We start from the raw sequence: 56303 nt of genomic DNA on the forward strand, positions 1-56303 counted from the left end.
TGGAACACTCGGTCGGCGATCTTTTTCCGGGCGCCGGCGCGATGCGGGACGCGACGTTCTGGTGCGGGCTGCGGCCGATGACGCCGGATGGTCCGCCGCTGATCGGCCGCACCGAGCTTTCCAATCTCTATCTCAACACCGGCCACGGCACGCTCGGCTGGACCATGGCTTGCGGCTCGGGCAAGGTGCTGGCCGACATCATCTCCAGCCGGGTGCCGGACATCGATGTCCGCGACCTCGCGCAGGAGCGCTATCTGCGATAGGGCGTGCGTTGGTCAGAACGCTTGCCTGACCCAATCCTCGTCGAACAGCAGCCGATAGGCCACGGGATCGTCACATTGGCGGCGACCGGGTTCGAGTGGGCGACATAGTCGTCATAGATCGGCTTCATTCTGGCGTAGAAGGCCGGGTCCAGCACCATCATGCCGTTCTCCGAATCGTGGAAGAAGCTGCGGTTGTTGAGATTGACCGACGAGATGGCCACCAGCCTTTCGTCGATCATCATGATCTTGGAATGCAGCACGACATCCGGCGCCTTGAACTCGCGGATGGTGATGCGGTCGCCATATTTTTCGACGAACAGCTTGTTGAGCGCCGTGAGGAACCTGCCGCCGATATCGCCCTTGAGATCGATGCGGCCGACAATGTCGATCCTGATGCCGCGGGTGAGCGCCCGGTCGACAGCCTGGGCAAGCTTGGGCGTCAGGTTGAGGTAGGGATTGACGATGTGGATATGGTGGGCGGCGTCGACCAGCTCAACGAAATAATCTTCCAGCGCATGGCCATGGTCGTAGGGCACCGAAATGAAGTGCCGCGCCGTGCCTGAGGGGCGGGCGCCGTCGGCGACCCCGCTCAGGCCGGCGCAGCATGCCTGATGACACGTTGGCCGGTTCTGTGGCAAGGAAAGGCGGCGTTGCTGATCCGCCTGAGCTATTGTCGTGTCGGCACAACCTGCCTGGAAGGCGCCACCCTCGCCGGGCATTTGCGAGTACCAGCGATGCGCATCTGCCTTCTCCTCGCGATTGTTGGATTGGTGTCCGCCGCCTCGGTGGCCAACGCCGCCGACAAAACGATCCATGATCAGGATATCGGGTTTTCGCTGACTTTTCCCGAGGGTTGGTTCAACGAGCGGTCTTCCGACGAAGCGCTGCGGCTGACCATAAAACCCGACAATCAGGGCCTTACCTGCATGGTATCTAGCTCGCTTTACAACCCGTTCGCACCGGGTTCGCCATCCGATCCGCGTAAGTTCATCGAGGGCTGGTCGATGGACACCTGGAAGACGATGATGGGCAAATCGTTCAGCACTGCCGATTTCAGCAATGACAGGCTGCAAGGTTTCCGGACGGCTACCCTGTGCGCGTTGCCGATTTGGACTACACGGTTAGCTATGAGACTGTCAGCCTGCACGGCCATTCCAGGATTGCGTTTTCAATTCGGGGCGCTCGCTACGGTTACGTCAATTGCTCGTTGATAGCCGGAAGCGCCGAAGAGGTGGCGCAGAGATGGGCGCCATTGGCAGACAAGGTTGAGCGTGTGGTGAATTCGTTTGTGCTCGACCCGCCTTAAATGGCGGATTTGCTTTACGAAATCAGGTGAACAGGCCCCGCTCCCGCTCCACCGCCTTGATGATGAAGCTGGCGACGATTTGGACGCGGCGCAGGGGTCTGACCGATTCATGATAGACCAGCCAGTAGGCGCGGCGGATCGGTGCCACGATGTCGACGGGGATCAGCTCCGGCATCGAGCGGGCGACGAAGGCGTGCAGGATGCCAATGCCGGCGCCCGAACGCACCGCTTCGGCCTGGCCGAGCGCAGAGGAGATGGCGAAGTTGGTGCGCCAGTCCGCGCTGAATTCGGCCGCGTAGTCGAGTGAGGGGCTGACGATGAGGTCCGGCACGTAACCGATCAGTGTGTGCTGGCCAAGCCCGGCGGCGGTTTGGGGCAAGCCATGCGCCTCGGCATAGGCGCGCGAGGCAAACAGCCCGAGCGAGTAGTCGACCAGCTTACCCGCCACCAGCCGGCCCTCCGTCGGCCGCTCGACAGTGATGGCAATGTCGGCCTCGCGGCGCGACAGGGAGAAGGAGCGCGGTACCGGCACTAACTGGATCGTCAGTTCGCGGTGCAGGGCGGTCAATGCGCCGAGGCGCTTGGCCAGGAAGGCAACGCCAAAACCGTCCGGCGCGCCGATACGCACCGTGCCGGAGACATCGTCGCCTTCGCCGGCAACGGTCGAGCGCGCGGCGATCATGTCGCCCTCCATCCGCTCGGCAATGTCGAGAAAGCGCTCGCCGGCCGGCGTCAGCTCGCTGCCGGTGGTCAGTCGGCGAAACAGCGTTGTCCGCAGCGCGTCCTCGAGCGCGGCGATGCGGCGCGAGACGGTGGCGTGGTTGAGTTCCAGCCGTTTGGCCGCGCCAAGAATCTGGCCCGCGCGCGCCACGGCAAGGAAGATGCGGACGTCATCCCAGTTCATGGGAATGGTCCGGATGACAATCGCCGACGCTGCGTTCTGTGAAGGAACTCAATCTCTCAATCCGTGGCAGCAATTGCATCCCGTCATTTGCGGGAATTGATGCTCATCCGTCAATCGTTATCTATTTTCCGCACAACGGTTACGTTCTCCGTCGCGTTGCCATCCGCCGGGCAAAGGCGGACAATACGGCATCACAAACAAAGGGAGAGAAATCATGATCGACTACGGTCATTTCATCGGCGGCAAGCATGTCGCCGGGACCAGCGGCCGCAAGCAGGATGTCATGCAGCCGATGGACGGCTCCGTGCGCGGCACGGTGGCACTGGCTTCGCAGGCGGAACTGCGCGCGGCTGTCGAGAATGCCAAGGCAGCACAGCCCAAATGGGCGGCAACGAACCCGCAGCGCCGCGTGCGCGTGCTGATGAAATTCCTCGAACTGGTCGCCCGTGACTATGACGAACTGGCCGACATCCTGGCGCGTGAGCACGGCAAGACGATCTCAGACGCCAAGGGCGACATCCAGCGCGGCCTCGAAGTTGTCGAAGTCTGCATCGGCGCGCCGCATATGATGAAGGGTGAATTCACCGACGGCGCCGGCCCCGGCATCGACGTCTATTCGATGCGTCAGCCGCTCGGCGTCGTTGCCGGCATCACGCCGTTCAACTTCCCGGCGATGATCCCGCTGTGGAAGATCGCGCCTGCCATCGCTTGCGGCAATGCCTACATCCTGAAGCCGTCGGAGCGCGACCCCGGCGTGCCGATGCGCATCGCCGAACTGTTCCTCGAGGCCGGCCTGCCGGCAGGTATCCTCAACGTCGTCAACGGCGACAAGGACGTGGTCGACGCCATCCTCGACGATCCCGATATCAAGGCCATCGGCTTTGTCGGCTCGACGCCGATCGCCCATTACATCTATTCGCGCGGCACCGCCGCCGGCAAGCGCGTGCAGTGCTTCGGCGGCGCCAAGAACCACATGATCATCATGCCCGATGCCGACATGGACCAGACCGTCGACGCGCTGATCGGCGCCGGCTACGGCTCGGCCGGCGAACGCTGCATGGCGATCTCGGTGGCGGTCCCGGTCGGCAACGACACCGCCAACCGGCTGATGGAAAAGCTGATCCCGCGCGTCGAAGGCCTGAAGGTCGGTCCTTCGACCGACTCTTCCGCCGATTTCGGCCCTCTGGTCACTGCGCAGGCCCTGGAGCGGGTCAAGGGCTATGTCGACACCGGCGTCAAGGAAGGCGCCAAGCTGGTGGTCGACGGCCGCGGCTTCTCCATGCAGGGCTATGAAGACGGCTACTATATGGGCGGCTGCCTGTTCGACAACGTCACCGCTGACATGCGCATCTACAAGGAAGAGATCTTTGGGCCGGTGCTCTCGGTGGTGCGCGCGCCGACCTATGAGAGCGCGATCAAGCTCGCCAACGACCACGAGATGGGCAATGGTGTCGCCATCTTCACCCGTGACGGCGATGCCGCGCGCGACTTCGCCTCGCGGGTTCAGGTCGGCATGGTCGGCATCAACGTGCCGATCCCGGTGCCGATCGCCTATTACACCTTCGGCGGCTGGAAGGCGTCCTCCTTCGGCGACCTCAACCAGCACGGTCCGGACGCCTTCCGCTTCTACACCAAGACCAAGACGGTGACCTCACGCTGGCCGTCCGGTATCAAGGACGGTGCGGAATTCGTCATCCCGACGATGAACTGAGCCCGAAAAACATTCGAATAGCGGAAAGGCGGGTTCATCCCGCCTTTTTCGTTTCTGAGTGCCCGCCATCTTCCTCACACGATTGGGATCGTGCCGCCATCGATGACGTATTCGGCGCCGTGGATTGCCGAGGCGCGGTCCGAAACAAGGAATGCCACCAGCTCGGCGACCTCGTGCGGCCATGCCGGCCGGCCGATCGGGATGCCGCCCAGCGCATCCATGATGCCTTGGCGCGCGGTTTCCTCATCCGAACCGGAATGGGCGGCCAGCCGCTTCACCATGGCTTCCGAAGCGGAGGTGTGGATCCAGCCCGGCGCCACGGTGTTGACGCGGATACCCTTTGGGCCGAGGTCCTTGGACAGCGCCTTGCTGTAGGTGGAAAGGGCTGCCTTCGCCGCCGCATAGGCGATGGTGGATTCGTGCAGCGGCAGACGGCGCTGGATCGACGATATGTGGACGATCGCGCCTGAGCCTTGCTCGATCATGTGCGGGACAAGCAGGCGGTCGAGCCGCACCGCCGCCAGCAGGTTGAGGCTGAGTTCGTCCTGCCAGAGCTGATCGGTCAGTCCGGCAAATCCGCCACCGGGGCTCTTCGACCCGCCGACGCTGTGCACGATGATGTCGACGCCACCAAGCCGCTCCATGACCTCTGCGGCCACTGTTTCGGTACCTGCCAAAGTGCTCACATCGGCCTGCACAAACAGCTTTGGCGATAGCGCATCGGGAAGCGCCGAGCGGGCAGTGGTAAGGACGGCCGCGCCCGCCGCCGAAAGCCTGGCAACGATGGCCTCGCCGGCACCCTTGGTGCCGCCGGTGACCAGAATGCGCTTGCCGGCAAATTCCCGATCGTCGACGGTGAATTTCTGCGCGATGGTCATGCGCCGATCTCCAGCCGTGTGATCCGGTCATCGGCCAGGGTGAAATTGTAATGGAGCGTCGCCGGGCTGCCGGGGAAATTGCCTGAGACGATGCCGGCGATCCGCCATGCATCACCATTGACTGTCGCGTCGACGACCTCGACGGTCACCCGGTATTTGCTTGTCGTTGCTTCCATCCAGCTGCGGATGGCGGCCGGACCCCGATGGGTTTCGCCTTCGTCCCTGACCCTGGCGTCCGATGAGAAAGAGACGAGCATGGCGTCGATGTCATGCCTGTTCTTGGCGGCGAAATAGTCGGTCAGCGGCTGAGGAAGTTTTGCGGTCATCATTTCATCTCCGGTCCCAGTTCTGGAAGGTCTGCGGCCTTGTTCGGCTCCTAAAATGAGATAAACTGAAAAAATGACAAGAACCGACGTAAAAGTAAGGTACTTACCTGAAAGTAAGGTTGGGTCTGAAAGCAAGGGCGAAGCGTTGACGCCGTTGTCGGCGGCGAGCGGCGTCGAGAATGTGCTGCGCATCCTCGAAGGCCGCTGGAAGCTGGTGATCCTGTTTCACCTGTTCGGCGGCAAGGTGCTGCGCTTTTCCGATCTCGAACGGGCGATCTCGGCGATCTCGCAGAAGATGCTGATCCAGCAGCTGCGGCAGATGGAGGCCGACGGAATTGTCCGCCGCATCGTCCATCATCAGGTGCCACCGAAGGTCGAATATTGCCTGACCGACTGGGGGCAGGCGCTATGTCCGGCTCTCGACGCACTGCTGAAATGGGCAGCACTTCGCGAGCCGGAAGCCTGACGCGGATTGCGCCTCGCAACGCGCGGCAAGGATGCTTGTTTTCGCATCGAGACCTCACCTGGAACGTCCCGGCATATTAAGGCTGCCCATGTGCCCCCTTTGCCGGAACGTCAAGGCGAAAGGGGTGCCAGATGGCACACAAATTTTCGTTTCGATGGATCAGGAGCCGTGATCGGCGCCACACTGGCGCTGTCGACTCTATCCGCGCGGGCGCTATTCATCTGCGGGGGCCATAGTATCTTGTCGCGGGATTGGCGCAGGCCTTTCAACACAAGCAGATCGGCCACGGTGTGGTCGGGCAAGCCGCCATTGCCGAGGTCTATGTTTCGGCAAGCGGGACATGGACCATGCTGGCGACCGACGTGCAGGGCCGAAGCTGCATCTTCGCGACCGGTGACGGATGGGAGAATACCGTCACCGTCACGGCGCAAGGGATCTGAACCGTTTGATCAGCGCGTTGCGGCCACCTCGGCGTGGCCGCGCAGCAGCGCCATCAGGCGCTTGGCGTCCTTGGCCGCGGCCTCCTCGTCGCCGTCGAGGATCGAGCGGATCAGCGCGACATGGTGCTCGGCGGATTCGGCAAGACCAGTGTCGGCCTTGTAGCGGAACCAGAAACGGCGGCTGTGGGTCTGCAAGGGGGCGGCCAAACGGGCGGCGAACGGATTGTCAGCGGCCAGCGCCAGTGCTTCGTCGAGTGCCTTGTCGGCCTGGATGAAGGCAAGCACGTTGCCCGAGATGACCGCCTTCTGCATGGCGAGCGCTGCTTCGTGAAACAGGTCGGCGGCCTCGCGGGTGACGAAGCGGGCGGCCGAACGGGCCAGGACCACCTCGACGCCGCGGCGCGCATCGAGCACGCGCAGCCAGTCGCCGGGATGGAGTGGAGCGATCGCGATGCCGGCGCGCGGCCGCACGTCGAGCAGCCCTTCCCAGGCCAGCCGCTGGATCGCTTCGCGCACCGGCGTCCTGCCAAGCCCGAGCCTGTCGATCAGGGCGCCCTCGGTGACGAAGCTCGCCGGCGCCAGTTCGAGCGTGACGATCATGTGCTCGAGCACATGGTAGGCTCTGGTCGCGGCCGGCTCGGTTGGGATGCTTGCTTCCACGGATATCAAACGCGCTCTCCTGATATATCTTGAATATATCATAACGGAATCCGTATTGACAGACCGTTTCTTAACAGATATATGGCTGATATATCAGATGGAGCAATGATCATGTGGACCGGAGTTTTTCCTGCCGTCACGACCAAATTCACCGCGGATGATCGTCTCGATCATGCCGAGATGGAGCGCTGCTTTAACCTGCAGATGGAGGCCGGCTGCGACGGCATCATCGTCTGTGGGTCGCTTGGCGAAGGGCCGATGCTGTCGCCCGACGAGAAGATCGAGGTGCTGAAGACCGCGCAGAAAGTTGCAGGCAAGAAGCCGGTGCTGCTGACCGTCAACGAGGCCGGCACCCGCGAGGCCGCCAGCATCGCGAAGCGCGCCGCCAAGGAAGGTGCCAACGGCCTGATGGTGGTGCCGAGCCCAATCTATCACACCAATGCGGAAGAGACGGTCGCGGCCCTGCGCGCCGTCGCGCAGGCCGGCGACCTGCCGGTCATGATCTACTCCAACCGGCTCGCCTACCGCGTCGACGTCACCGTCGACCAGATGGAGGAACTGGCGTCGGACAAGCGCTTTGTCGCGATCAAGGAATCCTCGGACGACATCCGTCGTTCGACCGAGATCATCAATCGCCTGGGCAGCCGCTACGACCTGTTCACCGGTGTCGACAACCTGGCCTTCGAGGCGCTGTCGGTCGGCGCCATCGGCTGGGTGGCCGGACTGGTCACCGCGTTCCCCCGCGAGACCGTCGCCATCTACCAGCTGATGAAGCAGGGCCGTCGCGAGGAGGCGCTCTCCATCTACCGCTGGTTCCGGCCGCTGCTCGATCTCGATGTCTCGACCTATCTGGTACAAAACATCAAGCTTGCCGAAGTGTTCGCGATCAACACAAATGACCGCGTGCGCATGCCGCGCCAGCCGCTGACGGGCGAGCGCCGCAAGGCAGTCGAGAAGATCGTCAAGGATGCGCTCGCCGTGCGGCCGAAGCTGCCGCAGTTCTAAGGGTCGCAATGCCGCAGTCCCCGTCATCCGACCGCTACGCGGCCACCTTCTCCCCGAGGGGAGAAGAGGTCGCCAACGCCGGCGTCAGCCTCTTCTCCCAACCGGGGAGAAGGTGGCCCGAAGGGTCGGATGAGGGGGCTGGCTGCAAGGATCGATGCGAAGGTCGGGACATGCAGCGCGGCGCGCGGTCATGAGCAACGATGCTGCAATCGACATCGCCATCGTCGGTGGCGGCATCATCGGCATCTGCGCTGCCGCGTCTCTGGCCGAGGCGGGGCGCAAGGTCACGATCTTCGATCGCACTGGCATTTGCGAGGAGACGAGCTCCGGCAACGCCGCCGCCTTTGCCTTTTCCGACGTGCTGCCGCTGGCCCATAAGAGCATGATGCGGCAGCTGCCGAAATGGCTGGCCGATCCGCTCGGCCCGCTCAGCATCCCGCCCGCCTATCTGCCGAAGCTTTTGCCCTGGCTGATCCGCTTCTGGCGCGCCGGTACGCCGGGAAAATACGAGGCGAGCCTTGCCGCTCAAGCCGGCATGATGAAGCTCGCCGAAGCGGAATGGATGGGCCTGCTCGATCGCTCCGGCACGCGGTCGATGCTGCGCGAGGACGGCTCGCTCGAGCTTTACGAGAGCGAGGCCGAGTTTCAGGCCGGGCTGCCCGGCTGGGCGGCGCGTGAGCGTTTCGACATCGGCTTTCGTCATGTCGAAGGCGAGGAGCTGGCGCGTTTGCAGCCGGGGCTTTCGCCGCGCTTTATCAAGGGCACGTTCGTGCCGGGATGGAAGACGGTCGCCGACCCGAAACTGCTCGGCAAGGCGGTGTGGGCCTATGCGCAGGCCAAAGGCGCCCGCTTTGAGCTGGCTCGGGTCAGCCAAGTCGCGGCGGATCAGGATGGTGCGACACTGACGTTGGCGGACGGCACGACAAGGCAGGCCCGACATCTTGTCGTCGCCGCCGGCGCCTGGTCGCATCTGCTGGCGAGGCAGCTCGGCGATCGCATTCCCCTGGAAACCGAGCGCGGCTACAACACGACGTTGCCAACGACCGCCTTCGACGTGAAGCGGATGCTGATCTTCTCCGGCCATGGCTTCGTCATCACGCCGCTCGAAACGGGCCTGCGCGTCGGCGGCGCCGTTGAACTCGGCGGCATCGAGCGGCCGCCCAATTACAACAGGTCGAAAGCACTGCTGCAGAAGGCGCAGAAATTCCTGCCGGGGCTCGATCCCACGGGCGGGCGCGAATGGATGGGTTTTCGTCCGTCGCTGCCGGATTCCGTGCCCGTCATCGGCGGCGCGCCAGGAAAGCGGTCGGTGATCTATGCGTTCGGCCACGGCCATCTCGGCCTGACCCAGGCCGCGGCCACCGGACGGTTGATCAGAGATCTTGTCCTGGGGCAGACTCCGCCCATCGATCTGGCTTCCTTCAGTCCACAACGATTTTGATTTTCGAGGAGCGTCATGGCCAAGAAATCCTTCTTCTGCATAGACGGCCACACCTGCGGCAATCCGGTGCGCCTAGTCGCCGGCGGCGGCCCGTTGCTTCAGGGCTCGACGATGATGGAGCGGCGGGCGCATTTTCTGGCCGAGTATGACTGGATCCGCACCGGGCTGATGTTCGAACCGCGCGGCCATGACGTCATGTCCGGCTCCATCCTCTATCCGCCGACGCGCGAGGATTGCGATATCGCCATCCTGTTCATCGAAACCTCCGGCTGTCTGCCGATGTGCGGACATGGCACCATCGGCACGGTGACGATGGCGATCGAGCACGGGCTGATCAAACCGAAGACGCCGGGCGTGCTCAGGCTCGACACGCCGGCCGGCCTGGTCATTGCCGAATACAAGCAGGTCGGCGACTATGTCGAAGAGGTGCGCATCACCAATGTGCCATCCTTCCTCTACGCCGAGGGCTTGACGGTCGAATGCCCTCACCTCGGCGAAATCACCGTCGATGTCGCCTATGGCGGCAATTTCTACGCAATCGTCGAGCCGCAGAAGAATTATCGCGACATGGCCGACTATTCGGCGGGAGACTTCATCGCCTGGAGTCCGGTGGTGCGGCAACGGCTCAACGAAAAATATTCCTTCGTGCATCCCGAGAACCCGGGCATCAACCGGCTGTCGCACATGCTGTGGACCGGCAAGCCGACCGTGGCCGGGGCCGACGCGCGCAATGCCGTGTTCTATGGCGACAAGGCGATCGACCGCTCACCATGCGGCACCGGTACCTCGGCGCGCATGGCGCAGCTTCATGCCAAGGGCAAACTCAAGGCCGGCGACAGCTTCGTCCATGAATCAATCATCGGTTCGCTGTTCAAGGGCAAGGTCGAAAAGGATGTCACCGTCGCCGGCAAACCGGCCATCATTCCCTCGATCGGCGGCTGGGCGCGGATGATCGGATTGAACACCATCTTCATCGACGACCGCGATCCGTTCGCGTATGGTTTTGTGGTCAAGTGAAGGGAAACCTGACCCAGGGGAAAGAAACGGAACGAAAAACGGAGCGTGTCAGTAGCGCAACGATTCTTCTCATCACCTAATTTTTACGGCGATTTCTTCGAAATTGGGCGCATGATGCGACCGAATCGTCAAAGACATTGCGTTATGCCAATGGTAGGGTCCGCGATAGTCCAGGGGTCGGATAGGAGAAAACGGGCAATCGAACGGCGTGCCGCGAAAACACGCATGACGATTGAAAAATGACGTTGCAATCCGGGCTCGAAACTTTACGACTAGGGGAAATACGAAAAGGAATGCGTCTGCATGGGCGACATTCCAGGGGAGCCATGTACACATGCAGTACTTTGTCCAGCAGCTTATCAACGGGCTGACGCTGGGATCGATCTATGGGCTGATCGCGATCGGCTACACGATGGTCTACGGCATCATCGGCATGATCAATTTCGCCCATGGCGATATCTTCATGGTGGGCGCCTTCACGGCGCTGATCGTTTTCCTGATCCTTGGCGCGCTGTTCTATTCGGTGCCGGTTGTGGTGGCGCTGCTGGTCATGATGATCGTGGCGATGCTGCTCACCAGCCTTTACAATTGGACGATCGAGAAGGTGGCATACCGGCCGCTGCGCGGTTCGTTCCGGCTGGCGCCGCTGATCACCGCCATCGGCATGTCGATCGCGCTGTCGAACTTCGTCCAGGTGACGCAAGGGCCGCGCAACAAGCCGATCCCGCCGATGGTTTCGCAGGTTTACAACATCAACGGCATCAGCGTGTCGCTAAAGCAGATCATCATCGTCGTCGTCACGGCGCTGCTCTTGGCGCTGTTCTGGTATCTGGTCAACAGGACTTCGCTTGGGCGGGCGCAACGGGCCTGCGAGCAGGACCGCAAGATGGCGGCGCTGCTCGGCATCGATGTCGACCGCACCATCTCGATCACCTTCATCATGGGTGCGGCCCTTGCCGCGGTCGCCGGCACTTTGTTCCTGATGTATTACGGCGTCATTGCCTTCTCGGACGGCTTCACGCCTGGCGTGAAAGCCTTCACGGCGGCGGTGCTGGGTGGCATCGGTTCGCTGCCGGGTGCAGTACTCGGCGGGCTGATGATCGGCTTCATCGAGAGCATGTGGTCGGCCTATTTCTCGATCGACTACAAGGACGTCGCGGCGTTCTCGATCCTGGCGATCGTGCTGATCTTCCTGCCTTCCGGCATATTGGGCCGGCCAGAAGTCGAAAAGGTCTGAGACCATGGCCGTCACCGTTTCTCCGGAGCGCGACAGCGTCGCCACCCCCGTGCAGCGCGCCACGCGCGAGGCGCTTTATGCCGGCGCCATATCGTTCGGCCTTTTCGTGCTGTTCATCGGCCTGAAGACGGGCCAGAACATTTCCAATGAACTGGTCCTGACGACGCGCTGGGGCCTGCTTGCCGCAGTGGTGATCGCCACGGCTGTCGGGCGGTTTCTTTATGTCGCTTATGGCCAGCCCTTCATGGCCAACCAGAAGATCACCGACGTCGCCACCGGCCTGCTGCCGGCCAGTGTGGCGTCACGCTTCTTCCAGTTGCCTGCCTTCTTCGTGGCCATCATCGCCGCGGTACTGCTATTCGTGTTCAACAGCTCTCTCGCCGGATGGGTGGGAGCTGAGCCGGCCGGCTATCTGCAATTCCTGCGCGCTTTGGCTGTCATCTATGTGCTGGCTTGCGTGATCTATTATTTCAGGGCCTTCATCCATGCCAACTTCACCAAACTCGGCATTGCCGCGCTTGTGCTGTACCCGATCCTCGTGGTCGCGGTGCTGTCGCTGAGTGCCTGGTCGATTGTCGGAGGGCTGCAGGGTTCGCTGAAATGGGTCGATAATTTCGGCATCCAGATCCTGATCTATGTGATGCTGGCCTGGGGCCTGAACATCGTCGTCGGCCTCGCCGGCCTGCTCGATCTCGGCTACGTCGCCTTTTATGCGATTGGCGCCTACGCGTATGCGTTGCTCGGCACCCAATACGGCCTGTCGTTCTGGATCCTGCTGCCGGCAGCGGGTGCCATGGCCGCCTTCTGGGGGGTGCTGCTCGGCTTCCCGGTGCTGCGCCTGCGCGGCGACTATCTGGCGATCGTCACGCTGGCTTTCGGCGAGATCATCCGGTTGGTGCTGATCAACTGGCGCGAGGTCACCAACGGGTCGGCCGGCATTTCCGGCATTCCCAAGGTGAGCTTCTTCGGCCTGATGTCGTTCAACGTGTCGGACCCGAACTACATCGCCAAGGTGTTGGGCATCGCCCAGTCGGGTGCGTATTACAAGATTTTCCTCTATTACCTGATCCTGGGCCTGTGCCTGCTTACCGCCTTCGTCACCATCCGGCTGCGGCGCCTGCCGGTCGGCCGCGCATGGGAAGCGCTGCGCGAGGACGAGATCGCCTGCCGGTCTCTGGGCATCAACACGACGACAACCAAACTCACGGCTTTTGCCACAGGCGCCATGTTCGGTGGCTTCGCCGGCTCCTTCTTCGCCGCGCGGCAAGGCTTCGTCAGCCCGGAATCCTTCGTCTTCCTGGAATCGGCCATTATCCTCGCCATCGTCGTGCTCGGCGGCATGGGCTCGCTGGTCGGTATAGCGGTTGCCGCAATGGTGATGATCGGCGGCACCGAGGCGCTGCGTGAACTCGACTTCCTCAAGCAGATCTTCGGGCCAGACTTCACCCCGGAACTCTACCGCATGCTTCTGTTCGGCATGGCCATGGTCATCGTCATGCTGTGGAAGCCGCGCGGCTTCGTCGGCAGTCGCGAACCGACCGCCTTCCTCAAGGTGCGAAGAGCTGTCTCTGGCTCCTTCACTAAGGAAGGGCACGGCTGATGAATGCGAGCACATCCATGAACGAGGCCATCCTGCAGGTCGATCACCTGTCGATGAAGTTCGGCGGCCTGGTCGCCATCGGCGACCTGTCCTTTACCGCCAGGCGCGGCGAGATCACCGCACTGATCGGACCCAACGGCGCCGGCAAGACCACCGTGTTCAACTGCATCACCGGCTTCTACAAGCCGTCTGAAGGCATGATCACGCTCAACCGCAACGACGGATCGAGCTATTTGCTCGAACGTCTGCCCAACCATGAGATCCCGGCGCGCGCCAAGGTGGCGCGCACCTTCCAGAACATCCGCCTGTTCTCGGGCATGACGCTCCTGGAGAACCTTTTGGTTGCCCAGCACAACAAGCTGATGAAGGCATCGGGCTATACGATCCTTGGCCTGTTCGGCTTCAGCAGCTACCGCAAGGCCTCGGCCGAATCGGTCGAGCTTGCCAAGCACTGGCTGGAGAAGGCCGATCTTGTCGACCGTGCCGACGATCCGGCCGGCGACCTGCCCTATGGTGCGCAGCGCCGCCTCGAGATCGCCCGCGCCATGTGCACGGGTCCGGAGCTTCTGTGCCTGGACGAGCCGGCGGCCGGTCTCAATCCGAAGGAATCGGCGGCGCTCAACGAACTGCTGATCGACATCAAGAGCACCACGGGCACCTCGATCCTGTTGATCGAACACGACATGTCGGTGGTCATGCAGATATCCGACCATGTCGTGGTGCTGGAATATGGCCGCAAGATCTCCGACGGAAGCCCGCAATCTGTGCGCACCGATCCGCGCGTCATCGCCGCGTATCTCGGCGTCGACGACGAGGAAGTCGAGGCGGTTCTCACCGAAGTCGGCGACGAAGACGTCATCGAACAGCTCGATACAGGGCCGGATGCCGCGCATGGTCCGGGGACATCGTCTTCGTATCTCGCCGGGCCGGTGACCGACACGGTCGGCCACAGTTCGGGCGAGCGGGTCACGGTGGCCAAGGGCGCATCAAAGGCCGGTCAGGTCGACGCAAGGTCGCTCGCCGCAGTAAACAAGGCGGCCTCGCCGGCTGCGACCCCGGTTCCGGCGGCGAAGGCAAAGCCTGCTCCGAAAGCGGCGTCAAAAGCGGCAACCGGCACGGCGGCGAAGTCGACCGCACCGGCCAAACCGGCAGCCAAGGCTCCGGCGGCGACGGCTGGGGGAATCTCCAATCGGTTGGCAGCGCCTCGCGGCGGCAAGGCCGACAACCTGACCCGCATCAAGGGCATCGGTACGGTCAACGAGAAGAAGCTCAACCATCACGGCATCTTCCACTTCGACCAGATCGGCGCCTGGAAAAAGGCCGACGTCGAGGCCGCCGAAGCCTATCTCGCCTTTGACGGACGCATCGCACGTGAGGAATGGGTCAAGCAGGCCAAGCTGCTCGCCCAGGGCAAGAAAACGGAATTCTCGCGCCGCGTCGATGCGGGCAAGGTGGCGACCAGCCATGCTTCCGGGAAGAGTACGACCGCTGCCAAGCCTGTGGCAGGCAAGCGTGGAGGGGGCAAGTGATGGCCGCGACAACGCTGCTCGATATCAAGGGCGTGCAGACCTATTACGGCAACATCCGGGCGTTGAACGGTGTCGATGTCACCGTCAACCAGGGTGAGATCGTGGCGCTGATCGGCGCCAATGGCGCCGGCAAGTCGACGCTGATGATGACCATTTTCGGCGCGCCGCGCGCTCGCGCCGGCACCATCACCTTTGCCGGCACCGACATCACTCAGATGCCGACGCACGAGATCGCCCGCTTGCGCATTGCCCAGTCGCCGGAGGGGCGCCGTATTTTCCCGCGCATGACGGTGATGGAAAACCTGCAGATGGGCGCCAGCCTCGACAACCTCAAGCACTATGATGAGGACGTCGAGAAGGTGTTTGCCCTGTTTCCGCGGCTGAAGGAGCGCATCGCCCAGCGCGGCGGCACGCTGTCGGGCGGCGAGCAGCAGATGCTGTCGATCGGACGCGCGCTGATGGCGCGGCCGAAGCTGCTTTTGCTCGACGAACCATCGCTGGGTCTGGCGCCGCTGATCGTCAAGCAGATCTTCGACGCCATCCGCGAACTGAACCGCACCCAGGGGCTGACCGTGTTCCTGGTCGAGCAGAACGCCTTCGGCGCGCTGAAACTCGCCGCGCGCGGCTATGTCATGGTCAACGGCAATGTGACGATGAGCGGCACCGGCAAGGAACTGCTCGCCAATCCGGAAGTGCGCGCCGCCTATCTCGAAGGCGGACATCACTGAGTTTGCAGCGGAATGTGTGCATGCGGTATTCCGCTCCAAGTTGTTTGTTTGTCGCATGATCTTTGTCCGAAAAGTCTGCAACTTTTCGGGATCATGCTAAGGAGACTTCACCATGCAGGGCATACTCTACGAGGAGCCGTCGATCTGGCAGTTCTTCTTCGTCACCTGTCTGCTGGGCGGCTGGGCGGCGTGGATGACGGGCAAGGCCAGTGCCCAGACATGGCGCAGCTTCATCCAGCTGTTCGCCTACATGCTGGGCCTCGGCATCGGCATCCGATTCATCCATCACGCGCTGTTCGGCGGCACGATGTTCTCGCTGCACTACTACATCGTCGACACCATCGTACTGATGATCCTCGGCTTCGTCGGCTATCAATACACGCGCACCAACCAGATGGTGACACAGTATAATTGGCTCTACGAAAGAGCTTCAATCTTGAGCTGGAAACCGAAAGGTTGACGTTCATCATTAACGTCGCTTCGGAATTGAATCGGCGTGACAAGTGCCTGAAAATCGGCAAACTATGCTTTCTGCGATAAGGGTGGGCATCGCATGAAAGCTTCATCCACGCCCACTCCGTAAATGGGAGCGTTTAAATGAAAAAGTCACTTTTGTCCGCCGTCGCCCTGACCGCGCTCGTCGCGTTCAATGGTGCCGCGTGGGCTGACGTAATGATGGGCGTCGCCGGCCCGATCACCGGCCCGAACGCGGCCTTCGGCGCGCAGCTGCAGAAGGGTGCGGAAGCGGCTGTCGCCGACATCAATGCCAAGGGCGGCATCAACGGCGAGCAGATCAAGCTCGAAGTCGGCGACGACGTCTCCGATCCGAAGCAGGGCATCTCGGTCGCCAACAAGTTCGTCGGTGACGGCGTCAAGTTCGTGGTCGGCCACTTCAACTCCGGCGTCTCGATTCCGGCATCGGAAGTCTATGCGGAAAACGGCATCGTCGAAGTGACGCCGGCCGCGACCAACCCGCAATTCACCGAGCGCGGCCTGTGGAACGTGTTCCGCACCTGCGGACGCGATGACCAGCAGGGCAGCATCGCCGGCGCCTATCTCGCCGCGAACTTCAAGGACGCCAAGATCGCCGTCGTGCACGACAAGACCACCTATGGTCAGGGCCTCGCCGACGAAACCAAGAAGGCGATGAATGCCGCCGGCGTGACGGAAGTCATGTATGAAGGCATCAACGTCGGCGACAAGGACTTCTCGGCACTGATCGCCAAGATGAAGGAAGCCGGCGTTTCCATCATCTATTGGGGCGGCCTGCACACCGAAGCCGGCCTGATCATCCGTCAGGCGGCCGACCAGGGCCTCAAGGCGACGCTGGTTTCCGGCGATGGCATCGTGTCGAACGAGCTGGCTTCGATCGCGGGTGACGCGGTTGCGGGCACGCTCAACACGTTCGGCCCGGATCCGCGCCTGATCCCCGCCAACAAGGAACTCGTCGAGAAGTTCCGCGCGCAAGGCTTCGAGCCGGAAGCCTATACGCTCTACTCCTACGCTGCCGTTCAGGCGATCGCCGAAGCAGCGACCGCTGCCAAGTCAAACGACCCGCAGGCAGTTGCCAAGGCGCTGCATGAAAACGGCCCGTTCAAGACCGTGCTCGGCGACCTGTCCTATGACGCCAAGGGCGATCCGACGCTGCCCGGCTACGTCATGTACGAATGGAAGAAGGGCGACGACGGCAAGTACACCTACATCCAGAAGATGTAAGCTCGTCAGTCTCGATTTCTACAGAATGCCCGGCGCCTCGCGCCGGGCATTTTTCTTTGAGCCGCGTTTGCGTTCAGAGGGTCCGAAAGCCGATACGGCCGGGTCTTTAAGCCGGAAAATGATCATGCCTTGAACGGCAGTGCCGGCCGCCTTCTTTGCGTGTTCGGATGAATGCGACCGAGTGTTGTCGCAAAGATTCCATTTCAACCGGTTTAAACGTGCGTCAATTTTGTTTGCACTGCAGCATTTTCACGCTAATCATTGCGCCGATTTCTCATCCTTCCGTTGCTGGAGCCCAGTCCTTGGCCATCACGAAGATCCTCGTCGCCAACCGGTCCGAAATCGCCATTCGCGTTTTTCGCGCGGCCAACGAGCTCGGCCTCAAGACCGTGGCGATCTGGGCGGAGGAGGACAAGTACTCCCTGCACCGCTTCAAGGCCGACGAGAGCTACCAGGTCGGACGTGGGCCACATCTGACCCGGGACATGGGACCGATCGAAAGCTATCTGTCGATCGAGGAGGTGATCCGCGTCGCCAGGCTTTCGGGCGCCGATGCCATTCATCCCGGCTACGGGCTGTTGTCGGAAAGCCCCGAATTCGCCGACGCCTGTGCCGAGGCCGGCATCACCTTCATCGGGCCGAAGCCGGACACGATGCGCCGGCTCGGCAACAAGGTCGCGGCACGCAATCTCGCCATCGAGGTCGGCGTGCCGGTGATCCCCGCCACCGATCCGTTGCCGGATGACATGGACGCGGTCAAGAAACTGGCCAAGGAAATCGGCTACCCCGTGATGTTGAAGGCATCATGGGGTGGCGGCGGCCGTGGCATGCGCGCCATCCGCGCCGAAGCCGACCTTGCCCGCGAGGTTACGGAAGGCAAGCGTGAGGCGAAAGCGGCCTTCGGCAAGGACGAGGTCTATCTCGAAAAGCTGATCGAGCGCGCCCGACATGTCGAGGTGCAGGTGCTGGGCGACACGCATGGCAATGCCGTGCACCTGTTCGAGCGCGACTGCTCGATCCAGCGCCGCAACCAGAAGGTCGTCGAACGGGCGCCGGCGCCATATCTTGAAATGTCGCAGCGCGAGGAGCTCTGCGGCCATGCGCTGAAGATCGCCCGCGAGACCAGCTATATCGGCGCCGGCACGGTCGAGTTCCTGCAGGACGCCGACACCGGCAAATTCTACTTCATCGAGGTCAACCCGCGCATCCAGGTCGAGCACACCGTCACCGAGCAGGTGACCGGCATCGACATCGTCAAGGCGCAGATCCATATCCTCGACGGCTTTGCCATCGGCACGCCGGAATCGGGCGTGCCGGCACAGAAGGACATCAGGCTGAACGGCCACGCCTTGCAGTGCCGCATCACCACGGAAGACCCCGAACACAACTTCATCCCGGACTACGGCCGCATCACCGCCTATCGCGGCGCGACGGGTTTCGGCATCCGCCTCGACGGCGGCACCGCCTATTCGGGCGCGGTCATCACCCGCTTCTACGATCCGCTGCTGGAGAAGGTGACGGCGTGGGCGCCGACGCCGGCTGAGACCATCGCCCGCATGAACCGGGCACTGCGCGAATTCCGCATCCGCGGCGTCGCCACCAATTTGACCTTCCTCGAAGCGATCATCAACCACCCGAGCTTCGCCGACAATTCCTACACGACCAAGTTCATTGACACGACGCCGGAGCTGTTCCAGCAGGTCAAGCGGCAGGACCGTGCGACCAAGCTGCTCAACTACCTGGCCGACGTGTCGGTCAACGGTCATCCCGAGACGCGCGGCCGGCCGCAGCCGAAGGCCGATGCGGCCGCACCCGTGGTGCCCTATCTCAACGGCAACGTACCGGGCGGCAGCAAGCAGAAGCTCGACGTGCTGGGCCCGCAGAAATTCGCCGCCTGGATGCGAGATCGCAAAGAGGTGCTGGTCACTGACACGACGATGCGCGACGGCCATCAATCGCTGCTGGCGACGCGCATGCGCACGCATGACATTGCCGGCATAGCGGGGACCTATGCGCGTGCCCTGCCGCAGCTTCTGTCACTCGAATGCTGGGGCGGCGCGACCTTCGACGTCGCCATGCGCTTTCTCACCGAGGATCCATGGGAGCGGCTGTCGCTGGTGCGCGAGGCTGCGCCCAATCTTTTGCTGCAGATGCTGCTGCGCGGCGCCAACGGTGTCGGCTACACCAATTATCCCGACAATGTCGTGCAGCATTTTGTCAGCCAAGCAGCGGCCGGCGGCATCGACCTGTTCCGCGTCTTCGACTGCCTGAACTGGGTCGAGAACATGCGCGTCGCCATGGATGCGGTCGGCGCCGAGGGCAAGCTGATCGAAGCGGCGATCTGCTATACCGGCGATATCCTCGATCCGGCGCGGGCGAAATACGACCTCAAATATTATGTCGGCCTGACCAGGGAACTGCAGGCGGCCGGCGCCCACATCATCGCCGTCAAGGATATGGCCGGGCTATTGAAGCCTGCCGCGGCTCGGGTGCTGTTCAAGGCGCTGCGCGAGGCGACCGACCTGCCGATCCATTTCCACACGCATGACACGTCAGGCCTGTCGGCGGCGACGGTGTTGGCGGCGGTCGACAGCGGCGTCGATGCCATCGACGCGGCGATGGATTCGCTGTCGGGCAACACCTCGCAGCCATGTCTCGGCTCCATCGTCGAGGCGCTGAAGGGCACCCAACGCGACCCGGGTCTCGACCCGCAATGGATCAGGAAAATTTCGTTCTACTGGGAGGCGGTGCGCAACCAGTACGCTGCCTTTGAAAGCGACCTCAAAGGGCCGGCCTCGGAAGTCTATCTGCACGAGATGCCGGGCGGACAGTTCACCAACCTGAAGGAACAGGCGCGCTCGCTCGGGTTGGAGACGCGTTGGCACGAAGTGGCGCAGACCTATCACGACGTCAATCTGATGTTCGGCGACATCGTCAAGGTGACACCGTCGTCCAAGGTTGTCGGTGACATGGCATTGATGATGGTCAGCCAGGATCTGACCGTCGCCGATGTCGAAAATCCCGACAGGGATATAGCCTTCCCGGACTCGGTCGTCTCGATGCTGCGCGGCGATCTCGGCCAGTCGCCCGGCGGCTGGCCGGCGGCGCTGCAGAAGAAGGCGCTGAAGGGCGACAGGCCGATCACGGTGCGGCCCGGGTCGCTGCTCAAGGCAGCCGACCTCAAGGCCAGCCGCAAGGAGATCGAGGAGAAGCTCGAGCGCAAGCTTTCGGAGTTCGAATTCGCCTCGTGGCTGATGTATCCGAAAGTGTTTACGGATTTCGCCGGCGCGCAGGAAACCTACGGTCCGGTCAGCGTCCTGCCGACGCCGACCTATTTCTACGGCATGAAACCGGAAGACGAGATCTTCGTCGACATCGAGAAGGGCAAGACGCTGGTGGTGCGGTGCCTTGGCATCGGCGATGTCGACGAGAAGGGCATGGCCACCGTGTTCTTCGAACTCAACGGCCAGCCGCGCCGTGTGAAGGTGCCCGACCGGGCGCACGGCGCGTCCGCCGCCAAGGCCCGCCGCAAGGCCGAGCCTGGCAACGAGGCGCATGTCGGTGCACCCATGCCGGGCGTCGTCTCGGGGCTTTCGGTAGCCGCCGGCCAGGCGGTCAAGGCCGGTGACGTGCTGCTTTCCATCGAAGCGATGAAGATGGAGACGGCGTTGCATGCCGAGCGTGACGGCACGGTCGCCGAGGTGCTGGTCAAGGCCGGCGACCAGATCGATGCCAAGGATTTGCTGATCGCCTTCAATTGAGAGCTCGCAAAACGGACTGGCTGTCGACTTCTGGCGGCAGCCCTTGTGACTTGGTCGATAACAGCTTGACCCGCCGTCGCCGGTCGGGCATCGAACCGGCTCAAATTTGCCGCAGCAGTTCCCGAGTCGCGGCGCAGTAACGATGTGGAGAAAAACATGGCCGACGATATCACCGAGACCAGCCAGACTGTTGCCGCCGGCCAGCTGCGTGCCTTCATCGAGCGCATAGAGCGGCTCGAGGAAGAGAAGAAGACCATTTCAGACGACATCAAGGAAGTGTTCGCCGAGGCCAAGGGCACCGGCTTCGACACCAAGGCGATGCGCACGATCATCCGGCTGCGCAAGAAGGACCAGGCCGAGCGGCAGGAAGAGGAAACTATCCTCGATCTGTACAAGGCCGCACTCGGAATGGTGTAAGTTTCACTCATCTGTGGAGCGATCTTGTCGCGCCATTCTGTGCGGCGTAGGATTCTCACAGCTGCTGGTTTGTGGTTCAAGATGCTGGTTGAACGGAGCCAGCATCTGAAGGCGCGAGCCCCATAGAACGATCTTCGCGACTTGAAGTTAGCGCAGTGGGCGCAGGCGAGAGCTGCCGTGTGAAGGCATCTCGCTGTTGCGTTGCTGTTTCCTCGGGGTGAATTGGTCGCAGCGGTACCGTTCCACAGGGTCGATGGCGCCTGGCAAGATGGGTGGGCACCGCAAGCGTGTTCTGGAAGCTCCTCGAACCTTCCATCGTGGAGAGGATCAATCGGACCTCTGATCTGACGCTGCATCGGCTGAAAGAGGCGTTGGCCGTGCTTCGGGGTCCTCGAAGGATCGGGGCGGGCGATCACAGTGAAGGTGATGGCGGCGGAAGCCGAGGTGCTCGATAGCGTATAACGGACGATGACCGCCTCGGCCGCCGCACTGACGCAGTAACGTCAGCTCAAGTTCGTCGCAGGGATTCCGGCGAACCCTCTGATCGAAGTTTCGCTCTCTCGTTCTTGACTGTCTTTCGCAGCACACCGCCGGGGCCAGCTTTAGTGTCTTTCCCCAAAGGCGGAGGCGTCGCGACGTTCTCAAGAATCTTCACCGATTTGGCGAAACTGACGAAAGCATCGTGGGCGATTGAAACGCGTATTTGACCGTTGGAAGCACAGTCGCACGCACGAACGACCGTGTCGTAAATCGGCCCTCTGCGGCCCTTGGGCCATTCTCCCAAGAAGTTTAATGCGTCGATCATGCTGCTGATTTCTTCCCTGACCTTCCCGTTCTTGACGAAAATGGGACGGTCGAAAATCCGGTCTTTCATGGATCTTCTCCCTTTGATTGAATGATCGACCCCAAGATTTTCAGTCTCTCAGAAAAATGAACGGCAGCGTTGATCCCTATCAATGAGGGTGAAATTCGTGGCTGCAAATTGCCAAACGCGGATGTTCAGCATGCAATTCTCGACGAGCTCTTCCCGCTTCAGTGCTGGCGGTGAGCTTGGCAGTGTCCTATCGTCCGCTCGCGAACTTGGGATCGTTGCGGTTGCTCTCGTGGTTCGGGCGCGGGCAGCTTAAGGCTTGGCAACTTCCGCGACGACCACCCGCTGAGGCTTGGCGAAAAGACCTGCCGGAGGTCGTCACACAGACCAGTGATTCGGATCAATGAAATCCCGTACTTCTTGGAAGTCCATTCGCGGCCGCTAGCCTCTCATAGGGAGATCGACTTGATTGAGCTGCTATTGCTGGCCGGATCGAAAGGTCGTCGCGACCCGACATCCTGACGAGTTGTCTCTTGTTGAGGATCTCAAAATCCTGCGCATTGCGGATTTTGATGATGCCGCGGCGGCTCATCTCGTGAATGACGCGACTGATGCTTTCCCCGGTTGTCCCAAGATAGCTGGCCATGTCACGGCGACTGATAGGTAAGTGGATCGAGAGGTTCGCACCAGAGACCCATTCGTCTGGTTCGCCACGACGACAAAGCATCAACAAGAAACTCGCAACTCGCTCCGGCATCGTCTGGCAGCCAAGCAGCAGCATCCAATCGCGCGCTGCGTCCAGTTCATCCAGTGTGTTCAGCATCAGTTGATGCTCGAGTTCAGGAAAACGCTCCGTCAATCTCTCAAAGGCGCGCCGCTCATAACAACAAAGGATCACATCGGACGCCGCCTCAATGGCGTAGTCGGAAAGGCCTCCGAAGACGCGGCCGAAGAAGTCTGAGCGAAACAGCAGGCCGACGAGTTGCTGGCGTCCGTCTTCCAACGACTTCTGCATGCGCAACACGCCGGACACGACGATGCCGACAAATGATGTAGCCTCCATCTCGGCAAGCACCGTTTCGCCGAGTCGATAGGTCCGGTGATGGGACAGCCTGGCGAGGTCCCTCTGTAAGTCGACATTGACCCTGCTGCAGAGCGAGGTTTTGCGCACGGCGCATCGATCACAGGGCGTCAGAGCTCGGAGGAAAGGCAAGGGTTCCATAGCATTCTCCAACTCACGGTTGTGCCAAAGAGGGACCTCAAAATAGAGCCGACCAGGAAATCAAGTTCGAAAAACACTTCTAAGGCAGCCTAAAGCCAAAACTCGTCCTAGTTTCCATTGTCGTCTTTGTTCTGGATCAAATTGAAATCAGCTGTGCTTCAGTGGCACCGCCACAGGCGCCGGAATTGGATTGGACAGCAGGGGATATACGGCCTAGTATTTTTCGGTCGGGAACATTCAGACCAAAAAAGAGCACTTTTAGGGACCAGATCGTTGATCGCTATGTGGCACATGCCAACGTCGCTCGCTTTCACGAGATGCTTTCTCACGAACTAAGCCCGGAACAGCCGCATGTCGTTGAGGGTCTGCTTGCAAAGGAAGAGCTAAGGCTCCTGGTTCTCGAAGCATCAGAGGAAAGCGCGTTTCGCTCGGGTCTCAAACTGGTCGCCGCGGCGCTCTCGACGCATCACGCCGGCGAAACGATTTCAACCAAATCCACGATCGAAGCCGTGCGATGGGGTTGGCCGGACTGCAACGAAAACGACGATGAATTGACCGCATGCGTCGTGCAGTATGCAAAGGAGCGGCAATTGGTTGTCCTCTTTGACGCGCGGTAGGCGAGCCAGCCCGGTCCTTGGAAGTTGGTCCCGTCGAGCTTCAACTCATTTTTTGCGACAGGGATTAGCTCAGATTATTTCTCAAGTCAGATGCGGTAATTGCACAACGGCAAAAATACCACGATTCTCCAACTCTTCGTTGACGTCATTCGGCAATGGCCGGCAACCACAATGCACGGCATGTTTCAAATGCCAAACCAGTCCTTCATCCGAGGTGCGGAGTTGCGGTGGCTCGTTCGACAGGTGCCATTTCAAGTTTATTTTGGCCTGCCTTGATGGAAAGCGAATTGCTTCGTGAAACATCGGCCCGCTCCCTTTGTTTGAACAACGGTACCGGCTGAAGTCGAATGCGTCGTTGATCCACGTCAAGAGTCATCGCGATGAGTGTTGTGACATGTAAGGGATCGAACAGCGTCGCTCGCTCCGCAAAGCGTCGGTGGCAGGGGCGGCCAGTTGCTTTTCGCTTGATCCCAACAGGATGCGAATGCGAATGGACAGGTCTTTGACGACCGAGCCCGCACTTTGTGGTCCGTCGCGACACCGCCGGAAACAAATCGGCACAGATCGAATGGAAGACCATCGGACCCGACGGCGGCACTTCGTAGAATCCCCTAAGGGTACAACCGAATTGTTGGGCAGGCGCTTTTGCGCTGAAGTTCAAGGCGCAACGACGTCCCCATCTTCAATTGAAGTGCCTGATGGTTGTCGGACGTCAACTCAACGATAGGCCGACATGGGAGTGGTCTGATGTTCTGCGCACACCTGACATCCAAAGCTATCGCAATCGCAGCCTCTTTTTGCAGAGGGCCACTCATTGCAAGTGCACTGCAAGGGCTTGTGACAGATCTGTTCGACCCGTACCGGCCCGAGCTTTACTATATGCGCGGGCCAGGACCGAGATGGCATAAGAAGCACGCTCGTGACAATGCATTGCTTACGTGGGAACGCGATCGAGGTTTCTGATGATCCGGCTGTGCACTGGCCAAGAGTTGATCGGTATCAATGCGTCGACAGGGTCGGTCCCTATGGATTGGCGCCTACATGTCATAGGGCTCAAAGCATTGGAGGGAAATCGTGCTCGGAGACCTGCACCGGCGCGTTGAGAGCGTGCTTTGGGCTGTCCTCAGGATCCTCCGCCGGACGCCGCGCCCATTGATTGGCCGGATAGAAATCCACACGGGTCGACGCATTTCGTTGTCCCCCTCGCACCTTCAGCCTCGGCGGTTGTTGGCGCTGACGGCCGTGGGCGTGTTGGCGTTTGCAACATCGACGGCTTGCGGGGAGGGCATCACGCTGCGAGTTGGTCATTTTCCGAACATCACCCATGTTCAGGCGCTGGTCGCCAGAAATTTTGAGCGGCAGGGCCGGAGCTGGTTTGCGCCGCGCATCGGCCAGGATGTCAAGGTCGAATGGTACGCTTACAATGCCGGTCCAAGCGCCATGGAAGCGATCTTTGCTGGAAGCCTCGACCTTGCCTATGTTGGACCGAATCCGGCTATCAATGCTTATGCACGCTCTGACGGGCAGGAAATTCGCGTGATCGCCGGAGCGGTAAACGGAGGATCGGCACTCGTTGTGCAGCCCGATTCGAACCTCGCCGCCCCATCGGACTTTCGCGGTAAACGGATCGGCACCCCTCAGTTCGGAAATACGCAGGATGTCGCTGCGCGGGCTTGGCTCATGTTAGGTGGACTGCGGATCACGCAGACTGGCGGCGACGCGCTGGTCTTACCGACGGCCAATCCTGATCAGCTGGCGCTATTCAAGACCAGACAACTCGATGCCGTTTGGACCGTTGAGCCGTGGGTAACGCGCCTTGAGCAAGAAGCCGGTGGCAAGGTGTTGGTGGAGGAGAAGAATGCAGTTACGACCATCCTCGTGTCGCGTGCTGAGTTTCTATCGTCGCATCGGAAGACTGTAGCTCGCTTCGCAGCCGCCCACCGGGATCTGACTGACTGGATCAACCAGAATCCTGCCGAAGCCCAGCGCATGGTCAGGGAGGAACTCAGGCTCCAGTTCAGGACCGACATGGCGCCGGAGCTTATAGCACGTGCGTGGTCGCGTTTGACGGTGACCAGCGACATCTCGCTTGAAGCTTTGCAGAGATTTGTCAGCAGCGCTCAGCAAGTCGGCTTCCTGCATGCCGTACCCGACTTATCTCGTCTTCTTGACGTTCCATGAACATGGCTGAAGCGCAATGGCAGGGCGTGATGCCCGAGCATGCCTCTGGAGCATCAAGCAAGCTCATCGTTGAAAGCGTGTCGAAGTGGTTCCGCACTCCGCGGGCAACCGTACACGCACTCGACAGCATTTCGATGCAGGTCGCGGCGGGCGAAGTCGTTTGCCTTGTCGGGCCGAGCGGTTGTGGCAAGTCAACGCTCCTCGATATCATTGCCGGGCTGACCAAGCCGGACTCTGGACACGTGCTTGCCGACGGTCACCTGGTCACTGGTCCCGGGCGGCAGCGGTTGGTCGTGTTCCAGGAGCCGTCGCTGTTTCCGTGGCTGGACGTGTTCGGCAACGTCATGTTCGGCCTGAAACTCTGCCCCGAGCTCACCAATGATGGGCGGCGCGAGATTGCACACCGGTTCCTTGGCTTGGTCGGACTGGAGAAATTCGAGCGGGTGCATGTTCACGAATTGTCGGGTGGCATGAAACAGCGCGTGGCTTTGGCGCGCGCCCTTGCCGCTGATCCACAAGTGCTTCTTATGGATGAGCCGTTTGGCGCGCTCGATGCGATGACCCGGGAGCATCTCTACGACGACGTTCAGCGCATCTGGCGCGACGCCGGCAAGACGATTGTTTTTGTCACTCACAACATGCGTGAGGCAGTCTGCCTGGGTGATCGGGTACTGCTCATGTCGCAGGCGCCGGGAAAGATTATCCAGGCGTTTGACATTCCGTTGCCGCGGCCGCGAAGCATCTATGACGTCGAACTGGTTGGGTACGCCGCGCGCATCGCCGATGCCCTTCGCGGCACAGTAGGAGGAGGGGTGCCTGAATGAGGCGTATTGTTGTCCCCTCACTCTTTTTCATGGCCTTGCTGGGAATTTGGGGCATCGCTGCTGGCAGTGGGCGGTGGTCGCCCGTTCTGTTTCCATCGCCATGGAGCGTTGCTGAGTATCTTTGGGGAGCTCTGTTGGATGGGACTCTTGTCGAGGCGATTTTTGTCACGATGAAGCGGCTTCTGGCTGGCTATGCGATCGGCTTGCTGATCGGTTTGCCGCTAGGGTTGCTCACCAGTTCTTCACAAATGCTGGAGGACACGATTGGAGCGCTAGCGCTCGGGCTCCAGACGTTGCCGAGTGTATGTTGGGTACCCCTCGCACTTCTGTGGTTCGGCCAGACCGAAGGCGCGATGCTGTTCGTGGTCGTCATGGGAACTGTTTGGTCCGTTATCATCGCCACCGACCATGGCGCACGCACAATTCCGCCGATCTATGCCCGCGCGGCGCGAACCATGGGATCGCAGGGGCTGCATCTGTGGACCAGGGTGATGCTGCCTGCATCCTTGCCGTTCCTGGTGAGCGGCATGAAGCAAGGTTGGGCTTTCGCGTGGCGTTCGCTGATGGCGGCAGAGATTTATGTGACCATCCTGACGGGATTTGGCCTTGGTCAACTGCTGCACTATGGGCGGGAGCTGCAGGCGATGGATCAGGTAATCGGCGCCATGGCGATGATCGTGATCATCGGGTCGTTGGCCGACAGAATTCTGTTTTCGCCTTGGGAGCGATTTCTTCACCGGCGTTGGGGAACGAATGTCGAGTAACCCACGGAAGGGGCGGCCTTGTGATCGCAGCGAGGTCGATCGTCAACTTTCGTCACCTTGTTCGCCAAGTCTTGCAGGCAGCATTCACATTCATTGATCGGCATCAATGCCGCGCTCGGCGTCTCATGAATAGGTGCAGCGTGTAGGCACTACTATGGACTTTGCATCGGACCGACAGGCGTCGTCCCGCAAGCCTAGGGATTGAATTCGATGGCAGCGATTGATTTCGAAGAGGCCTTGAACGACCCAGCATCGGTTTTTGGTCAGCCGGAGAATGTCTTGGCGCCAACAACGCTATCAAAGGAACAGAAGTTCGAGATCCTCCGTCGCTGGCAGTACAATGCGGAAGAAGAGGCCGTCGCTCTCGAGGAAGGCATGCCTGGCGAAGAGACTGACGTGCTGCGTCAAGTTCTGGTCGCACTTGGAACCCTCGCCGGCCCCATTGATGTCGAACATCGTGCGCCCTCGAAGCAGCACGGCCAACCGCAAAGCTCTGTCACGGTCCCGAAATTAGACCGACCTGGAGCGAAGCGGTGAGCAGGAGTCCCAAATCGTACCCCAGCGATCGCGCGGAAGTCGCCGAGGTTTTGATCCCTCCGATTGGATTGGTCGGATCGCTGCGCATTCCGCAACAGTCACGTGGCATCATTGCCTTCGCTCACGGCAGCGGTTCAAGCCGGTTCAGCCCGCGCAACACCTATGTGGCGGAAGCCCTCAATCATGCCGGATTTGCCACTTTGCTGTTTGATTTGCTGACGAAGGACGAAGAGGCGGACAGATCCAATGTTTTCGACATCCCGCTGCTCGCAGAACGCCTGACTATGACCTTGAATTGGACCTTCGCGGACCCGCGGACGGATAAATTGCCAGTGGGATTGTTTGGCGCAAGCACTGGTGCCGCAGCCGCCCTCGTTTCGGCCGCGGCGCTCGGAGACAGGATAGGCGCGGTCGTGTCGCGCGGCGGACGACCAGATATGGCGGCGGCTGCACTCGAAGAGGTGCGTGCGCCGACATTGCTGATTGTCGGCGGCAACGACCAGGATGTTCTTGCGCTGAACAGATCGGCGCTGGCGCGTCTCACCTGTCCCAAGGAGTTGAAGGTTATTCCGGGCGCGAGCCATCTTTTTTCAGAATCTGGTGCGCTCGATGCTGTTGTCGCCGAGGCAAGCGCGTGGTTCACGCGCCACCTCTCGCCGGCAGCCCGCCATGCGAGAGAAGGTTGATCCCATGCCGTTCGCAGATCGCTCCGAGGCAGGAAAACGGCTGGGCAAGGCCCTTGATCGCTATCGAGGCGACAATGTCGTGGTACTGGCCTTGCCTCGCGGCGGCGTACCGGTGGCGGCGGAGGTTGCCTCCTATCTGGAGGCTCCTCTTGACCTGCTTCTGGTGCGTAAGATCGGGGTACCAACCCACCCCGAACTTGCCATGGGCGCGATCATCGACGGCGATGATCCCATCGTTGTGCGCAACGCAGATGTCATTCGCCTTGCCTGGGTGTCGGCGGCAGAGTTTGACAAGTCATGCGAGAGGGAACTCGCTGAAATCGAACGTCGACGTCGCCTTTATGCTGGCAATCGCCACCCTCTCGATGTCAAGAGCCGGATTGCCATCATTGTCGACGACGGGATAGCAACAGGCGCGACCGTTCGGGCTGCGATCCGTGGCTTACGGCGACGCAAGCCCTGCAGCATCGTAGTGGCGGTTCCGGTGGCCCCGCCTGAGACGATCGAGGCGCTGAGGAAAGAGGCCGACGATGTCGTCTGTCTTGAAGAGCCCGAATTCTTTCAGGCGATCGGTCTTTATTATCGCGATTTCCATCAATTGAGAGATCAGGACGTGATCGCCTTGATGGACGCCGCACAGGCAAGGGTGTCCGCGGGAACGCCCCCTGCGGTCGATAAATAGTGGCTCAGCCATATTCCTGACCGTTGCGTGGACCGCGCCCATGATTGAGATCAGCGCTGGAAGCGGCCGACGATTTCCGTGAAAGCCAGGACATGGGGCTGTAGCGCTGCCACGACCTATCCGCGCAGGTCCAGGATTTTATGCGAGACGCTCACTGTTGAAGCTCGAGCAGAGACCCGGATTGTCTGTTGACGTGAATCAAAATGCCTTTGAGTGCCTGTGCTAGCATTCAAACGTCTAGGTGTGGCGACAACGCCTGCCTGCCTTTGCGAATGATCAGTTGGAATTCAACGGAGCATCCTGTTGCGTTGAATCTATCCCTTTGAAGTGAGCGCTGGAATCATGACCCTAACGGACAAATCTCGCATCGCTCTTGTGGCTGACATAGGCGGAACCAACGCGCGGTTTGCGATTGCGGACATCGATGAACTCACAATCAAACATTTCGCCAGTTTTCGCTGCGACATGTTCCCATCGCTCCAGACCGCGATCAAAGCCTACATGGATTGCATCCCGCATCGGCCTTCGATCGCTGGTTTCGCTATTGCCGGTCCGGTTACGGAACAGACTGTCCGCATGACGAATCTCCCATGGTCCTTCTCGCGCAAGGATCTGTGCTTAGCAAGCGGCGCGAAGTACGTTCATTTGGTCAATGATTTCGAGGCGCTCGCCATGTCTTTGCCCTTCTTGGGGCCACACGACCTCCACAAGATCGGCGGAGGAGACCCGGTGGATCGTGCGCCGAAAGTCGTGCTGGGACCGGGCACGGGTCTAGGTGTTGCGGGTCTTGTCTCTTCTCCGTCAGGCTGGATCGCATTACCCAGCGAAGGCGGCCACATTTCCTTCGCGGCCGAAGATGCCGATGAACTCTCACTCATCAAGCTCATCGCAAAAAACGAAAAGCACGTGTCGGCGGAGCGCTTGATTTCGGGTCCTGGGCTCGTGCAGATCTACCAGGCGCTGGCGTCGATGCAGGGGGGCGCGGCGGGTTTAGCGTCGGCACCCGAGATCGTAGAACAGGCGCTGCACGGTGAGAATCGCCTCGCGCTCGAGGCGCTCGGATATCTTGAGAGATGGCTAGGTCGTTTCGCGGGCGACATGGCCCTTGTCTACGGCGCTCGGGGCGGCGTCTATCTCGGCGGCGGCATCCCCGCGAGGGTTTTCGACCCTTCAGAAGCCACCGCTTTCCGTTTGGCGTTTTTCCACAGGGAGTTTCAATACAAGGGGCGCCTGTCGTCCTTTCTTGAGCCGATCCCGATCTTTGTGATCAAGGCGCTGGACGCGGGATTGCGAGGTGCGGCAGTAGCGCTGTCCCAAGCGGAATTTTTGTCCTGACACATTGGGAAGCATTTCGCGGGAGGTCCGCGTCCAGGTCTTGTCCGACGAGCCTGCCACCAGATCTCGACGCCAGAGAAGCTCGCTCAGCGCATTGGTGCATCCGCTATTTTGACAGTGCAGCCGCGCTCAGGTCGAACACGTCCTTTTGACGGCAAAGTTGAAATCCGGGCCTCATTATTGCAGCGGCACCGGCCGCAACGCCCAATCTGAGCGCCTCCCCAGGGGCCTTACCTTCGGAGAGTGCCCAGATCATTGCTCCGAGGAAGCTGTCTCCCGCGCCGACGGTAGAGCGCGCGCGCACAGGGATCGCAGGTACGCGCAGTACACCCTGAGCGCTGGCAAGGAGTGCGCCGTCTGCGCCCATGGTAACCGCGACCAACTCTGCCGCACCGCCGGCCACGATGTCGGACGCAGCTTGGCGGACACCCATTTCATCAAGTTTGTGGCCGACAAACTGCTCCAACTCCCCAAGGCTCGGTTTCACCAGGAAGACACGAGAATGCTTGAGCGTCGTACCGAGACCGGTGCCGGAACTGTCGAGAACGAATTTCGCACCGCGCGCTGCTGCCAACTTGGCCATTCGGCCGTAAATGTCGGAAGCTGTGTTCTTGGGGAGACTTCCGCTCGCAATAACGTACTGCCCTGTGTGGGACGCAATTATATCCAGACACGGCTTCAATTCTCCGGGCCGCACTGAGGGCCCTTCGGGAACAAAGCGATATTCGAGGCCCGTGCTGCGTTCGCGAACCATGAAGCTGATCCTGGTATCGCCCCTGATCGGCACCAGGTGACCGAGCACTCCTTCCTTTTGCAGCAGGCGCGCCAGTAGCGAGCCTGTCTCTCCTCCTGCAAGGAAGTAGGCTTCGGCTTCTCCTCCTAACGCCGTGATGACGCGGGCGACATTGATACCGCCACCGCCGGGATCAAACCTTGTGTCGGTGGTTCGCACCTTGCGGGTCGGGCGCACGGCTTCCGTTTCGCTTGAAACGTCGACCGCCGGGTTGAGCGTTATGGTTAGGATCCGTTTCACGAGCTGTTCGGCAATCCTTCACACCCAACCGGTGCAGCAACTGACGCGCTTATGTATCGCGTGCGCCAATTGGGACTGGCTATCTTAAAAACAGCTTGCTCGGACCCGGCCTGTCGCCGCCTTGACCTAGCGCAAACATCAACACGAATACACCTTGACCTCGACAACATCTATTGCCGCCAGGCCAAGGAGTTCGGCGTCGGCTGGTTGAAATGCGCCCTGTCCCGAGGCTCGCAAAAAATTAGGTTCCTGATGGGCCTCATCGAGAAGCATAACGTCAGAGGTGAAGGCCGGTTGCGGGATCGAAAATCTTTGCGCGGTTCATGTTGACCTCGAACCGGAACATCGTTCCTACGGGCACTTTGTCCTGTCTCAAGGCGCCGAAGCAGTTCATCTGCGGGTACTGACGCCAGCACGCACTCTACATGCGGCAGCTCGAACTTGATTGACGGTCTGAAAGAATCCGCAGTCAGTCAGGATGCGCCGACCGGTGCATTCGAGAAATGACAGGAGCCCGTGACACCACAGCGCGCGCCATGGATAGAAATCCTCATGTGCCGGCGCCCCCAACAGGATAGAGCGGCTCTCCAGCTGCCGCATGCCACCGAAGAATGCCCTCCCAGATTTCCTCCGCGGTTTCGGCAAACCAGAAGAGATCGCGATCCTCGGGATCGATGACCCCTTCCTCGACCAAGAAATCGATGTCGATTGCGCGGCGCCAGAATTTCTCACCCACGAGGATGATTGGGATCGGCTTGATCTTGCGGGTCTGAACGAGGGTCAGAGTTTCGAACAGCTCGTCGAACGTTCCAAATCCGCCGGGGAAGGCGATGAGAGCCTTGGCCCGCAGCAGGAAATGAAGCTTCCGGATGGCAAAATAGTGCACCCGAAAGCATAGTTCCGGGCTGACATACGGATTGGGGTATTGCTCGTGCGGTAGGCTGATGTTGAGGCCCACCGATGGCGCGCCGAGATCGAAGGCGCCGCGATTGGCGGCCTCCATGATCCCTGGTCCGGAACCGGTCATGATGACGATGCGGCGATCTTGCTGATCATGGTTGGCACGGCTGACCAATCTGCCGAACTGACGTGCGACATCGTAGAAGTGGGCCTTTGCTGCGATGCGTTCGGCCGCGCCGAGGCGTAAGCTCGCGTCAGCGTCCGGTTGCGCGATCTCCCTGTCACGAAGTGCCCGGAGGTTACGCTGCGCGGCAGTAGGCTCGCAGATGCGGGTGCTACCGAAAACGACAATCGTTCCGCGAATGCCGTGCTGGCGCAGCAGCATTTCTGGCTTCAGATAGTCAATCTCAAGCCGCGGGCCACGGGTGTCATCGTTCTCGAGAAAGGCGGGATCCTCGACGGGCAGCCGATAACTGGGACTGGCTAGAATGGCCTCAAGCCGGCGCGCTGCCCCGGGATCGTCTTCGGGAGGCTTGGGGGTTTGCCAGGGCAACGGCAGCTGCCTCTGCGATGGGTGGGGTGGCGAAGGAACAGGATGAATATCCACGGTCGCCTGCTGTTTGCGTTTCGATTTGCGATCCTCGGATCGGCCCCGGTCCATTTTGATGGCGTTCCTCGGATCAAATGTGCTGCACGGCAGAATTCATTTAGGCGGCGTTGACGACATGCGTCGCAAGGACGCGAGCAGACGATCGCGGGGCGTCATTTCAATCCCGTCTCAGTCCCGTCTCAGTCCCGTCGGAGGATAGCGGTCGAATGAGCGTGCCCTTCGCTCCCCAGGACTTCACCTTCGCCGGGACGGGACCGCGGAGGGCGGTCCCGCAACGATTCAGCTCACGGCTGCTGCGCGCGCTTCACCGCTTTGGCAAGCGCATTGACAGCATCTGCCGAACTCATGTCGGAGTTGAAGAAGTTCGTCACGAGGTCGAGGAACTCGCCACGCACGGTGCGCGAGACCGCCATCTCATGAGCCATGGAAGGCACCAGCGAGTTGTCCTTGATCGCCGCCAACAGGTCTTCGTGCGACTTCAGCGCGCAGGAATCGAACTTGTTCAGCGGCACGTCGGTGCGCGCGGGGATCGAGCCTTTGGCAAGGTTGAAAGTCTCCTGGAAAGCAGGCGACATGATCAGGCTTGCCAGGACCTTCTGGCGGCGTCGCCGCCGCCGCCGGCGATCGGTGAGTCGATCCAGGTGCCTCCCTGGGCCTCAAATGATTTCTTCAGTTCGCCGACGGCTTTTGCCTCACCGCCCGATGTCCACCAGTGAAGCACCTCCACGGTGCCGTCCGCTCGCGCGGCGGTGGATGCCATCGCCAGTCCAAGCCCAAACGCGATCGCCACGCCAATGAACAGTTTCATTTTATCCTCCCATCAGGTCGGAACGGTCCGACTTAAAACAAGCCTGCGACGGATGCGTGGTGACGTCGTTGATTTGCGTCAAATTGGGATGTGGGCGCAAATCGACTACTCAGCCTTCGCCGCCGCGCCGCAGCATAACGAATGCAAAAGCCCCCGCATTGAGATGCATCAAACCGTGGCCCGTGTCGTCACGGTAGACTGACGCGAAGCCAGCTTTGGAGCGTGTGATGGAACTGATGGAAGCATTGCGCACTCGGCGTGCCGTGCGCGAGTTCACGGGCGTTCCTGTAGAAGAAGACGTAATCGAAGAACTGATAGGGGCCGCCATCCTGGCGCCGAGTGCCGTCAACCTTCAGCCATGGGGCTTCGCCGTCGTCCAGGGAGTCGAGCGCCTGCATGGGCTTTCGGCGGAAGCCAAGCACCATGTGCAGGCACACCTGCCCCCCGGCTCACCGCTTGCCATTCATGCTGCCGACCCGGCCTTCGCGATCTTTCACGGCGCGGCCGCGCTTGTGGTCATCTGTGCCATCAATGATGAGAGCCAGTCATCCGAGGACTGCTGCCTGGCCGGCGAGAATTTCATGCTGGCTGCGCATGCAAGAGGTCTTGGGACGTGCTGGATCGGTCTTTCGCGACCGTGGCTGAACGATCCGGCAGTGAAGGCCAAGCTCGGCATCCCAGCACGCTGGCACGCGGTCGCACCGATCATTCTCGGCCATCGCGGTACGCTGCCACCACCGACCCCGCGCGGGAAAGCCAGAATCGTATGGAGCCGGTGACGCATATGTACACAACGATCAATGGTGCGGAACCTGAACGCGCCGCCCGGATATTCGCTCCTCAGCCCGCTGCGGCGACGATCTGGGACTGAGGGGGGAGCACTTCGGCTGCGGTCACGGCGCGTGCGGTGCCTGCTATACGCTGGTCAACCATAAGGCCGTCCCGGCCCGTGTCACGGGCCTCGATCATGTCGTCGGCAAAGAGCTCGTCCCGAACGAGGGGTGGCAAAGGGAGAGGTTCTGCGCCCGGCTCAGCAGGCCTTCCTTGATGAGGACGCGATGCAGCGCGGTGCCTGAACCAGCGGCATGGTCATCTCCGCGGTGGCGCTGCTGGAGCAGTCACTCCAACCCGACGAGAACGAAACCCGCGAGGCGCTCGCTCCGAACTCGCCATGGCCGACGCATGACATAGACCGGTTGCTGGCCAGTGCGGCGCGCTGTCCATGCCGACATACCGATGGCAGTAGATCGACAAGGGCATTCGGACGGACGCCCCTCTTTGAAATTCTTGACTGGGATCAAAGCTTCTGACCGCGAAGTTGGCAGACTGACAACAACGTCAGAGGAGAGTCGAATGAGTGGGCGGTCTTCACGAGCCGACAAGCTAGCAGTCCGATTTGAAGAGATCGGACGCGGTGATGTCGGCCGTGTCGGTGGCAAGAATGCTTCGCTCGGCGAGATGGTGCAGGCTCTGGCGCCAAAAGGCATTCGTGTCCCGCCTGGTTTTGCGACCACGGCTGATGCCTACTGGGATTTCATACAAGCGAACCGGCTAAAGGGGCGCATCCAAGAGCTGCTTGGCGCACTGGGTGCAGGTAAGGCTTCTCTTGCGGAAACAGGCCGGGCGATTCGGGAATTGTTTCTGCATGGTGATTGGCCCGAGGAAACCGCGACCGCAATCACTACCGCCTATCGCGAGCTTTGCCAGCGCATTGGAAAAGCAGAGGTCGATGTCGCCGTGCGTTCGAGCGCGACCGCCGAGGATCTGCCCGACGCGAGCTTCGCCGGCCAGCAGGAAACCTTCTTGAACATTCGCGGCGACAAGGCGCTATTGGTGGCATGCCGCCGCTGCTACGCCTCGCTCTTTACCGATCGAGCCATCAGCTATCGCCAGGCAAAAGGCTTCGACCACATGAGCGTCGCCCTTTCAATCGGCGTGCAGCAGATGGTCCGTTCGGATCTTGGCGGATCGGGCGTCATGTTCTCGATCGACACGGAAACCGGCTTCAAGGATGTGGTCGTCATCGACGCCGCCTGGGGGCTGGGCGAAAATGTTGTGCAGGGCGCCGTCGATCCCGACGAATATCAAGTCTTCAAGCCCCTGCTCTCCGCTCCCGCTCTTGTCCCCATCATCGGCAAGAAGTGCGGCGGCAAGGCGCAGAAGATGATCTACGCCACCGGCGAGAAGCCAACCCGCAACGTGCCAACCTCGAAGATCGAGCGCACGGCTTTCGTGCTTGAGGATCAGGATATCCTGGTGCTTGCCAGATGGGCTACTGCGATCGAGGCCCATTACGGCTGTCCGATGGACATGGAATGGGCAAAGGACGGCGAGACAGGCGAGACCTTCATCGTCCAGGCGCGGCCAGAGACAGTCCAGTCCCGTCGCGAAGTGGCAGCATTCAGGTCTTACACGATCACGCGAAAGGGCAGGAAGCTCATTACTGGCCTTGCTATCGGCGATGCGGTCGTCGCAGGCCGCGTCTGCTTGATCGAAAATGCCCGCGATATCGCCAACTTCGTCGACGGTGCAATCCTCGTCACCGGAACCACCGATCCGGACTGGGTACCGATCATGAAGCGGGCAGTGGCGATCGTCACCGATCACGGCGGGCGCACATCACATGCCGCCATCGTCAGTCGCGAACTCGGCTTGCCAGCAATCGTCGGTGCCGGCAACGCGACCGAATTGCTGCATGGCGAGCAGGTGGTAACGGTGTCCTGCGCCGAAGGTGACCAGGGGTTTGTCTACGAAGGGACGGCCGACTTCGAAACGGAAATGGTCGACATGACCAACCTTCCAGAAACGCACACCCAGATTATGCTCAATCTGGCAAATCCGGCCGCCGCGCTGCACTGGTGGCGTCTTCCTGCAGACGGCGTAGGTCTCGCACGCATGGAGTTCGTGGTGAGCAACCACATCCGCGTCCATCCGATGGCGCTGGTGCACTATGAGCAGCTCAAGGACGAGGGTGCCAAGCGCGAGATTGCGGAATTGACGGTCGGCTATGCGGACAAGACGGACTATTTTGTCGACCGGCTGGCGCGCGGGCTGTCGCGCATTGCGGCGGCGCTTTACCCGAAGCCCGTCATCGTGCGCATGAGCGATTTCAAGACCAATGAATATGCTGGGCTGATCGGTGGCGCGCAGTTCGAGCCAAAGGAGGAAAACCCGATGGTCGGGTTCCGAGGCGCGTCCCGCTACTACTCCCCACGTTACCGAGAGGGCTTCGCGCTGGAGTGCCGAGCCATCCGCCGGCTGCGGAACGAAATGGGATTTCGGAACGTCATCGTGATGATCCCGTTTTGCCGGTCGACGCATGAGGCCGACCAGGTGCTCGAGGCCATGGCAGCGAACGGACTGAGGCGCGGTGAAGATGGCCTGGAGGTTTTCGTCATGTGCGAAATCCCGTCAAACGTCATTCTCGCGGCGGAATTCGCAAAACGCTTCGATGGCTTCTCGATCGGATCGAACGACCTTACGCAGCTTACTCTTGGCGTCGATCGGGACTCTGCCGAGCTCGCGAGCCTGTTCGACGAACAGGATGCCGCGGTCAAATGGATGATCTCAAGCGTCATCAGTGCGGCCCGCAAGTCCGGCGCCAAGATTGGCCTGTGTGGGCAAGCGCCAAGCGATCATCCCGAATTCGCGACATTCCTCGTCGACTGCGGCATCGACTCGATCTCGGTCAGTCCCGACAGCTTCATCGCGGTGAAGCGCAAGGTCGCCATGGCGGAAGCGGCGGCCAAAAACAGTGAGGTAAGACAATGAGAGCCAGCGACATCATGACCATGGGGGCGACGACCGTCCGTCCCGACACAACGATAGAACATGCCGCGCGCGTCATGCTTGAGCATCGCATCAGCGGCCTGCCGGTCGTCAACGCACAAGGCAAGCTGCTGGGCATTGTTACCGAGCGCGACCTGTTGCGTAGGGAGGAGATCGGAACCGCGCGTCACCGCCCAAAATGGCTCGAAATCTGGCTGAGTAGGAGCCAGCTGGCGCAGGAGTATGCTCAGGAGCATGGACGGGAGGTCGAGCACGTCATGAGCCGCGACGTCGCAAGCGTTGGCCCGGATGCGCCGGTCAGCGAGATCGTCGACCTGATGGAAAAGCGTGGCATCAAGCGGCTGCCGGTCGTCAGCGATGGCAAAGTGATCGGCATCGTCAGCCGCTCCAACCTATTGTCGGCGCTGTCGCGCCATGCTGGTGAAATCCCTTTATCGGTCGTCAGCGACTTGGAAATCCGCAAGCGCATTATGGAGGAAGTTGAAAACAAGGCCTGGATGCTTGACGTCGCGATCGACGTCGTCGTTCACGACGGTGTTGTCCATCTCAATGGCACGGTCGCGGATGAAAATGTGCGCGCAGCGATACGCGTCGCAGCCGAAAACACGTCGGGCGCTGTCCGCGTGGTAGACAACATCCGCGTTGTCACCCCTTCAGCGGGCGATACGTGAGTGTCCCTCGGGGCGCAATAAAAGCCGTCTCCAGTATCCTGACAACGCTGCCGAAGATTATGGCGCCGGCGAAGGCCCCAATTACGCCCTTGGCCGCCCGCTCGTTACTCCTTCGCTTCGCGCCCCGAAACCTCATCGAGAACTATACGAAAGAATATGTGCCGAGCATCGTCGGCCAAGGGAGGCGTGGCCGGCTTCAGGGCGCCCGGCTCCCACCAATTCGAATGAGTGCTGAGCAACGACCAAGCATGATCCCGCTCCCGCTTGTGCCCAATCCTCTCGGGCAGCTCCTCATAGCGTCCGTCCGCGATGACGCTCTTCCACTGACCTCTTTGTCGCGGACTTTCGACGAGCACCGACACATGCGGATTGGCACGCATCCAGTCGATCTTCTTGCCCGGAATGGAGAAGGCATAAAGTACTTCATCCGCGTACGCGTAATAGATGGGAACTACATAGGGGCGCCCGTCCTTGGCGCAGGCCAAGCGGGCCAAATTGTGCCCGGCCAGCACCTTTGCACATTCGGCCACACTTAGGGTGCGTATCAACATCGTCTATCACCCGGTAGGGTCAAGAAGCTTGGAATTCGCATAGGCACAGTCGGTTGCCAGATCGATCCGCGGAGAGAATAGGGCGAACTCGGTGGACGACGAGAAGCCTGCTAGCCACTGGTCGTCAATCCACGGACAGGTGCTTGATCTCGAGCTTCCGGATCGCGTCCCGAAGCTCATGTGACGGCAGCTTGGTGAAATCCTTGGCTATTTCCGCCGTCGTGATCTTAAGAAGACTCTCCGGAAAGGCTTGGCGAAGGTCGCCTAACATCTGGGGAGCCGCAGCGACCACGAGCTGGTCGAAATCTCCGGCAACATGATGACTGTGCAAGGTGTGAGCCAGCATCGCAGCAAAGGCCCGGTCCTGCTCGCGCACAGGCTCGGAATGATATTCCATCGCCGATCGTCGCGCCCCTGTCGAAGCGAAGCTGCGACCCGGCTTGTCGGCCATGATCTCGCGCAATTGCCGTGGTTCCGAATGGAACACCAGATCCTCTTGTTTGTCAGGCGTCTTCCCAGTCGACAGGACATCGCGCAGAATTCGCGCTCGTGCTCCATCTGCGACCAGAACCCAAATCCTCCGCGATTTCATGATAGCCTCGTTCCAACCATTTGTTTTGAATTATACACCGGTCAAGCAATTCGGCCTTGATCCGTGTCAATGCGACTTTATCGCCGCCAAATTGGTTCATCGGATAACGTGCGTTAGGGCCGGGTTTCGGATTGACTGGACATTGCGCCTTCTTCGGTCTCAGTCTTCTGATCGCGCCCAAGGGTTGGAAAATGCCAACGAACCAGGCCAAGACCAAGGAGCGCCAGCGTGGTGAAACCCGCGCCCGCCAGGAAGGTCATTTGCGGCCCAAAAGTCTCCCAGAGCGTGCCTGCCAGCAGGCTGGCCCCTAGCAGTGCGAGCCCGCCCGACAGATTGAACATTCCGAAGGCTGTGCCTCTCAGTTCCGGCGGCGCCGTATCGGCGACCAGCGTTGCCAGAAGCCCTTGTGTAAACCCAAGATGGAGGCCCCAGAGAGCGACGCCGAGCGCGACACCGGCAAGGTTTCCCGGGCGCGCCAGGACAAGGTCCGCAGCAATCAGAATCAAAAAGCCGAGAATTAGCATTGTCAGGCGATTGACTCGATCGGAGAGCGCGCCCGCCGGATAAGCCGCGAGTGAGTAGATCACGTTCATGACCACGAGGACCAGGGGAATGAGAACGATCGGCAAGCCCATTGCTTGCGCGCGCAGTATGAGAAAGGCCTCGCTGAATCTGGCCAGAGTGAACACCGTGGCGACGCAAACGACGAGCCAGAAGGAAGAGCCAAGGCTCCGCAACTCAGGCAGACTCAAGGGCGCGCGCACCTCGCGCAGACCTGCAGGTCGCGCTGGCTCTTGGACCACAACGAGCAGCAAGGCCACCGCCAGCGCGCCAGGTAGGATCGCGACCCAGAACACGATCCGAAACTGATTGGAGGTCAGCCACATGAAGCCAATCGCCAGCAGCGGCCCGACGAATGCGCCAACCGTGTCGAGCGACTGACGAAGACCGAAACTGGCGCCTCGCAAGTCGGGCGGAGCAATATCTGCAATCAGAGCGTCACGGGGTGCGTCGCGGATTCCCTTACCGATCCGGTCGACAAAGCGCGCCGCCATAACCCAGCCGACTGACGAAGCCAGCGGGAAAACCGGCTTCGTGACGGCGGCGAGGCCGTAACCGATGACGGCCAGCAGCTTGCGCTTTCCCAGCCAATCAGACAGCGCACCGGAGAAGACCTTGGTGATGGCGGCCGTCGCTTCAGCAACGCCTTCGATAGCCCCGACCGTCACCATCGATGCCCCCATGATGGTCACGAGGTAGATCGGCAGTAGAGCATGGATCATCTCCGACGAGACGTCCATCAACAGCGAGACGAAGCCCAATGCCCAGATCCCTGCAGGGATGGTCCGAAGGCGGGTGGGGGCATTCTCTGACGTCTCGAAGTGTTCCATGCCTTCCCTGTCAGCAGATAGATCTTGTCGCAACCACCACCATTCCAGGTCGTTTTCGACGTTGCAGATTCATCATTGAACCAATCCCTTCACAGCGCGCTGATGGCGCCAGTCCACATCCAGGGTTCCCGCTAGGGATGCTTCAACCAATCACCAATGCGGTCAGGGAACCCAGTCGAAGTTCTGTTGGCGTGGTCGCGACTTTCCGAACAGGAATGTGGATGCCGACCGTAGTCATGATGCTCTCCCCAATTTGAAGGCTCTGATGGGAGGCAATGAACAGGAAGACCGGGCCGGCAGCTTTGATGCGGGTCAAAAGGAAATCTTTGCACCCGCGGCATCTGAACTGCCTCGCAAAGAGTCCGAGCAGGCAGAAGAATCGTGTTTGACGCGTATCGCGGTAAGACGGCGCGGATACAGATTGTCGCGAGCGTCCAGAATTTACCAGTTGAGGAGTTCATTCGCGTTCCATCGATTTTCCGATTTGGAAACACATTGCCCTTTTGATCCTCATCAAAGCGGCGGCCGCTCCTTTCTGCATTTTGACATTGTCAAGTGAGTGGGTGCGACCCGCTGGTGGAGGTGCAACATGAACGACAATATCTTGCGACAGAACATTATCGATGAGTTGGAGTTCGAGCCCAGCATCGATGCGGCCGACATCGGCGTCGCCGTCGACAACGGTGTGGTCACACTGACTGGCCATGTCTCGACCTTTGGGCAGAAGGCCGCAGCGGAAAATGCGACACTCTCTGTCAAGGGCGTAAAAGGTCTCGCCCAGGAAATCGAAGTGCGGCCCTTCGGCGCCAATGTAACCGCTGATGACGAGATCGCTAGGCGTGCTCTGCATACAATCAGCTGGAACACGGTGGTTCCCGACGGAGCGGTGCAGGTCAAGGTCCAGAATGGCTGGGTGACACTCACTGGCAAGGTGGACTGGCAGTACCAGAGGGTCGCAGCGTTCGCCGCCATAAGGTATCTGGCTGGCGTGCTTGGCGTCTACAACAACATTGAGGTAAGGCCCCGCGCGTCAGTGTCGGATGTAAAAAAGCGCATCGAAGACGCATTGAAACGCAACGCCGAAGTTGAAGCCAAGGCAATAGAAGTCAAGGTGTCCGACGGCAAGGTCACGCTCGATGGCAAGGTACACACCTGGGCCGAGCGGAGTGCGACAGTGAGGGCCGCCTGGGCCGCGCCTGGGGTCCATATGGTCGATGACCGCATTATGATCGCCTGATGTGTTTGGACGTTAGAGCGAGGCGGATCATGTCTGCTCCCCTTTTTTTGGGAAGCTTGGCAGGTGTCGTTAAAGCGATGGTGCTCGAAATGATCACAACTCCTTTGAATGTGATCGACAGTCTCGATCCAATTCCAGGGTAGGCAAGATTAGGTTGAACGTCGAGGCATGCGCTGTCTGCCGGACCAATCTGCACGTCGTCGACAGTGATCTGCTTCATCGGAACTGCCGCTCGACCCCGGTCATGACATTCTTGGCATCATTGATTTGGTTGGTGAAGGCACTGCCGCACCACGCGCACGATCGCAGTATGAGCGCGCTGTTCGACGCACGAAAGCATGCGTGCTGAATGTATCACCGGCATTGCGAGATTCTGTTTAGACGCTTGCCAAGCGGCTTACCGCTACTTTCGCAAGTGGAAAATCTCCTGGGATCGCTTTGGGGCCATTGGCGTTCCCTGCGGCCGCAGTTTTGACGACGATCAAGTCGTCATTTTGCGCATGCCGCTAGAGTGGCACGCAATGGAGTGACGTGATGAGAGATTTCGAAGGGAAGACCGCGATCGTGACCGGGGCTGGATCAGGCATCGGCGCGGCAATCGCCATTGAACTGGCGGCACGCGGTGCGCATGTCGTTGCCGCCGACATAGATATGGTGGCTGCAGAAACAACGGTGACCAAAATCGCTTCGACGCTTGGCAATGCGCGTGCCTGTCGGGTCGATGTCGCAGATCCGCGCTCGGTCGAGCAGATGGTGGTGTTCGCAGTCGAGATTTTTGGCGGGCTCCAGTTCGCCGTGAACAATGCCGGCATCGGCGGGCCAAGCGAGACGACGGCCAATTATCCCCTTGAGGACTGGCAGAAAATCATCGACGTCAATCTCAATGGCGTCTTCTACGGTCTGAAATATGAAATAGCCGCGATGCTGAAATCCGGCGGAGGCGCGATCATCAACATGTCGTCCATTCTCGGCTCCGTTGGTTGGGAGAATGCCTGTGCCTATGTCTCGACCAAGCATGCGCTCATCGGGCTGACGAAGACAGCCGCCATGGAATATGCCGGCCACAACATTCGTATCAACGCCGTTGGGCCCGGCTTCATCGATACACCATTGCTGACGAAGAACCTGGATGCCGAAACGATCGGGCAGCTGGCGGCCTTGCATCCAGTAGGCCGCCTGGGGACACCTGAGGAAGTCTCGGCACTGACGTGCTTCCTGTTGTCCACCAATGCCAGCTTCATCACCGGCAGCTACCATCTCGTGGACGGTGGGTACACAGCCAAATGACTTAGGCGCTGACTGATTGACCCAAAATCAAGACAGCACGTGCAAACTGCTCGATGCAATCGAGAGGCATGCTGCCTGAATTAGCGATTTAGTGCCGAGGTCTGTTTTTGAATGGAGGAGCGCGATGCGGCGCATATTGCTTGCCACGGATGGTTCGACGGGAGCCCGTCGCGCGACTGAGGTGGCGGCAGAGCTGGCTCGGGTTACGGGAAGTCGCTTGTCCATCCTGACCGTTGGCGGAAATGTTTCCGGCGACGAGGTGAGGCAGCTTGCACGCGCCGAGGGAAATGCCGCCGATGCGCTTGAAGAACTCTCGAACCAGGCGTTGCGTCAGGCCAAGGAGCGAGCAGAGGGGGCCGGTGTCCCGGATGTCCGTGTGCAAATTGGGTGGGGTGATCCTGCGGAGGTGATCATCGAAACGGCTCGACGAGAGCAGGCCGATGCAATCGTGATAGGTCGACGAGGCCAGGGACGCCTTGCGGGATTGCTCCTCGGAAGCGTGTCGCAGAAGGTAGCGACCCTCGCTCCATGCGTCGTCATCATGGTTCCTTGACCACGGTTTGATGCAGGTGACGAGCGGTACTTTCGCGCCAATAAGCGCAACGTACGTCTATCAGCCTGTGCCACTCTTCGCCCCCGAAGGCCGACGGCGGAGAGTTCGCGCTTCGGCGTCCGCATCAACGGCTTCCAGTCTGGTTCGTATCAAAACGGACCATTCCAACAGTCCTTTCCTATCGAGCCCCTTTGGTATCCACATTGGCTCACCGACGGACATGCCCTACGGTCGCAAGCGGGTGAGGCAATTCTCGCTGGTCCCATCGGCTCGCCATGACGCATTTGGGATCACTCGCAACTTAGACCGGAACGATCAAGAACTGAAGTTGCGACGCCAATCGGACCGTGCCTGGCTTCACCTCGTGACAAGGGCCCAGTGGTCCGTCCACTGCAATCACCCCGAATTTTGTTGTCGAGAGGTGTTCAGCCATAAATTTGCAAGCGTCACCCCTATGAGAATGTGCCGAGCGATGACTTCTCCCCGAAATGACTGACCAACGAAAACTGTCGCGTGGCGCCCCTCAGCCAGAGCAAACAGGGGGAAGTATTTGCCATGCCAAAACAGAGCCAGCACTGGGGCCCCTTCTGCCAACAGCCGGTCGAGGAGTAGAATCTGCTCGGCATTCTTTCGCCATAAGGCAGACCACACTCTCAGGATCACCTCTGCACCGATGCTTGTGGCCGCATCGCGACAAGCGCGCATTATCCTGCGGGACCGCCGTTCCTGATCAGGCTTTTCACGATGCAACGGAGTGCTCATTTGCTTATGAATGCAGCGTCCGCCATTACGACGCCGATGTCAGGACAGCCTCACCGATCGCGTGCGCGAGGTTTCGAAGAATTTTGTATTCCTCGCCAAGGCCGCGCTTTGCGGCCTGCCAGTTGTTGTCTTTGCTCGCTCTCGCTGCCCTGTGCGCCTTCAGCACGGATGCATAAAGGGTCAACGCCATTTTTGTGGTTGCATCGTTGGAAAAGCGCTTCGACGTCTGGATTGCCGCTTCTCGTAGCGTCTTTCGTTCGGCGACACTGCGACCGACCACCCAATGGAGCGCATGCGCAAAATGATCGGCGGGCGAGTTGGCTGGAAGGAGCCGTCCGTTGCGGCTGTCGGTCACAACCTCACGAGCACCAGGGGCGTCCAGCGCTACAACGGGGATACCAGCCGCCATCGCCTCGACGAGGACGAGGCCTTGCGTTTCGGAATGCGAGGAGAATGCAAAGACATCCATTGCCGCATATGCGTCGGCAAGTTCTGTCCCCGTAAACGCGCCCACCAGATGGACCCGGCTGCCTAAGCCTGCTCCGGTCAAAGTGTCCTGGATGTGCGCCATTGTCTCTCCGCAGCCCACAACAAGGAAATGAGCACCTGCGTGAGAGGTCAGGAATTGTTTCACGGCTTCAGTCAGGTATTCGAGATTTTTCTCAGGCGCCAGGCGCCCGACGTGACCAACAACAAAGGCATCGCTCGGAATCCCGCTGGCAGACCGCAGGCGCTTGCCGTCGCCACGGTCGAACCGGGTAGCATCAATTCCTGTGGGCACCACGGTTACAGGTGTCTTGACGCCATGTTCTGTGAGAAACTGCGCCATGCTTTGGCTTGGCGCGATGACGGCGTCACAAAGATCGCAATAGCCGAGAGCCAGGCTAAGAACGAGCCGTTTGAGAGCTGGCGAATCCTGCGCAACGTAATGCCCATAGAGTTCGTACCGGGTATGGTACGTGTATACGATCGGCAGGTCGCGCGTGGCCGATACGCGAAGAGCCGTGTCGCCCAGAAGGAATGGGTGATGGGAATGCACGATGTCGGGTTGGAAGACGCCCAAGGCCTCGTCGAGCGAGCGACTGAGCGGGATCGGCACCGAGAAATCGCTGCCTCCGAAGCGACTCGGGCGCGATGATCAGAACCCGATGGCCGGCCGCCCGCAGATTTTCGGCAAGCCAAGTGACACTATTGGCTACGCCGCCAATATAAGGGGTGAAGGTATTCGTGAGCATCAATATATTCATCGAAGCCGCAGTCCCCGGGAGATTTGTCACCGATCCACCTAGCGCTGCTGATCCATCGCCGCATTGATCGGCATCATATGGACGAGCTTGGATCATCGACGACGAAGAGGGGCTACTCCGCAGGGTTTATTGGCCAATGGGTACTCAACACGCCGACATCCCCATAAGAGTCAAAGGCGAGGTTGCATCCTAGCCGACACGCCACATTCTTACGGGGTGTTGCTCAGCCAGGCATCCCCAGACCACCTCGACAACTGACAGGGAGGCGTTCGCAGTGCCACGGTACTAGCCGACGTCAATCGAAACGAAGCTGGCATAGCGTTCCCAAGTTCAGTGCAAACGGGCCTCTGAACATGGCCGTGATGTAGATCAAATCGTTCGCGCAGGAAAATCAATAAGAAGAGAGTTCCATGATTGTGTCGTCTTCTGCAGAGGAAAGACATTGCGCATTAGGTTTGCCCTCGCGGCCCTGTTGTTTGGATTTTTCCCCGCTACGGATGCATTTGCCGCAAAAGTCGAAGTTCTGATCGACCTTTCAGAGCAAAGAATGATGGTCGAAGTGGGCGGCGAAAATCGCTACAGCTGGCTTGTCTCCACGGCGCGGCGAGGCTACCGGACGCCAATCGGGCTCTTTCACCCGGTAAGGCTTGAGCGGATGTGGTTTTCAACGCGGTATGATTTATCGCCGATGCCATATTCGATTTTCTTTCGCGGCGGATATGCCATCCACGGCACGAACGAGATCGGCAAACTTGGGCGTCCCGTATCTCACGGTTGCGTGCGGCTTCACCCCGCTAATGCGCGTCGCCTCTTCGAACTGGTCAGACTGTATGGCAAGGGCGCGGCCGAAATAACCATCAGGCCATAAGACCATTTGTGGCGGGCGGGTGGTTACGAGGCATGCAAAATCCCACGACAGCCAATTGTCATCTCACCGTACGTATCGCGTGCTCTGTGCCTTGGTCTCATTTGGCCTTCACCCGACGATCCTGGTCTTGCGTAATCCTGCCGTCGACGACCTGGATGATGCGGTCGCAACGGCCAGCGAGATCGTGATTGTGGGTGACGATAAGGAAGGTCGTCCCACGCTCCGTGTTGAAGCGCCGCATCAAATCGAAGACGGCATCGGCCGAGACGGTGTCGAGATTGCCGGTCGGTTCATCGGCGAGCAGCAGCGCAGGATCCATCGCCAACGCACGTGCGATGGCTACGCGTTGCTGCTGACCGCCCGACATGTTCAATGCTCGATTGTTGCGCCACTTACCGAGGTCGACCCAATCCAGCAGTTCGTCGGCGCGCTGTTCCATCGCGGCGTCTGGCCGGCCATGGTCCACCAGCATCGGCATCATCACGTTCTCCCGTGCGGTGAAGGCGGAGATCAGATAATGGTACTGGAACACGAAGCCGATCGTATGGCCACGCAGGCTGGTCAAGGACGCTTCCGACAGCTGTGTCGTGTCCTCGCCGTGGATCGACAGCCGGCCGGAGGTCGGGCGATCGAGCAGCCCAATGATGTTGAGCAGCGTGCTTTTGCCCGATCCGGAAGGCCCCATCAGCGCCACGAACTCGCCCGGTCGTATGGTGACGTCTATGCCGTGTAGCACTTCGGTCTCGACCGGGGTGCCTACATTGTACGATTTGCGAATGCCCTCGAGAGCAAGCAGATCAGCCATGGATGGCATCCACCGGATCAAGGCTCGCGGCGCGCAGCGCCGGCACGATGCCGGCGATCACCCCCGTAATCGTCGCAAGTGCCGCCGAAGATACGAACAGGCTTGGCTCGATATAAAGCGGGAACAGTTCGGAGCCGTCGGCCTGGCGTGCATAGCGATGCCACACCATGAGAGCGGCTGCACCAATGGCTGATCCGGCAAGCGAGCCGACGAATCCGAGGACGCCGCCCTGGATCAGGAAGACCCTCAGTATCTGTCCGCGTCCGCATCCCATGGCGCGAAGAATGCCGATGTCCTTGGACCGCTGAAGCACGGACACCACCAGCACGGCCGCAATGCCGAATGCCACCGAGAGCCCGACAAAGATGCGGATCAGCGCACTGGAGAGGTTCTGGGCGCGGATCGCGGTGAAGAATTGGGCGTTGGTCTTGATCCAGCTGTCGGCCTCTACCGGCAGCGTCGCCTGAATGTCCTGTGCGATGGTCTCCGCCGCATAGACGTCGGTGACGGTGAGATCGATTGTCGTCACGCCGCCAAGCAGGCCGAGCAGGCTTTGAGCTGTCCGAAGTGCCACATACGCGTTGCGCTCGTTCGCACCCTTGTTGCCGAGATCGAATATCCCTCTGATTGTCAGGGTTCGGCTGCCGCCCGCGGCGGTGGCTACGTTGACCTTGTCACCGATCGTGGCGCCGATATCCTTGGCGAGTTCGAGGCCGACGAGAATGTCGTCGGAGCCAAGGTCTGAATTGCCGGCGACGATATAGTCCGGCACACGCACTATGCGGAAATAGCTGTCCGGCTCCATTCCAAAGATGCCGACACTGCGGCTGGCGTCGCCGCGCACCGCAAGCGCGGAACCCGACACGGTAGGCGATGCGATCACCACATCCGGTCGCGCCCTCATCGTGGCGAGGATCGTTTGCCACTGATCGATGGAGAGGATGCGTTGCGTCGGTTGCTGAACGATTGCGGCCTCGATTACTCCATCATCGTGCAATCTCAGCGGCCGGGCGACCTCCTGTGGTGCCAGAAGCTGGATCTGTGGCTGCGAGGTGAGCACACGGTTGGTGAAATTGGTCTGGACGCTCGTCAGCATGGCCGACATGAACACGATCACACCGACGCCGATGGCGATGCCGCTGAGGATGAATCCCGATTGCATTCGTCCTTCAGCGAGGAACCGGAGTGCCGCGATCCACGCAAATGTCAGCCAGGGCTTCATGATGCCACCGGCCTGATGCGCTGGCCAGCCCTGACGCCGGCGGCGACGGGAACAACGAGTTCTCCCTGCGAAAGTCCGTCTAGGACCTCTATCCGGTCACTCGTGCGCAGGCCGGTTCGAACCGGCTGTTCGCGCGGCCGGCCGTCGCGGACGACAAGAACCCAAGGTGAAGCGGATGTGGGATCATGCACCACTCGCGCCGGAACGATCAGGGTCGATGCGCGCTCGTCGATCTCGACATCCACCGAGACGGTCATGTCCTGGCGCAGATAGGTTGGCGGGGACGCGGCGGTGAGTTTCACCTCCACCGATGCACGTGTGATGTCGACCGATGGGTTGATGTAGGACACCTGGGCATTGAAGCGCTGGTCGGGATAGGCGTCCGCTGAAACCAATGCGTCCTGACCCACCCGAAGCAACCCCAGGTTCTTCTCATCGATCTGAAGCACCAGCTGGATATCACCGGCGGGCGCGAGCACGAGGAGCACATTTGCGGGCTGAACCACGGCGCCCCGTTCGACATTGCGTGTGATGAGGGTTCCGCCTCGCGGCGCGGTGATGGTGGCATAGCCAAGGCGCGCTTGCGCCGTGACGATATTGGCCCGCGCTTGGTTAAGCTGGGTCTGTGCCATCACGTAGTCGCTGCCACCAGGCTGGGCGGTATAGACTCCGAGCTCGGCCGTGCGGACCTGGGTGCGCGCGACATCGAGATCCCTGGTTGCCGCGTCCAGCGACTCGCGTGTGCCGAAACCTGTCTTGGAAAGTTGCTCAGCTCTTTGATAGGCGGCTTGGGCATTGACCAGCGTCGCCTGCGCCTGCTTCAGCGCCTCCTGCGCTGCCGGCAACGTGAACTCGCGCATCTGCCGCATCCGGGCCTCCGCCTGTTCAGCTGCGCCCTGCGCTTCAACGACCGCGGACTTCAATTCGCTCGACTCGAGCACAATGAGCGGCTGACCTTGATTGACCGCTTGCCCTTCTTCGACGAGCACATCTTCAACCGTACCGGTAACCTGGCTTCCAATATTGACGCGGTAGGGTGTCTCGACGTGGCCACTTGCCACGACGGTTCTTAGGAGGTCGCCACGGATCACAGGATAGACGACGACTTCAGGACCGACCAGCCAGCGGGCCAGCGCCAGAGCAAGGGCGACTGCCAGCAGGACCAGCCCGCCAAGCAACCATTTGTGAAGCCAGACGAAATGTCTGGCCGCCGATATGTTCGGCTTGTGTGACATCTCGGGACGCAAATCGGTGTTGGTCTGCAGCATGGCGGCCTCGAAGACTGAAATCTCAGAATTCATTATGGGGGCGCCACGCCGGTCACCTTGTGCCAGATCAATTCTGCCTGCGACTGTCGGCGTCTGGGTGACGTTTTTGCCGCGGCGAGAGTAACACGAAACGTGCGGCCGGTTTGATCCGCCTCAAAGCGCGGCTGCGCCCATCGCGCTTAGATGGGACTTGCTCGGAAACAGCCGGCAAACGGGAGAAGGTGTCACATGGGCTACAAAGATATCCTGGTGTTCCTCGACGGTTCCGTCGGAAACGTGGCGCGGGTGGACTTTGCTCTCTCGCTGGCAAAAGCACACGGCGCAAGATTGACTGGCGTCGACGTCGACTCCGCTGCAGCTTTCGCCGGCGAGTGGTCTGAACGCGCGAAATCGCTTGAAGAGACATTTCACGCCAGTGCGAACCGATTTGGTGTCGACGTTCGCTTCAAGGTCGCGGATCGTACCTCCCAGGAATGGAAGAACTACTATACACCCTATGCAGACCTGGTGATTGCCACCCAGCCCCACCGTGAGGTCGCCGACATGATCCTGCCTGAGGTGCCCGGGGATTTGTTGACGTCGGCAGGTGTGCCGATGATCCTGCTGCCACGCGACTGGCGGCCGAGACCCGTCGGGGAAGAAGTCGTGATTGCCTGGTCACCGAGCGGGCAAGCCTCCCGTGCGGTGCATGATGCGATGCCCCTTTTGACCCGAGCGCGGAAAGTGACGGTGTTCGCGTTCGCTCCGCCGGCCGATATAAAGGATACGGATATCGAATTGCTGCGCGATCATCTGCTTGCCCATGGCGTCAAAGCCGAGACCGACCGGTGGACGGACAGCGGCGACCTGTCGGCAATCGAGGCGCTGTTCGCTTCGCGCGCTGCGGAGGACGCCGACCTGATCGTGGCCGGCGCATATAGCCATTCGCGAATTCGTGAGGCCTTGTTCGGCGGAATGACCAAATCCCTGCTCGAGCAATTCTCGCTGCCGGTGTTCGTCTCGCACTGAATGTGCAATTGGCTGCGCAAATAGCCGAGCGATGCCCTGCGCGGGTTGCTACGATTTATGGCGAATGATGGCTGCTCCGATGAGGTCCTCCGGGGGCGGGGGGTTGTAATATCATTTTACCGATTGCTGATGCTGCGCAAGAAGGACCAGGCCGAGCGCCAGGAAGAGGAAACCATCCTCGATCTGTACAAGGCCGCACTCGGCATGGTGTAAGACTAGCCGGCCCCGGCACCGAAGCGGGTGCCGGAGATACGGTTTGAGCCATGAGCGAATTCGATTTCGGCGCCCGCCGCGCCTCTGAATTCCGCCAGCGCGGCTTCTGGACGCTGTTCGCCGAGCGGCATCCGGAAGAAAGGGCTCTGATGGCGAGGCGCGGCCCCTGGTTCTGGCAGCGCGGGCTGCCCGACTTCGCCTTGGTCCTTTCCATGTATGTCGCGCCGGCGCAGAACCATGTCGGCGTCTTCTTCGGCCGCAACGAGAAGTTCGGCGCCACGCAAGCCTGGTCGCGGTTGAAGCCGTTCCAGCCGGCGATCGAAGCCAGGCTGAAGCTCAAGCCGGAACAGAGTTGCGAGGGCCTCGGCATCAATTCGATGTGGCGGGTGAATTGTTATGCCGAGGACAATTGGCCCGCCATGGCCGACTGGCTGGTGACCGAATGCTCGCGTATCGAGCACGCGGTGACAGAAGTCCTGGGACAGGGGTAGATATCAGGTGTTGCCAAAAGGCGTCGGATCTTTCTTTCGCTCACGCTGGCAAGGGCTGGTGCCGCTCGACCGGCTGTTCTGGCGCGATCTTGTCCTTGTAGGCACGGCGATCAGCCTCGCCGCATCAGCGCTGGCGCTCGGCCTGCTCGGGTTGAAGTTGCCGCTCGGCCTTGTGCTGGCGGTGCATTTCGCGTCGGTGCCCTACAGCCTGTTCCTGACCATGGCCGTGTGGCGAACCACCGAAAAGATTACCGGTGCCAAGGCCTGGATAATGACGCTGGGCGCCACGCTGTGGCTGGTGGCGATGATCCTGGTCTGATCGTCTGCCCGAGGCGCGACGGATATTCCAACAAAAAAGGGCGGCCGAAGCCGCCCTCTCGTATTGCCGAACCCGGATGGCTCAAGCCGCCGGCTCGAATTTCAGCGCCACGCCGTTGATGCAATAGCGTAGGCCGGTCGGCGGCGGGCCGTCCTCGAAGACATGGCCGAGATGGCTGCCGCAGCGGGCGCAGTGGCATTCGGTACGGACCATGCCGTAGCTGCGATCGACGGTGTTTTCGACCGAGCCCGGCACCGGGTCGTTGAAGCTCGGCCAGCCGGTGCCGCTCTCGAACTTCAGCTTGGATTCAAACAAGGGCTGGTCGCAGCCGACGCAGGAAAAAGTGCCGGTGCGCTTCTCGTAGAGCAAGGCGCAGCTTCCCGGCCGCTCGGTGCCGTGGCCGCGCATGACGGCATATTGCTCCGGCGTCAGCCGGGCGCGCCATTCGGCGTCGGTACGGGTTACGGGGTAGGTGTGGGTGTCCATCTGATCTCCTCAGCCTTGCCGGCTCGTTGTTGATTGCAACCTCATATTCGCACCAAGATAGGCATTTGTTACGGCATTTGCCCGCATTTTCGATCGTGACCTTATCCGATAGCTGCGAGATAACGGGCGACCGATGTGCCTAATGCCGCTTTTGCATCCCCAATGACATTCTGGCTCCACCATGCGCCGTAGACATGGTTGAACTGGAACGACTCCAGTGCCGCCGCGATGCGGCACACCGCTGTCGCGTTGAGCGGAATCTGGTTCGGGTAGCTGTACATGAAGCTGACATGGCGGCGGGTCGGCGTCACCTGCAATATGTCGCCGGATAGCAAGGCGTTGCCGCCATCGCGTTTCCAATGCAGAACCTGGCCGCCGGCGAAGTGGCCGCCGCAGCGGATGAGCTTTAGCGAAGAGTTTCTGGCCAGCGTCCCGCCCTCCCAACTGACGATCGCCTTGTGAGGCCGCATGATCCACCGGCGGTCGTCGGCGTGGAGATAGATAGGCACACCGCCAAACGCCTTGCTCCAACAGGCCAGCACCGAATAATAATGACAGTGCGAGATGGCGATCGCTGTCAGGCCGCCGCGGCGGTTGATCTCGGCCACCGCCTCGTCGGCCACCATCGAGATGCAGTCCCACAGCACATTACCGTGCGGCGTCTGCGCCAGCAGCGCCCGCTGGCCGATGGCGAAGCGCGGCTCGATGCCGAAGGCGAGCACGCCGGCATCGTCCTTCATCACAAGCCGATGCCCTTCAGCAAGTTCCTGCGGCCTGATCCAAGCCTGCCCATCCCAGCGCACATATTGCCGCTCGTCCTCGCAGATCGGGCAGTGCTCCGGCGGCGTCTCGGTCGCCGCGAATTGGACGCCGCATTGCAGGCAGAGAAAGCAGGTCATTCCTGACGATCCATTCAATGCTTCCTTGAAAGCTGCTTCGTCGCGCCTTCCAGCCCAGTCAAGGTCAGCGGGAACATGCGGCCGCCAAAGATGTCGCGGATCATCACGATCGAATGGGTAAAGCCCCAATTCTTAGGGTTTTCTGGGTTCAGCCATACCGCGTTCGGCCATTGCCGCAGCAGGCGACCGAGCCAGACGGCTCCGGCCTCCGGATTCCAGTGCTCGACCGAACCGCCGGGATGGGCGATCTCGTAGGGGCTCATCGAGGCGTCGCCGACGACGATCACCTTGTAGTCCGGCCCGTATTTGCGGAGCAGGTCGAAGGTCGGAATCACCTCGGCATGCCTGCGGCGATTGTCCTTCCACACGCCCTCATAGAGGCAATTGTGGAAATAGAAATATTCGAGCTGGCGGAACTCGGCGCGGGCGGCCGAAAACAGCTCCTCGACGCTCTTGACGTGGTCATCCATCGAGCCGCCGACATCGAAGAACATCAGGAGCTTCACGGCGTTGCGCCGTTCCGGCCGGGTCTGCACGTCGAGATAGCCGTGCTCGGCGGTGGCGTGGATGGTGCCGGGCAGGTCGAACTCCTCCTCGGCGCCCTCGCGCACCCAGCGGCGCAGGCGCTTCAGTGCGATCTTGATGTTGCGGGTGCCGAGCTCGACCGCATCGTCGAAATTTTTGAATTCCCGCTTGTCCCAGACTTTGACCGCGCGGCGGTTGCGGCTTTCATGCTGGCCGATGCGCACCCCTTCGGGATTGTAGCCATAGGCGCCGAAGGGCGAGGTGCCGCCGGTACCGATCCATTTCGAGCCGCCCTGGTGACGGCCTTTTTGCTCCTCGAGTCGCTGCTTCAGGGTCTCCATCAGTTTCTCGAAACCGCCGAGCGCCTCGACCAGCTTTTTCTCCTCGTCGGTCAGGTGCTTTTCGGCGAGGCGGCGCAACCATTCCTCGGGGATGTTGGCGACATCGACGGCATCCGGCCCGCCCAGCGCTTCGATGCCCTTGAAGACATGCGCAAACACCTGGTCGAAGCGGTCGATATGGCGCTCGTCCTTCACCAGCGCCGCACGGGCGAGGTAATAAAAACCTTCGACGTCATAATCGACCAGCCCGGCTTCCAGCCCTTCCAGCAGCGACAGATATTCCCGCAGCGAGACGGGAACACGTGCTGCCTTCAGTTCGAGGAAGAAGGGGATGAACATGGTCTATCTACAGCAGATCATACTCGATGAAGCCAGTCCGTCGCGCCACATGATCATAGAGCTTGCGTGCTGTGGCGTTGGTTTCGTGCGTCATCCAGTAGACGTTCTTGACGCCGACCTTTTCTGCCGCCTGCTTCACCGCCTTGATCAGTGCTGCACCGACACCCTTGCCGCGCACATCCGGGTCGGCGAACAGGTCCTGAAGATAGCAGTTGTTGTGCTCCGACCAGCCGGAGCGATGGTAGAGATAGTGGGTGAGGCCGACGGCCTTGCCGTCGAGGGTCGCAATGAAACCCTTGGGTTCGAACTCGCCCGCCGTGAACAGCCGCTTCCAGGTGACGGCGTAGACCTCTTCCGGCAGTTTCGTCTCATAGAAGGTGAGGTAGTCGGTCCACAGGCGCCGCCAGTCGGCGTGGTCGGACTGCGCGAGCGGGCGGACAACAATCTCGGTCATTTCATTTCCTCCGAAGGGCGTTGGCCGAAGCTGCCTGCCTGTTTGGCCGGCAGCAACGGTCCACAGAAGGGAAAGCGCTGCTGCTACCCTATTGCTGCCGCCTGGCCATGAAGGCCAGCCGCTCGAACAGGTGCACGTCCTGTTCGTTCTTCAAGAGCGCCCCATGCAGCTTGGGCAGCGCGTTCTTCGGATCGGCACGCAAATCCTCCGGCGCGATGTCGTCGGCGACCAGCAGCCTTATCCAGTCGAGCGCCTCGGAGGTCGACGGCTTCTTCTTCAGCCCCGGCACATCGCGGATCTCGTAGAACTGGGTGAGGGCCGCGCGCACCAGGTTCTGCTTGATGCCGGGATAGTGGACGTCGACGATCTTGTGCAGCGTCTCGACGTCGGGAAAGCGGATGTAGTGGAAGAAGCAGCGCCGCAGGAAGGCGTCCGGCAGTTCCTTTTCGTTGTTGGAGGTGATGATGACGATCGGCCTGACGGCAGCACGGATCGTCTCGCCGGTCTCGTAGACGAAGAACTCCATCCGATCGAGTTCCTGCAGGAGGTCGTTGGGGAATTCGATGTCGG

General features: G+C 60.6%; 59 protein-coding genes and 4 pseudogenes (2 of these 63 only partly in view). 37 read left to right on the plus strand and 26 right to left on the minus strand.

The window, feature by feature from the left end:
• Window positions 1–263: the 3' portion of a D-amino acid dehydrogenase gene (locus ASD12_RS13315; protein WP_056586264.1), read on the plus strand. 994 nt of this gene lie to the left of the window's left edge; the window shows 263 of its 1257 coding nt (coding positions 995–1257); its start codon lies off the left edge, out of view; the stop codon is at window positions 261–263.
• Here the strand turns inward: ASD12_RS13315 and ASD12_RS13320 are convergent.
• Window positions 251–799 (minus strand): phosphatidylserine/phosphatidylglycerophosphate/cardiolipin synthase family protein, encoded by a 549-nt coding sequence (locus ASD12_RS13320; protein ID WP_244482834.1) that lies wholly within the window; start codon window positions 797–799, stop codon window positions 251–253. The genes ASD12_RS13315 and ASD12_RS13320 overlap by 13 nt on opposite strands.
• Before the next feature lie 114 nt (window positions 800–913).
• On the opposite strand from ASD12_RS13320, the gene ASD12_RS33085 reads away from it, so the two are divergent.
• Window positions 914–1474, plus strand: coding sequence for a hypothetical protein (locus ASD12_RS33085; RefSeq protein WP_244482835.1), 561 nt, complete (start codon window positions 914–916; stop codon window positions 1472–1474).
• 117 nt (window positions 1475–1591) lie between these two features.
• On the opposite strand, the gene ASD12_RS13330 is transcribed toward ASD12_RS33085, so the two are convergent.
• Window positions 1592–2473, minus strand: coding sequence for a LysR family transcriptional regulator (locus ASD12_RS13330; protein ID WP_056586274.1), 882 nt, complete (start codon window positions 2471–2473; stop codon window positions 1592–1594).
• Window positions 2474–2687: 214 nt separating this feature from the next.
• On the opposite strand from ASD12_RS13330, the gene ASD12_RS13335 reads away from it, so the two are divergent.
• On the plus strand, window positions 2688–4184 hold the full coding sequence (locus tag ASD12_RS13335) for a CoA-acylating methylmalonate-semialdehyde dehydrogenase (protein WP_056586277.1): 1497 nt from the start codon (window positions 2688–2690) through the stop codon (window positions 4182–4184).
• A gap of 74 nt (window positions 4185–4258) precedes the next feature.
• Here the strand turns inward: ASD12_RS13335 and ASD12_RS13340 are convergent, their stop codons facing one another.
• Complete coding sequence (locus tag ASD12_RS13340) at window positions 4259–5062, minus strand: SDR family oxidoreductase (protein ID WP_056586280.1); 804 nt, start codon at window positions 5060–5062, stop codon at window positions 4259–4261.
• Complete coding sequence (locus ASD12_RS13345; protein ID WP_056586854.1) at window positions 5059–5388, minus strand: nuclear transport factor 2 family protein; 330 nt, start codon at window positions 5386–5388, stop codon at window positions 5059–5061. Before ASD12_RS13345 ends, ASD12_RS13340 begins: the two co-directional genes overlap by 4 nt.
• A 145-nt stretch (window positions 5389–5533) precedes the next feature.
• Here ASD12_RS13345 and ASD12_RS13350 point away from each other — a divergent pair, with 145 nt between their 5' ends.
• Entirely contained in the window at window positions 5534–5854 is a 321-nt protein-coding gene (locus tag ASD12_RS13350; RefSeq protein ID WP_056586283.1) for a helix-turn-helix domain-containing protein, read from the plus strand.
• Window positions 5855–6105: 251 nt separating this feature from the next.
• On the plus strand, window positions 6106–6294 hold the full coding sequence (locus tag ASD12_RS13355) for a hypothetical protein (RefSeq protein ID WP_244482836.1): 189 nt from the start codon (window positions 6106–6108) through the stop codon (window positions 6292–6294).
• Between the two features lie 9 nt (window positions 6295–6303).
• On the opposite strand, the gene ASD12_RS13360 is transcribed toward ASD12_RS13355, so the two are convergent.
• On the minus strand, window positions 6304–6996 hold the full coding sequence (locus ASD12_RS13360) for a GntR family transcriptional regulator (RefSeq protein WP_056586287.1): 693 nt from the start codon (window positions 6994–6996) through the stop codon (window positions 6304–6306).
• A 69-nt stretch (window positions 6997–7065) separates the two neighbouring features.
• Here ASD12_RS13360 and ASD12_RS13365 point away from each other — a divergent pair, with 69 nt between their 5' ends.
• The 12 genes and pseudogenes from ASD12_RS13365 to ASD12_RS35280 form a co-directional block, all read left to right on the plus strand.
• On the plus strand, window positions 7066–7959 hold the full coding sequence (locus tag ASD12_RS13365; protein ID WP_056586856.1) for a dihydrodipicolinate synthase family protein: 894 nt from the start codon (window positions 7066–7068) through the stop codon (window positions 7957–7959).
• 190 nt (window positions 7960–8149) lie between these two features.
• Window positions 8150–9400 carry an FAD-binding oxidoreductase gene (locus ASD12_RS13370; RefSeq protein WP_162252248.1) on the plus strand — a complete coding sequence of 417 codons (1251 nt, stop codon included), beginning with the start codon at window positions 8150–8152 and terminating at the stop codon, window positions 9398–9400.
• A gap of 15 nt (window positions 9401–9415) precedes the next feature.
• Window positions 9416–10417, plus strand: coding sequence for a 4-hydroxyproline epimerase (locus tag ASD12_RS13375; protein ID WP_056586293.1), 1002 nt, complete (start codon window positions 9416–9418; stop codon window positions 10415–10417).
• Window positions 10418–10751: 334 nt separating this feature from the next.
• On the plus strand, window positions 10752–11654 hold the full coding sequence (locus tag ASD12_RS13380; RefSeq protein WP_056586297.1) for a branched-chain amino acid ABC transporter permease: 903 nt from the start codon (window positions 10752–10754) through the stop codon (window positions 11652–11654).
• Between the two features lie 4 nt (window positions 11655–11658).
• Window positions 11659–13254, plus strand: coding sequence for a high-affinity branched-chain amino acid ABC transporter permease LivM (gene livM, locus ASD12_RS13385; RefSeq protein WP_056586302.1), 1596 nt, complete (start codon window positions 11659–11661; stop codon window positions 13252–13254).
• Complete coding sequence (locus ASD12_RS13390) at window positions 13254–14783, plus strand: ATP-binding cassette domain-containing protein (RefSeq protein WP_056586305.1); 1530 nt, start codon at window positions 13254–13256, stop codon at window positions 14781–14783. The genes livM and ASD12_RS13390 overlap by 1 nt, the downstream gene beginning before the upstream one ends.
• On the plus strand, window positions 14783–15511 hold the full coding sequence (locus ASD12_RS13395) for an ABC transporter ATP-binding protein (protein WP_056586308.1): 729 nt from the start codon (window positions 14783–14785) through the stop codon (window positions 15509–15511). Before ASD12_RS13390 ends, ASD12_RS13395 begins: the two co-directional genes overlap by 1 nt.
• A 112-nt stretch (window positions 15512–15623) precedes the next feature.
• A complete protein-coding gene (locus tag ASD12_RS13400) occupies window positions 15624–15971 on the plus strand; it encodes a DUF6867 family protein (RefSeq protein WP_056586311.1) in 348 nt (115 codons plus the stop codon).
• A 137-nt stretch (window positions 15972–16108) separates the two neighbouring features.
• A complete protein-coding gene (locus tag ASD12_RS13405) occupies window positions 16109–17227 on the plus strand; it encodes a branched-chain amino acid ABC transporter substrate-binding protein (RefSeq protein ID WP_056586314.1) in 1119 nt (372 codons plus the stop codon).
• A gap of 302 nt (window positions 17228–17529) precedes the next feature.
• A complete protein-coding gene (pyc, locus tag ASD12_RS13410; protein WP_056586316.1) occupies window positions 17530–20988 on the plus strand; it encodes a pyruvate carboxylase in 3459 nt (1152 codons plus the stop codon).
• Between the two features lie 156 nt (window positions 20989–21144).
• Window positions 21145–21405 carry a DUF2312 domain-containing protein gene (locus tag ASD12_RS13415; RefSeq protein ID WP_027027312.1) on the plus strand — a complete coding sequence of 87 codons (261 nt, stop codon included), beginning with the start codon at window positions 21145–21147 and terminating at the stop codon, window positions 21403–21405.
• Window positions 21406–21527: 122 nt separating this feature from the next.
• Window positions 21528–21782 (plus strand): annotated as a pseudogene (locus ASD12_RS35280) (IS630 family transposase); the annotation flags it as partial.
• Window positions 21783–21913: 131 nt separating this feature from the next.
• Here the strand turns inward: ASD12_RS35280 and ASD12_RS13420 are convergent.
• Together ASD12_RS13420 and ASD12_RS13425 are read right to left on the minus strand one after the other, a co-directional pair.
• Window positions 21914–22279 (minus strand): DUF982 domain-containing protein, encoded by a 366-nt coding sequence (locus ASD12_RS13420; RefSeq protein WP_082525408.1) that lies wholly within the window; start codon window positions 22277–22279, stop codon window positions 21914–21916.
• Between the two features lie 337 nt (window positions 22280–22616).
• A complete protein-coding gene (locus tag ASD12_RS13425) occupies window positions 22617–23387 on the minus strand; it encodes a Crp/Fnr family transcriptional regulator (RefSeq protein WP_244482837.1) in 771 nt (256 codons plus the stop codon).
• A 335-nt stretch (window positions 23388–23722) separates the two neighbouring features.
• On the opposite strand from ASD12_RS13425, the gene ASD12_RS13430 reads away from it, so the two are divergent.
• On the plus strand, window positions 23723–24055 hold the full coding sequence (locus ASD12_RS13430; RefSeq protein ID WP_156398586.1) for a hypothetical protein: 333 nt from the start codon (window positions 23723–23725) through the stop codon (window positions 24053–24055).
• Between the two features lie 81 nt (window positions 24056–24136).
• Here ASD12_RS13430 and ASD12_RS34115 read toward each other — a convergent pair whose 3' ends face one another.
• Complete coding sequence (locus ASD12_RS34115; protein ID WP_200953698.1) at window positions 24137–24358, minus strand: hypothetical protein; 222 nt, start codon at window positions 24356–24358, stop codon at window positions 24137–24139.
• 924 nt (window positions 24359–25282) lie between these two features.
• Here ASD12_RS34115 and ASD12_RS13435 point away from each other — a divergent pair.
• The 7 genes from ASD12_RS13435 (at window position 25283) to glk (ending at window position 31064) form a co-directional block, all read left to right on the plus strand.
• On the plus strand, window positions 25283–26236 hold the full coding sequence (locus ASD12_RS13435; protein WP_244482838.1) for an ABC transporter substrate-binding protein: 954 nt from the start codon (window positions 25283–25285) through the stop codon (window positions 26234–26236).
• A complete protein-coding gene (locus ASD12_RS13440; RefSeq protein WP_244482839.1) occupies window positions 26233–27060 on the plus strand; it encodes an ABC transporter ATP-binding protein in 828 nt (275 codons plus the stop codon). Before ASD12_RS13435 ends, ASD12_RS13440 begins: the two co-directional genes overlap by 4 nt.
• Window positions 27057–27824: an ABC transporter permease gene (locus ASD12_RS13445; protein WP_056586323.1), complete on the plus strand. Its 768-nt coding sequence runs from the start codon at window positions 27057–27059 to the stop codon at window positions 27822–27824. The genes ASD12_RS13440 and ASD12_RS13445 overlap by 4 nt, the downstream gene beginning before the upstream one ends.
• Window positions 27825–28034: 210 nt before the next feature.
• Entirely contained in the window at window positions 28035–28361 is a 327-nt protein-coding gene (locus tag ASD12_RS33100; protein ID WP_200951045.1) for a hypothetical protein, read from the plus strand.
• The gene (locus ASD12_RS13450; RefSeq protein WP_056586326.1) at window positions 28358–29047 is read left to right on the plus strand and encodes a dienelactone hydrolase family protein; all 690 of its coding nucleotides are present in this window, start codon (window positions 28358–28360) and stop codon (window positions 29045–29047) included. Before ASD12_RS33100 ends, ASD12_RS13450 begins: the two co-directional genes overlap by 4 nt.
• Before the next feature lie 4 nt (window positions 29048–29051).
• A complete protein-coding gene (locus tag ASD12_RS13455) occupies window positions 29052–29729 on the plus strand; it encodes a phosphoribosyltransferase (RefSeq protein WP_056586866.1) in 678 nt (225 codons plus the stop codon).
• A gap of 342 nt (window positions 29730–30071) precedes the next feature.
• Complete coding sequence (gene glk / locus ASD12_RS13460) at window positions 30072–31064, plus strand: glucokinase (RefSeq protein WP_056586329.1); 993 nt, start codon at window positions 30072–30074, stop codon at window positions 31062–31064.
• 106 nt (window positions 31065–31170) lie between these two features.
• Here the strand turns inward: glk and ASD12_RS13465 are convergent, their stop codons facing one another.
• The 4 genes from ASD12_RS13465 to ASD12_RS13480 form a co-directional block, all read right to left on the minus strand.
• Window positions 31171–32097 carry a 1-phosphofructokinase family hexose kinase gene (locus ASD12_RS13465; RefSeq protein WP_056586332.1) on the minus strand — a complete coding sequence of 309 codons (927 nt, stop codon included), beginning with the start codon at window positions 32095–32097 and terminating at the stop codon, window positions 31171–31173.
• Between the two features lie 550 nt (window positions 32098–32647).
• A complete protein-coding gene (locus tag ASD12_RS13470) occupies window positions 32648–33658 on the minus strand; it encodes an LOG family protein (RefSeq protein ID WP_082525411.1) in 1011 nt (336 codons plus the stop codon).
• A 233-nt stretch (window positions 33659–33891) separates the two neighbouring features.
• Window positions 33892–34182 (minus strand): hypothetical protein, encoded by a 291-nt coding sequence (locus ASD12_RS13475; protein ID WP_056586335.1) that lies wholly within the window; start codon window positions 34180–34182, stop codon window positions 33892–33894.
• A 2-nt stretch (window positions 34183–34184) separates the two neighbouring features.
• Window positions 34185–34415 carry a hypothetical protein gene (locus ASD12_RS13480; RefSeq protein WP_056586338.1) on the minus strand — a complete coding sequence of 77 codons (231 nt, stop codon included), beginning with the start codon at window positions 34413–34415 and terminating at the stop codon, window positions 34185–34187.
• Window positions 34416–34642: 227 nt separating this feature from the next.
• Between ASD12_RS13480 and ASD12_RS13485 the strand changes: the two genes are divergently transcribed.
• The 3 genes from ASD12_RS13485 to ASD12_RS13495 all read left to right on the plus strand — a co-directional run bounded on the left by ASD12_RS13485 (window position 34643) and on the right by ASD12_RS13495 (window position 38875).
• The gene (locus ASD12_RS13485) at window positions 34643–35194 is read left to right on the plus strand and encodes a nitroreductase family protein (RefSeq protein WP_056586341.1); all 552 of its coding nucleotides are present in this window, start codon (window positions 34643–34645) and stop codon (window positions 35192–35194) included.
• A gap of 574 nt (window positions 35195–35768) precedes the next feature.
• The gene (gene ppsA / locus ASD12_RS13490; protein WP_056586345.1) at window positions 35769–38186 is read left to right on the plus strand and encodes a phosphoenolpyruvate synthase; all 2418 of its coding nucleotides are present in this window, start codon (window positions 35769–35771) and stop codon (window positions 38184–38186) included.
• Complete coding sequence (locus tag ASD12_RS13495; protein ID WP_056586348.1) at window positions 38183–38875, plus strand: CBS domain-containing protein; 693 nt, start codon at window positions 38183–38185, stop codon at window positions 38873–38875. The genes ppsA and ASD12_RS13495 overlap by 4 nt, the downstream gene beginning before the upstream one ends.
• Window positions 38876–38979: 104 nt before the next feature.
• Here ASD12_RS13495 and ASD12_RS13500 read toward each other — a convergent pair whose 3' ends face one another.
• From ASD12_RS13500 to ASD12_RS34120, 4 genes are all read right to left on the minus strand, one after another.
• Entirely contained in the window at window positions 38980–39426 is a 447-nt protein-coding gene (locus ASD12_RS13500) for a pyridoxamine 5'-phosphate oxidase family protein (RefSeq protein WP_056586351.1), read from the minus strand.
• A gap of 124 nt (window positions 39427–39550) precedes the next feature.
• Entirely contained in the window at window positions 39551–40018 is a 468-nt protein-coding gene (locus tag ASD12_RS13505) for a host attachment protein (RefSeq protein ID WP_056586355.1), read from the minus strand.
• A 113-nt stretch (window positions 40019–40131) separates the two neighbouring features.
• Window positions 40132–41409, minus strand: coding sequence for an MFS transporter (locus ASD12_RS13510; protein ID WP_082525412.1), 1278 nt, complete (start codon window positions 41407–41409; stop codon window positions 40132–40134).
• A 142-nt stretch (window positions 41410–41551) separates the two neighbouring features.
• Window positions 41552–41725 carry a hypothetical protein gene (locus ASD12_RS34120; protein ID WP_156389082.1) on the minus strand — a complete coding sequence of 58 codons (174 nt, stop codon included), beginning with the start codon at window positions 41723–41725 and terminating at the stop codon, window positions 41552–41554.
• Window positions 41726–41998: 273 nt separating this feature from the next.
• Here ASD12_RS34120 and ASD12_RS13515 point away from each other — a divergent pair, with 273 nt between their 5' ends.
• From ASD12_RS13515 to ASD12_RS13525, 4 genes and pseudogenes are all read left to right on the plus strand, one after another.
• Window positions 41999–42646 (plus strand): BON domain-containing protein, encoded by a 648-nt coding sequence (locus ASD12_RS13515; RefSeq protein ID WP_056586359.1) that lies wholly within the window; start codon window positions 41999–42001, stop codon window positions 42644–42646.
• Between the two features lie 29 nt (window positions 42647–42675).
• Window positions 42676–42928: pseudogene (locus tag ASD12_RS35285) on the plus strand (alcohol dehydrogenase catalytic domain-containing protein); the annotation flags it as partial.
• A gap of 252 nt (window positions 42929–43180) precedes the next feature.
• The gene (locus tag ASD12_RS13520) at window positions 43181–43933 is read left to right on the plus strand and encodes an SDR family NAD(P)-dependent oxidoreductase (RefSeq protein ID WP_056586363.1); all 753 of its coding nucleotides are present in this window, start codon (window positions 43181–43183) and stop codon (window positions 43931–43933) included.
• A gap of 124 nt (window positions 43934–44057) precedes the next feature.
• Entirely contained in the window at window positions 44058–44486 is a 429-nt protein-coding gene (locus tag ASD12_RS13525) for a universal stress protein (RefSeq protein WP_056586366.1), read from the plus strand.
• Between the two features lie 787 nt (window positions 44487–45273).
• Here ASD12_RS13525 and ASD12_RS33105 read toward each other — a convergent pair.
• Both ASD12_RS33105 and ASD12_RS35740 read right to left on the minus strand, forming a co-directional pair.
• A complete protein-coding gene (locus ASD12_RS33105; RefSeq protein ID WP_280139556.1) occupies window positions 45274–46032 on the minus strand; it encodes a glycosyltransferase in 759 nt (252 codons plus the stop codon).
• Window positions 46015–46359 (minus strand): annotated as a pseudogene (locus ASD12_RS35740) (glycosyltransferase); the annotation flags it as partial. The gene ASD12_RS33105 and the pseudogene ASD12_RS35740, both read right to left, overlap by 18 nt.
• 578 nt (window positions 46360–46937) lie before the next feature.
• On the opposite strand from ASD12_RS35740, the gene ASD12_RS13545 reads away from it, so the two are divergent.
• Window positions 46938–47363 carry a L,D-transpeptidase gene (locus ASD12_RS13545; RefSeq protein ID WP_056586378.1) on the plus strand — a complete coding sequence of 142 codons (426 nt, stop codon included), beginning with the start codon at window positions 46938–46940 and terminating at the stop codon, window positions 47361–47363.
• 97 nt (window positions 47364–47460) lie between these two features.
• Here the strand turns inward: ASD12_RS13545 and ASD12_RS13550 are convergent, their stop codons facing one another.
• The 3 genes from ASD12_RS13550 to ASD12_RS13560 are packed head-to-tail and all read right to left on the minus strand — an operon-like array spanning window position 47461 to window position 50625.
• Window positions 47461–48168, minus strand: coding sequence for an ABC transporter ATP-binding protein (locus ASD12_RS13550; RefSeq protein ID WP_056586381.1), 708 nt, complete (start codon window positions 48166–48168; stop codon window positions 47461–47463).
• Complete coding sequence (locus tag ASD12_RS13555) at window positions 48161–49390, minus strand: FtsX-like permease family protein (RefSeq protein WP_056586384.1); 1230 nt, start codon at window positions 49388–49390, stop codon at window positions 48161–48163. Before ASD12_RS13555 ends, ASD12_RS13550 begins: the two co-directional genes overlap by 8 nt.
• On the minus strand, window positions 49387–50625 hold the full coding sequence (locus tag ASD12_RS13560; RefSeq protein WP_156398592.1) for an efflux RND transporter periplasmic adaptor subunit: 1239 nt from the start codon (window positions 50623–50625) through the stop codon (window positions 49387–49389). The genes ASD12_RS13555 and ASD12_RS13560 overlap by 4 nt, the downstream gene beginning before the upstream one ends.
• Before the next feature lie 261 nt (window positions 50626–50886).
• On the opposite strand from ASD12_RS13560, the gene ASD12_RS13565 reads away from it, so the two are divergent.
• The 4 genes and pseudogenes from ASD12_RS13565 to ASD12_RS13575 all read left to right on the plus strand — a co-directional run bounded on the left by ASD12_RS13565 (window position 50887) and on the right by ASD12_RS13575 (window position 52689).
• Window positions 50887–51666, plus strand: coding sequence for a universal stress protein (locus ASD12_RS13565; protein ID WP_056586387.1), 780 nt, complete (start codon window positions 50887–50889; stop codon window positions 51664–51666).
• A gap of 123 nt (window positions 51667–51789) precedes the next feature.
• Window positions 51790–51879, plus strand: a pseudogene (locus ASD12_RS35290) (GapR family DNA-binding domain-containing protein); the annotation flags it as partial.
• A 50-nt stretch (window positions 51880–51929) separates the two neighbouring features.
• Complete coding sequence (locus tag ASD12_RS13570) at window positions 51930–52370, plus strand: hypothetical protein (RefSeq protein ID WP_056586390.1); 441 nt, start codon at window positions 51930–51932, stop codon at window positions 52368–52370.
• A 7-nt stretch (window positions 52371–52377) separates the two neighbouring features.
• Window positions 52378–52689, plus strand: coding sequence for a hypothetical protein (locus ASD12_RS13575; protein WP_056586392.1), 312 nt, complete (start codon window positions 52378–52380; stop codon window positions 52687–52689).
• An 81-nt stretch (window positions 52690–52770) separates the two neighbouring features.
• Here the strand turns inward: ASD12_RS13575 and msrB are convergent, their stop codons facing one another.
• The 5 genes from msrB to ASD12_RS13600 all read right to left on the minus strand — a co-directional run.
• Complete coding sequence (gene msrB, locus ASD12_RS13580) at window positions 52771–53175, minus strand: peptide-methionine (R)-S-oxide reductase MsrB (RefSeq protein ID WP_056586395.1); 405 nt, start codon at window positions 53173–53175, stop codon at window positions 52771–52773.
• Between the two features lie 101 nt (window positions 53176–53276).
• Complete coding sequence (locus ASD12_RS13585) at window positions 53277–54074, minus strand: hypothetical protein (RefSeq protein ID WP_056586399.1); 798 nt, start codon at window positions 54072–54074, stop codon at window positions 53277–53279.
• 14 nt (window positions 54075–54088) lie between these two features.
• Window positions 54089–55279 carry a VWA domain-containing protein gene (locus tag ASD12_RS13590; RefSeq protein WP_056586402.1) on the minus strand — a complete coding sequence of 397 codons (1191 nt, stop codon included), beginning with the start codon at window positions 55277–55279 and terminating at the stop codon, window positions 54089–54091.
• Between the two features lie 7 nt (window positions 55280–55286).
• On the minus strand, window positions 55287–55733 hold the full coding sequence (locus ASD12_RS13595; protein WP_056586405.1) for a GNAT family N-acetyltransferase: 447 nt from the start codon (window positions 55731–55733) through the stop codon (window positions 55287–55289).
• Window positions 55734–55821: 88 nt separating this feature from the next.
• Window positions 55822–56303, minus strand: the 3' portion of a protein-coding gene (locus tag ASD12_RS13600) for a MoxR family ATPase (protein WP_056586408.1). 358 nt of this gene lie beyond the right edge of the window; 482 of the gene's 840 nt are visible here — the last part of the coding sequence; the start codon falls outside the window, past its right edge; its stop codon occupies window positions 55822–55824.

This window comes from Mesorhizobium sp. Root102, assembly GCF_001425625.1.
Taxonomy (GTDB): domain Bacteria; phylum Pseudomonadota; class Alphaproteobacteria; order Rhizobiales; family Rhizobiaceae; genus Mesorhizobium.

Coding starts and splice junctions, on each gene's coding strand:
- ASD12_RS13330 (WP_056586274.1), bottom strand. CDS start 2,473: ATGAACTGGGATGACGTCCGCATCTTCCTTGCCGTGGCGCGCGCGGGC.
- ASD12_RS13335 (WP_056586277.1), top strand. CDS start 2,688: ATGATCGACTACGGTCATTTCATCGGCGGCAAGCATGTCGCCGGGACC.
- ASD12_RS13340 (WP_056586280.1), bottom strand. CDS start 5,062: ATGACCATCGCGCAGAAATTCACCGTCGACGATCGGGAATTTGCCGGC.
- ASD12_RS13345 (WP_056586854.1), bottom strand. CDS start 5,388: ATGACCGCAAAACTTCCTCAGCCGCTGACCGACTATTTCGCCGCCAAG.
- ASD12_RS13360 (WP_056586287.1), bottom strand. CDS start 6,996: ATGATATATTCAAGATATATCAGGAGAGCGCGTTTGATATCCGTGGAA.
- ASD12_RS13365 (WP_056586856.1), top strand. CDS start 7,066: ATGTGGACCGGAGTTTTTCCTGCCGTCACGACCAAATTCACCGCGGAT.
- ASD12_RS13370 (WP_162252248.1), top strand. CDS start 8,150: ATGAGCAACGATGCTGCAATCGACATCGCCATCGTCGGTGGCGGCATC.
- ASD12_RS13375 (WP_056586293.1), top strand. CDS start 9,416: ATGGCCAAGAAATCCTTCTTCTGCATAGACGGCCACACCTGCGGCAAT.
- ASD12_RS13380 (WP_056586297.1), top strand. CDS start 10,752: ATGCAGTACTTTGTCCAGCAGCTTATCAACGGGCTGACGCTGGGATCG.
- livM (WP_056586302.1), top strand. CDS start 11,659: ATGGCCGTCACCGTTTCTCCGGAGCGCGACAGCGTCGCCACCCCCGTG.
- ASD12_RS13390 (WP_056586305.1), top strand. CDS start 13,254: ATGAATGCGAGCACATCCATGAACGAGGCCATCCTGCAGGTCGATCAC.
- ASD12_RS13395 (WP_056586308.1), top strand. CDS start 14,783: ATGGCCGCGACAACGCTGCTCGATATCAAGGGCGTGCAGACCTATTAC.
- ASD12_RS13400 (WP_056586311.1), top strand. CDS start 15,624: ATGCAGGGCATACTCTACGAGGAGCCGTCGATCTGGCAGTTCTTCTTC.
- ASD12_RS13405 (WP_056586314.1), top strand. CDS start 16,109: ATGAAAAAGTCACTTTTGTCCGCCGTCGCCCTGACCGCGCTCGTCGCG.
- ASD12_RS13415 (WP_027027312.1), top strand. CDS start 21,145: ATGGCCGACGATATCACCGAGACCAGCCAGACTGTTGCCGCCGGCCAG.
- ASD12_RS13420 (WP_082525408.1), bottom strand. CDS start 22,279: ATGAAAGACCGGATTTTCGACCGTCCCATTTTCGTCAAGAACGGGAAG.
- ASD12_RS34115 (WP_200953698.1), bottom strand. CDS start 24,358: ATGTTTCACGAAGCAATTCGCTTTCCATCAAGGCAGGCCAAAATAAAC.
- ASD12_RS13440 (WP_244482839.1), top strand. CDS start 26,233: ATGAACATGGCTGAAGCGCAATGGCAGGGCGTGATGCCCGAGCATGCC.
- ASD12_RS13445 (WP_056586323.1), top strand. CDS start 27,057: ATGAGGCGTATTGTTGTCCCCTCACTCTTTTTCATGGCCTTGCTGGGA.
- ASD12_RS33100 (WP_200951045.1), top strand. CDS start 28,035: ATGGCAGCGATTGATTTCGAAGAGGCCTTGAACGACCCAGCATCGGTT.
- ASD12_RS13455 (WP_056586866.1), top strand. CDS start 29,052: ATGCCGTTCGCAGATCGCTCCGAGGCAGGAAAACGGCTGGGCAAGGCC.
- glk (WP_056586329.1), top strand. CDS start 30,072: ATGACCCTAACGGACAAATCTCGCATCGCTCTTGTGGCTGACATAGGC.
- ASD12_RS13470 (WP_082525411.1), bottom strand. CDS start 33,658: ATGGACCGGGGCCGATCCGAGGATCGCAAATCGAAACGCAAACAGCAG.
- ASD12_RS13475 (WP_056586335.1), bottom strand. CDS start 34,182: ATGTCGCCTGCTTTCCAGGAGACTTTCAACCTTGCCAAAGGCTCGATC.
- ASD12_RS13480 (WP_056586338.1), bottom strand. CDS start 34,415: ATGAAACTGTTCATTGGCGTGGCGATCGCGTTTGGGCTTGGACTGGCG.
- ASD12_RS13485 (WP_056586341.1), top strand. CDS start 34,643: ATGGAACTGATGGAAGCATTGCGCACTCGGCGTGCCGTGCGCGAGTTC.
- ppsA (WP_056586345.1), top strand. CDS start 35,769: ATGAGTGGGCGGTCTTCACGAGCCGACAAGCTAGCAGTCCGATTTGAA.
- ASD12_RS13495 (WP_056586348.1), top strand. CDS start 38,183: ATGAGAGCCAGCGACATCATGACCATGGGGGCGACGACCGTCCGTCCC.
- ASD12_RS13500 (WP_056586351.1), bottom strand. CDS start 39,426: ATGTTGATACGCACCCTAAGTGTGGCCGAATGTGCAAAGGTGCTGGCC.
- ASD12_RS13505 (WP_056586355.1), bottom strand. CDS start 40,018: ATGAAATCGCGGAGGATTTGGGTTCTGGTCGCAGATGGAGCACGAGCG.
- ASD12_RS13510 (WP_082525412.1), bottom strand. CDS start 41,409: ATGGAACACTTCGAGACGTCAGAGAATGCCCCCACCCGCCTTCGGACC.
- ASD12_RS13515 (WP_056586359.1), top strand. CDS start 41,999: ATGAACGACAATATCTTGCGACAGAACATTATCGATGAGTTGGAGTTC.
- ASD12_RS13520 (WP_056586363.1), top strand. CDS start 43,181: ATGAGAGATTTCGAAGGGAAGACCGCGATCGTGACCGGGGCTGGATCA.
- ASD12_RS13525 (WP_056586366.1), top strand. CDS start 44,058: ATGCGGCGCATATTGCTTGCCACGGATGGTTCGACGGGAGCCCGTCGC.
- ASD12_RS13550 (WP_056586381.1), bottom strand. CDS start 48,168: ATGGCTGATCTGCTTGCTCTCGAGGGCATTCGCAAATCGTACAATGTA.
- ASD12_RS13555 (WP_056586384.1), bottom strand. CDS start 49,390: ATGAAGCCCTGGCTGACATTTGCGTGGATCGCGGCACTCCGGTTCCTC.
- ASD12_RS13560 (WP_156398592.1), bottom strand. CDS start 50,625: ATGTCACACAAGCCGAACATATCGGCGGCCAGACATTTCGTCTGGCTT.
- ASD12_RS13565 (WP_056586387.1), top strand. CDS start 50,887: ATGGGCTACAAAGATATCCTGGTGTTCCTCGACGGTTCCGTCGGAAAC.
- ASD12_RS13570 (WP_056586390.1), top strand. CDS start 51,930: ATGAGCGAATTCGATTTCGGCGCCCGCCGCGCCTCTGAATTCCGCCAG.
- msrB (WP_056586395.1), bottom strand. CDS start 53,175: ATGGACACCCACACCTACCCCGTAACCCGTACCGACGCCGAATGGCGC.
- ASD12_RS13585 (WP_056586399.1), bottom strand. CDS start 54,074: ATGACCTGCTTTCTCTGCCTGCAATGCGGCGTCCAATTCGCGGCGACC.
- ASD12_RS13590 (WP_056586402.1), bottom strand. CDS start 55,279: ATGTTCATCCCCTTCTTCCTCGAACTGAAGGCAGCACGTGTTCCCGTC.
- ASD12_RS13595 (WP_056586405.1), bottom strand. CDS start 55,733: ATGACCGAGATTGTTGTCCGCCCGCTCGCGCAGTCCGACCACGCCGAC.